Source organism: Acinetobacter sp. XH1741, assembly GCF_041021895.1.
Lineage (GTDB): Bacteria > Pseudomonadota > Gammaproteobacteria > Pseudomonadales > Moraxellaceae > Acinetobacter.
Map to the genome: position 1 here is coordinate 2535783 of NZ_CP157428.1, position 57671 is coordinate 2593453.

The following is a 57671-nucleotide window of genomic DNA, read 5'->3' on the forward strand; positions in this document are numbered from 1 at the left end:
GCTTCAGGTGCTTGAGCTGCTGAACCACCTAGTGATGCGATAAACCTTTCAATTTCTGCATCAGAAACTTCACTATCAGCACATACGGCAATAAGACCACCAACAGGTAAAGTATCACCATCTTTCGCTAAAATTTTACGGAGCGTTCCAGCAAAAGGCGCTTCTAACACATTGACGATTTTTGTGGTTTCAATTTCACAAATTTCATCGCCCTTATTAAAGCTATCACCCTCTTTAATCAACCATTGGGCGATCGTGCCTTCTTCCATGGATAATCCCCATTTCGGGATCTCCAGCGTTTTAATTTCGCTCATCCTAAGCCTCCAATGTTTTTCGCACAGCTTGCTCAATACGCTCTACACTTGGAATCCATTCTTTTTCTAAAACTGGAGAGAATGGAACAGGCGTATGTGGTGGCGTTACGAGTTCAACAGGTGCTTTCAAATAGTGGAAACCTTTTTGCGCGATCAGGGCAGCAACATCATGACCAAAGCCACAGCGTGCTGCTGATTCGTCCACAATAACCACACGCCCAGTCGATGCGACAGACTCTAAAATTCCTTCTTCATCTAGAGGTGAAATCGTACGAGGATCGACCACTTCAACCGAAATGCCATCTTTTGCCAGTTTGTCTGCTACTTCATTAGCACGGTGTACCATCAGGCCTAAAGCAATAATGGTCACGTCTGTCCCTTCACGGGTGTAATTTGCTACACCAAAAGGAATGGTATAGGCCTCATCAGGAACTTCACCTTTAATGTCATAGAGCATTTTATGTTCACAGAACACCACTGGGTCATCATCACGAATAGCCTGAATTAATAGCCCTTTCACATCATATGGGCTAGATGGAACTACAACTTTTAAGCCCGGAACCGCGGCAAATACGTTATATGGCGACTGAGAATGCTGAGCTGCTGCAGAGAAACCCGCGCCAATCATGCCACGTACAACCATTGGTGCTTTTGCCTTTCCGCCAAACATATAACGGAATTTAGCGGCTTGGTTATAGAGCATGTCATGACACACGCCGTAGAAGTCCATAAACATTAAATCGGCAACAGGACGTAAACCTGTTGCAGCAGCACCAGCGGCCATACCGATAATTGCAGACTCGGTAATTGGCGTATCAATAACACGTTCCGAACCAAATTCTGTCCATAAACCTTTGGTTACGCCCAATACACCACCGAAACCTTCTAACTGATTTTCTTCAGTATTTTTACCGCCGTGCCCACCACGAACATCTTCACCAACAACAAATACGGTTGGATCACGGCGCATTTCTGATTCAATGGCTTCTTTAATTGCATTACGAAAACTTTTATTTGGCATCTTTACTATTCCTTTAGTAAGAGACATAGACGTCAGTAAGGAGTTGTTCTGGTTTTGGGTATGCCGCAGCACGGGCTTTAGCAACGGCATCATCAACATTTGCCTTTGAAGCTGCATCAATCTCGTCTAGTTTGGCTTCATCAATTTTGCCTTTGACTTTCTCACGGAAAATTTTCAAAGGATCTTTATTTTCTTTAATGAACTCGACTTCTTCTTTAGAACGAATCAAGCCAGGGTCACCTTCAAAGTGGCCATAAAAACGGTTTGTAATGGTTTCAATCACGCTCGGACCTTCACCACGGCGTGCACGTTCAATGGCAGTTTGAGCGGCTTCATAGACAGCAAAGAAGTCTGTACCGTCAACTTTAACTGCCGGTAAACCAAAGCCTGCTGCACGGCCAGCAATGTCTTTGCTTCCTACCGCGTAATCATGACCAGTACCTTCGCCAAAACCGTTATTTTCAAAAACGAAAATTACTGGAAGTTTAAGAACAACAGCCATGTTCATCGCTTCAAAAGTAAGGCCTTGGTTTGAGCCGCCGTCACCTGTAAAAGACAGTCCGACACCACCAGTCTTTAAGGTTTTCGCTGTCAACGCCGCACCAATTGCTAAAGGAGGCCCACCACCTACAATTCCGTTGGCACCGAGCATACCTTTATCCAAATCGGCAATGTGCATAGAACCGCCTTTTCCACGACATAGCCCGTCATCTTTACCGAAAATTTCTAGCATCATGCCGTGAATGTCACAGCCTTTTGCAATACAGTGTCCATGTCCACGGTGTGTTGAAGTGATATAGTCTTTGTCGGTTAAGTTTTCGCAAATCCCAACTGCAACAGCTTCTTCTCCACTATATAAATGAATAAAACCTGGAATATCACCATTGGTATTTTCTTCGTGAAGTCGATCCTCAAATTCACGAATATCACGCATGCGTTTATATGCTGCGAGTAATTGCTCTTCCGTTAATTGCATATCCTTTTCCTTTATTATCTTGATTATTTAAAACCAACCAAGTTCAGCGAAAGTTATATATTTCGCTACAAATAATAAAGCTCAATTTAATTTAATATGCTATTAGACTAAAAAGTTTTAAATTATTTTAATGCTTATTATTTTTTATTTTTCATAAACTTAAAAATTAAAAATAATTTTAAAAATTTTTAATAAATTTCATTAGCTTGTAAAACAAACCTTTAACCAACCTTTATTAATTTACAATGTTAACCGTGTACTATATTCGTTAATAAATCCTCTATTATTTTATTTAATGGATCGTAATTTTTATTATATAGAGTCTAGTCACATATTATTAAAAATATGAAATGGAATTTTATATATGGACCTAAAAAGGCAAATAGAAGCAGGTATTAAATTAAGAGGAATCGATAAAGTTTCTCGTATTCCTATTAAAGTTTTACCGACCGAGGAGTTACCTAAGAAACCAGACTGGATTCGGGCAAAAATAACTGATTTCGAAGAAATTCAACGCATCAAAAATCTGCTGCGCCAACAGAAGTTGCATAGCGTTTGCGAAGAAGCGGCATGTCCAAATTTACCCGAATGTTTTGGTGGCGGTACGGCAACTTTTATGATTATGGGAGATATTTGTACAAGACGTTGCCCTTTCTGCGATGTAGCTCATGGTCGTCCAATGCCTCTAAATGAAAATGAACCGAAACACTTGGCAGAAACAGTCGCAAACTTAAACTTAAAATATGTCGTGATTACTTCTGTAGATCGAGACGATTTACATGATGGTGGAGCAGCACATTTTGTAAAGTGTATAGAAGAAATCAGAAAGCGTTGTCCAGAAACACTAATTGAAATTTTAGTACCTGATTTTCGTGGTCGTTTAGAAACTGCTCTCTCAACTTTGAGCTTATCTCCACCAGATGTGTTTAATCACAATATCGAGACAGTTCCTCGCTTATACAAAGCAATGCGTCCCGGCTCAGACTATCAACATTCACTAGAGTTGCTAAAACGTTTTAAAAAATACTGTCCTGATATCAAAACCAAATGCGGCCTAATGGTTGGATTAGGAGAAATTGAGGCAGAAGTACTGGCTCTACTCAACGATTTAAAAGATCATCAAGTAGATTTAGTGACTATTGGACAATACTTACAGCCTTCGAAGTCACATGCCCCTATTCATCGGTTTGTAAATTTACAAGAGTTTGAAAGGTATACTCAACATGGCAAAAGGCTAGGCTTTAAAAACATTTGGAGTGCGCCGATGGTGCGTTCTAGCTATTTTGCTGATCGACAATATTTCGGTGAACCTGCACCGAAGCCATTTTCAAGAGAGGATGTCTTGTCATAAAACAAGATGAAATAACAAAACTTACCCAATTGGCTAATGGTCAAATCCATTAAAATTATTTAAGGTAAATGAAATAACGAGGAAATAGTCACAATAATAAAAGTAAACCTGTTGAGCGGCCACGGATACGCCATTTCAGCAATAAAGGAATTTCGATATGGATATGTCAAAACAACTATTATTACCGTCAATAGAACACCTTCCGTCTTTCTTTAGACAGGAAACACACCCTAAATCAGCGTATTTAGCGAATAAACCGTCATTAGATCTTGATGCCGCACCTATATTTGATCTTGATCAGGAATGGCAGCAGTCCTTGTTTGGACGCTCAATTCACGAGTGTCACAGAAATTTAATGCATATTGCAGAAGATGCCGATATGGCAATTGGTGTAACGGATCCTCATGGTACCCTACTTTGGACATGGAGCAGCACACCTATGCGCTCATCTGCTGAACAAGTCCATTTTGTTGAAGGTGGGCAATGGTCAACTCAAGCGGTTGGACAAAATGCAATTGGTCTTGCACTCAATACACATTCTGCAAGCTGTGTTTACTCACATGAAAATCAGATGAATAGTGTTAGAGACTGGGTGTGTTATGCCGCGCCTATAACCGATGCAAGTACAGGCCAGTTTTATGGGATTATGAACTTATCGACAAAGTACCAAAAGCATAACTCTCTTGGTATTTTAGCCGTTGAGCGCTGTGCTGATATCGTAAAACAAGCCATTCAGCTTCACCAAAAAAACATTTTATATATTAAAGCTCTAGGCACTCCTAAAGTTCAATATAATCAACATGCTTTAACGCTTACACAGCGCCAAATTGAAATTTTATGTATTCTTGCATTATGCCCAGAAGGCATTAATTTAGAAGAGCTTCACTATGCTTTATATGGTGACCGTCCAGTAAGTACGACGACTTTAAAAGCTGAACTTTCCCAACTTAGAAATGTGATTCCCGATGTGATTGAGTCACGTCCATATAAACTTAATTGTGAAATTCAGTGTGATTTCTTAATGGCAGAGCAAGCATTAAATCTAGGTTTCACATCGACAACCCTTACTCTCTATAGAGGGAGTTTCTTAGCCAAATCAGAAAGCCCATTCTTATGTGCGTGGCGAGATTGCTTTGATGCTCGCTTAAGTCATGTGATTTACCAAATTGATGATGTAGATCAACTGTTACGCGTGGTCAGCCGTGTACCAGACCGTGTTGATGCCGTTGAACGTTTACTTGAATTATTACCAGAAGATACGCCTTATCGGGCAAAACTTTTAAAATTACTTGAATAAAATAAAGGCAATAAAAAAGGAAGAAATTTTATATTTCTTCCTTTTTATAAAAAATCAAACTTTTGTTGCAAGCTGAACTTTATAACAGTCATCTAAAGCCAGTTCATAATAACGTAGCCCTTCCTCAACCGCATTAAACGCCTTGACCTGCCAGTCTGGTCGGTCATTACATAAACGTTTAATTAATTCCATAGCTTCATATGGATGTAAATCATCATAGTGGGCATGAGCACGTAACCACGCTAAAGAACGCTTATCAATGGTGACCTGAGGGTGATCGGTATATGCATGAATACCTTTATAAACCTGAATTGACCAGTCGCCTGTTGCCCATTCAATTGCCAAATTGGTAGCCGCCAAACATTCCGCTAAATTACCACGATAGCTCATATTCCATAGAAAATGATTGACCGCGTTCATTGCAGCAGGTGGCCGCACATTATCCAGCTGATCTACAGTTAATCCGAAACCTTTAGCCCAATCACGATACCATTGTAAATGTCGTTCTTCGACTTTAATATTTTGGATTAACCAATCTCGTGCTTCTGTAACACCCGGTTCAGCAAAAGCTGTTGCTTTAGTTAACGCACCCGCCATATACGATGGGAAATGCGCCACCAATGGATAGAAATTAAGTAAGGCATAACGGAAACTTTCAAGGCTCAATCCCCCATTGGCCATTTCAGTAAAAAACGGATGTTTACTCACCCGTTCTTTCACTGGTAAAAGATCCTCCCAAAACCGCTGAGACCATCCATTATGCGGTGTAATTTCTAAACTCATTCCATATTGATTTAGAGCAGTCATTGCTAATTTTCCTATTTATATGACAGCAATCATCTGTACTTCACGGCTATAAGTCTATCCGAAAATGATAAAGATACAATCTTTAATCGACCATTTGTAACTTTTTCTCAAAGCTTTTGAGTCTTTAGATAATTGTGACGCTAATCATTGAAATGTCGTGATTTTTATCACAATAAGGGCCTATAAAAATCATTACTTTTTTAAAAAATCTGTATTATTATTTTGAATAAACCACACAATATATAACCAATATTTTTAGATGGAACTTTAATAAAACAAGTCGCATTTTATGCCAACTTCCAATATAGAGAGCATTAATTATGAAGTTGCAAGGTTCCAATATATTGGGACAGGAACAAATAGATTTATTAACCACACGCGGATTAAACTTCGTATGGTTTCCAAAAAAACTTGAAACGATTTATCGTTCTCAATATCAAAATGGTGCAGCCTATGAGTTTCGCTATAGAGCACCTATTATTTTAATATTATATTTATTTTTAAGCTTTGGTATATATCAAGTTTTACCAACCGAGCAAGTTTTATCCTGGTTAAGCTATTATTCTTGGGTAGGTAAGAGGTGGTCCCACATGTTTGAACAACTAAAAGCTTATTTATAAGTGATACTCTGCTCTAGTTAAGCTACCTTATTTTGTTGTGGTAGCTGGTCATAGTAAAACTCATCTGGAGTCATTTTGTCCAGACTCGAATGAGGTCGTTTCAAATTATAAAATTCAAAATATGCGTTTAATTGCTTCTTCGCATCCAAAACATTGCTGTAGGCTTTGAGATACACCTCTTCATATTTAACGCTCCGCCATAATCGTTCAACCATCACATTATCAACCCATCGACCTTTACCATCCATGCTGATTTGGATGTCATTTGATTTCAATACATCAATAAATGCATCACTGGTAAACTGACTGCCTTGGTCTGTATTAAATATTTCAGGTCGACCATATTTTTCAATAGCTTCATTTAATGTTTCTATGCAAAATGTAACCTCCATACTAATCGATACTCTATGCGCAAGTACCTTGCGGCTATGCCAATCAATCACAGCACATAAATAAACAAAGCCTTTTGCCATAGGGATATACGTTATATCCGTAGACCACACTTGATTACTGCGCTGAATAGCCAATCCTTTGAGCAGATATGGATATTTGCGGTGAGCTTGATTAGCCTGGCTTAAATTTGGTTTGCAATATAACGCATTAATGCCCATTTTCTTCATTAAAGTACGTGTATGACGTCGTCCTATATGATGTCCTTGACGATTCAACAAATCACGCATCATACGGCTACCTGCAAAAGGGTATTGCATATGTAACTCATCCATACACCGCATCAGCTTCAGATCTGATGCACTCACAGGTTTTGGGCGATAGTAATAACAACCACGGGAGACTTTCAGCAGCTGAGCTTGCTTAGATACTGAAATCTGAAGTGAGTCATCGATTAACTTTTGTGGTTGAAGCGGCCCAGTTTCTTCAACACACCTTCTAAAAAATCAATTTCTAATGCCTGCTCACCGATTTTTGCATGTAGTTTTTTTAGATCGATGGGTGGTTCTGTTGGAGCTTTTGATTGATCGAAAGCTTGCGAGGAAGCTGAAATCAGTTGATTTTTCCAGTCGATAATTTGGTTTTGATGAACATCAAATTCAGCACTCAATTCAGCAAGTGTTTTTTCTGCTTTAATCGCAGCAAGTGCTACCTTAGCTTTAAAATCATTTGAATGATTTCTTCTTGGTCTACGTGCCATAAAATACTCCATATATTGATGTTTATAACATCATTTGGGGAGCAAAATATCACTTATAAGTGTTGTTCAAATTTCCTGATCCACCTCTGTATAATTGTTTTAATTGCATGGATTTTATCATTTATTAAAAAATTAAATCAGTGGTTTGATTATTATGTCGGAATTGGCTCTGCCTCCGCCGTTGCTATCACCTTTATTTTAATTAACGTTTTAGAAAACGGCCAAGATAATGTTCTTTTTCATGCAGCAATGATGTATGCGATTGTGATTATTTATGGTGCGGTTGGCATGCGTTTTTATACCGCCATTATTGCCGGTTGGGTCGGTGGTCTTATTGGTATTTTGGTCAGTACCTATGTGAAAGGTGACATAGACTGGACGTTTTTGAACCGAACCTATACCTTTAGTAGCTTCTTAGGCATGACCCTTGCCTATGCAACAGATCGTCAGCATCGGGAAAACTATTTACAAAACTGCATGATTGAGCTCAATCGTATTGAACTTATGCAACAGGCTCAGCAACTGTCATTACTTTCTCAACAAGATGCTCTAACTGGACTTGCTAACCGACGTTATCTTGATGAAACACTTGATAATGAATGGAGACGTGCTCTACGCCATGAAACGCCACTTACCATTATGATGGTGGATATTGATTTCTTTAAATCCTATAACGACACCTTAGGGCATATCAAGGGTGACCAATGTTTAAAAGATATTGCTACTGCGATTTCTTCGATTGCTGCTCGTAGTGGAGATTTGGTTGCTCGTTATGGTGGTGAAGAGTTCTTACTCCTCTTCCCTATGACCAATGCACAGCAAGCCCAAATTCAGGTTGAAAGATTAATGAATGCAATTAAAAAAATTGCAATTGTTCATCCATGCAGTGCTGTTTCACCCTACGTGACAATCAGTGTAGGAGTAACAACCACTATTCCACGCTTAAATGATTCAATTGCTGCCTTTGTTACTCGTGCTGACCACGCACTATATCAAGCAAAAACAAATGGGCGAAACCAGTACCAAATTGCCTTAAATGAAGAACAACTTGTTGATTTAACTTAATGATTAATTAATAGATTGTTTAAATATTAATTTAAAATTTTGTGCGTAATATTTTAAATGATTTGATCTTAATAAGCATAAAAAAAGCCCCACAATCTTGATTATGTGGCTTTTTCAATCCAGTAATTAAAAGCTATAACTATGGTTCAATAGGAGCAAATGGTGGAACAACATCGGCATTTTGAGCACGATGACGTAAGAAATGGTCCATTAAAACAATTGCTAGCATAGCTTCTGCAATTGGAGTTGCTCGAACTCCAACGCATGGATCATGACGACCTTTGGTCAAGACATCAGTATCTTCACGATTTAAATTAATCGTTTTACCTGGAGTTGTAATACTAGCTGTTGGTTTGAGTGCAATAGCTACTCGAATGGTCTGTCCACTTGAGATACCACCCAAAATACCACCCGCATGATTCGCTAAAAAACCATTACTGGTTAACTCATCACGAGTTTCATGACCAAATTGGCCTGCTACTGCAAAACCATCACCGATTTCTACACCTTTAACAGCGTTAATGCTCATCATCGCATGTGCAATATCGGCATCTAAACGGTCAAAAACAGGTTCACCCCAGCCTACCGGAACTTTCTCAGCTAAAATTTCTAGCTTAGCTCCACAGCTTGTACCTTGTTCACGTAAAGACGTAACTAATGCTTCAAAACGAGCAACTGCATCTACATCGCCACAGAAAAAAGGATTATTTGGAACTTCATTCCAATCTAACTTTTCCGTAACTTCATTACCAATTTGAGTGACATGACCACGGATCAACACACCAAATTTTTCTGCTAAATATTTTTTAGCAATAGCACCCGCTGCAACACGCATAGCAGTTTCACGGGCACTTGAACGGCCACCACCACGATAATCACGGAAACCGTACTTTTGTGTATAGGTATAATCGGCATGACCCGGTCTAAAGGTTTGCGCAATATTTCCATAATCTTTCGATTTTTGGTCAGTATTACGAATCAGTAAACCAATTGGCGTACCAGTCGTTTTACCCTCAAACACACCTGAAATAATTTCAACTTGATCAGGCTCTTTACGCTGAGTCGCAAACTTTGATGTACCCGGCTTACGGCGATCCAAATCTATTTGTAGATCTTCTTCGGTTAATGCAAGGCCTGGTGGCACGCCATCAACAATTGCCATTAGCCCAACACCATGCGATTCACCGCATGTGGTTACACGAAAGAGTTGTCCAATAGTGTTCCCTGCCATATGTCCAACTCCTTATGCTTGTTCTTCAAATAATTTTCTATAACGACGACATTGTTCAGCAGTCAAAGCAAAAATACCTGAGCCACCTTTTTGGAAAGTAAGCCAGTTGAAATCAATGGTATTGAAGTTCTGACGCATTGCCCATTCAGAGTTACCCACTTCAATGACAATTAAACCATCTTCTGTCAAATAATCTGCTGCTTGAGCAAGCATTTTACGTACTAAGTCTAAACCATCTTGACCCGCTGCTAATGCAAGTTCAGGCTCATGTAAAAACTCTTCTGGTAGGTCAGCCATATCTTCGGCATCAACATATGGCGGGTTACTTACAATTAAATCGTACTGATTTTCAGCTGGAATTTTGGCGAATAAATCAGATTCAAGTAACGCAACTTGATATTGCTTATTGTGGTGTTCAACATTGATTGAAGCTACTTCTAAAGCTTCCTTAGAGATATCCGTTGCATCTACTTCTGCTTCTGGATAAGCATAAGCCAAAGCTACAGCAATACAGCCAGAACCTGTACACATATCTAAAATACGCTGTGGGGTCTTAGGTTTTGGATTTTCTGGTAAGCTGTTGAGTGCTTCACGCATTTGACCATTTTCATCTAAACAATACGGCGCAAAACGTTGCTCAATTAACTCTGCAATTGGTGAACGTGGAATAAGTACACGCTCATCCACATAAAATGGCTTATTAAAGAAATAAGCTAAATTTAATAGATAAGAAGTCGGAATACGGTCATTAATACGACGCTCCAACAAACTTAAGAATTCTGCTTTTTCACTTGGTAAAAGCTTAGCATCTAAAATTTCTGAGTCTGCTGACCATTCAAGTGATAAGGTTTGTAAAACTAATGCAGAACTTTCTGCAAAATAATCTTCAGTACCTTGTCCTAAATGTGCATCATGTTGACGTAATGCTGATACCCCAAAACGAATAAAATCTCGAATTGTTGATAAATTTTCAGCAGCTTCCTGTAAATGTTCAGGGCTAATCGTCGGTCGCTCCACTTAGGCGTCTCCAAAGGCAAATTTTGCAAAGTGACTATTCTACTGAGTGAAACCAAGCAACGCAACGCTTTGCCTTGTGAACCCGTGTTTTACACACCTATCTCGAATAATCACAGCTTAAAATCAGAATACTTTGTTTTAATTAAGAAATAATGAACTTTTAAGTAGGGTTAAATTTAGTCCAAGAAATAAAAAAGCGGCCCTTAATTATTGACCGCTTCTAGGCTCACTTAGCTTAAAGCTTAAGCTTTTCTGCAACATAATCAGAATCTTTATCTCCACGACCAGAAAGATTAACTACGATCATGGTTTCTTTTGGTAGCTTTGACGCCTCACGGATAGCCCAAGCCACAGCATGTGAGCTTTCAAGCGCAGGAACAATTCCTTCAACACGTGATAAAGTCATAAACGCATCTAAACACTCTTGATCGGTTGCAGTGCTATATTCAACACGCCCTAAATCTTTTAAGAAACTATGTTGTGGTCCAACACCCGGATAGTCTAGACCTGAGGCAATAGAATGTACGGGTAAAGGTTCACCAGCTTCATTTTCAAGAACATAACAAGCCATACCATGAATTTGGCTTGGTTTGCCTAGGGTTAGAGTTGCTGAGTGCATATTCGTCTCTAACCCATGTCCAGCAGGCTCAACACCAACCAGTTTCACATCTGAATCATTTAAAAATGCAGTAAAGGCACCAATTGCATTTGAACCACCACCAACACATGCCACGACATAATCCGGATTTTTACCAAAACGGTGATTCGTTTGCTCTTTAATTTCATTACCAATGATCGATTGGAAATCTCGAACCATTTTTGGAAATGGATGTGGGCCAACTACTGAGCCAATCGCATAAATAAAATTTTTAGGGTCTTTTAAATATTCTTCAAATGCGCTATCTACAGCATCTTTTAAGGTTGCTGTACCGCGTGTTACCGATATCAAATGAGCACCCAAAATTTTCATTTTGACCACATTTGGATGTTCTTTTTCAATATCTACTTGCCCCATGTGGATTTCACATGGAATACCGACTAAAGCACACGCTGTTGCAAGAGCAACGCCATGTTGACCTGCTCCCGTCTCTGCAATTACTTTCTTTTTGCCCATATATTTAGCAAGTAAAGCTTCACCTAAACAGTGATTAATTTTATGGGCACCCGTATGATTTAAGTCTTCGCGCTTTAAATAAATTTGTGCACCGCCTAACTGCTCAGAAAGACGTTTAGCATAAAATAAAGGACTAGGACGGCCTACATAATTTGAAAAGAGGTCTGCTAATTCATTTTGAAATTCAGGAGCATGGCGAATTTCTTCATAAGCAATATTAATTTCATCCATCGCTTCTTTTAAATGTGGAGGAATGAATTGCCCTCCATACTCTCCGAAAAATCCTTGTTCATTTGGCAAAGCAATACCATTAATTTGATGCTGCATATCATCCCTCTTTTTTAAATTATTAAAGTTATCAAGCTTATCGAGAAAGGTAACGCGTTAGATCTTCAATGCCTTTTAGAGTCATTGGGTACATATGATTTTCAAAAATCTCTTTAATCCAGCCAATAGTCTGAGTGTAATGCCAATACCCTTCTGTTTCAGGGTTTAACCATGCTGTTTTATCAAAATGCTGACGCAGGCGACGTAACCAGACATCACCAGCTTCATCATTCATATATTCAACAGACCCACCTACCGATTTCAGCTCATACGGTGCCATACTAGCGTCACCCACGACAATTACACGATAATCACGTCCATAAGTATGAAACAGATCCCATGTATTCATGCGGGTCGCTGTTCTTCGATAGTTATCTTTCCATACATAGTCATAAAGACAGTTGTGGAAATAAAAATATTCAAGCGTTTTAAATTCAGTTTTGGCCGCACTAAATAACTTTTCACATTGGGCAATATGGGCATCCATCGAACCGCCCACATCAAACAACATCAGTACTTTTATTCGATTGCGTCTTTCAGGCACCATCTGAACATCAAGAATACCTTGTTTGGCTGTTTCACGAATTGTCCCATCAACATCTAACTCTTCAGCCGCACCTTGGCGAGCAAATTTGCGTAAACGCCTTAAAGCGATTTGCATCTGGCGAGTACCAAGAACTTGGTCGTCATCTAAGTTTCGGTATTTGCGCTGTTCCCAAACTTTAACCGCCGAACGTTTACGACCCGGCCCACCAATTCTGACACCTTCTGGATGATCACCAAAAGCCCCAAAGGGTGAAGTCCCGCCTGTGCCAACCATACGGTTACCACCTTGGTGCTTTTTATGCTGTTCGCGTAAACGTTCTTCCAGCATTTTCATGAGTTCTTCTAAAGACCCTGCCTTTTGAAGCTCTGCTCTTTGCTCTGGTGTTAAATGCTTCTCGAGAAGTTCTAAATCGAACCAGTCTTTTGGCAACTTATGAACTTGCTTGAGTAACTCATCAATATCAAAGGTTTCTATGCCATCAAAGTAATCTTTCATGGCACGGTCGAACTTATCAAAAAAGCGCTCGTCTTTAACTAAGATAGTTTTAGCAAGCTGATAGAACTCTTCTTGATCGGCAAAAACTAGCCCTTCACTCACCGCACGATTTAAGTCAATGAGTTCACGAGTCGTAACAGGAACACCGTATTTACGTAAGGTGTAAAATAACCGCACAAACATGGGTTATTCCCTCCCTTAACGTCGTGACATGAAAGCCAAACGTTCAAGCAGTTGTACATCCTGCTCATTTTTGATGAGCGCGCCATACAAAGGTGGAATCGCTTTAGATGTATCTCGATTACGCAATACATCTTCTGGCATATCATCTGCCATAAGCAGACTCAACCAATCAATTAGTTCAGATGTAGATGGAGGTTTCTTTAAATTAGGAATTTCACGTAATTTGAAGAACACTTGAAGCGCTTCATTTACTAATGATGCAGAGATATTTGGAAAGTGTACCGATATAATCTCACGCATTGTTGCTTCATCTGGAAACTCAATGTAGTGAAAGAAACAACGACGTAAGAAAGCATCTGGTAATTCTTTTTCATTATTTGAAGTAATAATGACGATTGGACGCTGCGTAGCTATAATCGTTTCACCTGTTTCATAAACATAAAAAGACATCTTATCAAGTTCATGTAACAAGTCATTTGGAAACTCAATGTCTGCTTTATCAATTTCATCAATTAACAGGACACAACGCTCTTCGCTGGTGAAAGCTTCCCACAATTTACCGGGTTTAATATAGTTCTTAATATCGTAAACACGATCATCACCCAGCTGACTGTCACGCAATCGGGACACAGCATCGTATTCATATAAACCTTGCTGCGCCTTAGTCGTTGACTTGATATGCCAAGTAATAAGTTTTAAACCAAGACTTTCTGCCACTTGCTCGGCTAGTAAAGTTTTACCTGTGCCTGGCTCACCTTTAACCAATAAAGGCTTTTGCAAAGCACGGGCAGCTTTTACAGCAAGTTTAAGACTGTCAGTCGCGATATATTGATCTGTACCGGTAAAATGTTGGGTATCAGCAGACATGTAGAGACCTTATTTTTCTATTTCAATGGTTAGATGGAACGCATGCTTTTGTTTGTTATATATTTTGACCAACAATAGCCAATAACCAAACCTAGACCCACTACAAACAGAATTAAGGATAAATTTGACCAGATTAAAGGACTATCTTTCGTTAAAACACCAAAAAGCAATCCAAAAATAGCTGGTGCTACAGATGCATTAGGTCCTTCAGAAACGGTCGGTGTCAGTAAAACAGCAAACACAACTAACCAGCTTATTGCGCCAAAAGTAGTAGGTAGGCGGCGCATTAAACGCCACCAGCACCACAAGGCAATAATAGCGCCAACGCCATAAGCTGATAAAGCAATGATCTCTTCAGGAATTGCATCGAGAGAAGAAAGTAATTGATTTAAAATTCCAGCTTGATCTTCACGCACCACGTAAGCCCTCTGGTTCAACTGCATTTGGGTTAATTAACCCTTCTGGTGGCATCTGAATAAAGAAACCTTTTGTTTGTAATGAGTCTAGAACATGTAAAACATTTACACGCGCTAATTTACGTGTTGGAGCTAACTCTAAATGCATGACAAACGTTGCACGACCAAATGCTTGCAAAACAGCTTCTGGAACTTTTTCAAACGGATCGGTTTGCTCCGTTTCATCAGGATAGTTTGGTCGAGCAATATAAATGTACATTTCATCTTTCTTGCTCGATCTATAAATATCACAGTGCATTTCAAATCAACTCTTGAACTAAGGACAGCATACATGAAAAAAAATGACAGACACACGCAGGTTTGTTTACGCGTCAGTCGTTTTTTCTTTTCTTACGAAATATTAACCTACAACAAACACTAAGGTCGATAAATAACTTTTATTTTCCAAAGTTTTAAATTTCCAACCCTTATTAAGTGTTTAATTTTACATAATAAATCTTTAAAACTACTTTTATAAAATAGAAAAATTACATTTTAAAAACAATAAAATTGAAGGTTAAACAAACTCAAATAATTTTAATTTATTGAAATTCATAATCTTACGCTAAATAAAAAATTAATATACCCCTCAATAAAGTTCAACTTATGCATACACGATAAGACATTATTTAACCGAATTTAGTTTTGGATATGTTTCAATAATAAAAGATCTTAAAAAATATGGAGGTCTATGCTATGTCTCGTGGCGACAAATCATCTTATACAGCAAAACAAAAGCGTCAGGCTAAACATATTGTTGAGAGTGAAGTAGATAGAGGTCATTCTCAAGAAGAAGCTGAACGTATCGCATGGTCTACCGTCAACAAACAAGATGGTGGTGGTAAGAAAAAATCACATTAGAAACGATGATTTGATACTTCTTTAGTTAAGTTTATGACTAAAGAAGTATCTTTCCCTGAACCCATCAAAGCTTTTAAAATACTCTTGAGCCCTGCATGTAGTCGTGACTTACTTGATTTAAAGCACTTAAAATTCTGCTGTTATCTTGAGTAAGTAAGGCTTCATTTAGACAATTCATATAATTGATTAAAATTTCTTTTGAAGTTCGAGCAAATTCACTTGTTACCGCTTCATCTTCATACAAAATCACATAACTACGGGCAAATCCATAGATAAGATAAGTAGCTGCGTTTTCGTTTAAGTCAGAAGATTGCTTGAGAGACTGTTCGCAGGCATTTTTTAAGTTTTTAAATGCATCTGTACCAGTAGATTGATTTTTGAAAGATGAAAGTATTGTTTGGAAATTCATATCCACATTCCACTCAAAAAGTAAAGCTACAGAACAAGAATTTAACTGTCAAATAATATATTGTTTTATATGAATTTAAATTGTAAAAAAATATAAGAAACGCCCTATAATATGGGCGTTTTATTGAATAAAAAACTTAAAAACTCACCTCAATATTGACTGTTGTGCCAGATTGTTCAATATGGGTTGAAACATTGAAACCTCGTGTTTTTAGCTCTTCCTCTACCAAAGTAATATGTTCCGGATGTAAAGCATCTATTGGAAACTGGAAAACTGCTCGACGCTTCCCTTCCTTTGAGATTGCCTCAGTGCCAGATAAGATTTTTTCTAACAGTTTTGTTTGATCTATTTTCACATCTTTAGCATTTTTTTTAGCTTGTTCAGCATTAAAATTATTAGTCATATTTATCTCTCTAATTATTGGTTACTTTAATTTATAGCATAAAAAGCAATCTCAACATTAACTTATTATTGATTTTAAAAACTTTTTAAAAACTATAGATATAAAATTAGAGGCCTACTCTCCCCGAGTAGGCCTCTATATTTCTGCACTGAAATAAACTTATAGTTATATATTGTTTATTTAGAAATTGTTTTTCTTGTTGCCAAGAATATACAGACCTGTATATATACGCAATTGAATTTTTCTCACCAATACAGTTAATTTAATTCAGCATTGCCCTATAAAAACTAGAATTATCCTATTTTTATAATCATATACTTCATAAAACCACACAATTATAAATTCAAACTAAATAAAAAGCTTTATTTATAAAAATAAACTTATAAATAGGCTTTATTTTAAAGTAAAAGTAATCACTTTCATAAGGATAAATATTGATCAATTAAACTTTTTAAATACTAAAAAGTTAATTTTAAATAAGACGCCTTAATAAATCTAAAATAAAAAGCTTGCTTTCTCTTCTTTAAACAACTGAATAAGTGGTTTAGTTAATAATTCGTAGCGCCAACCTAATAAATAGTCAGGTAAATCCTGCTCATCACCTTTAGAAATCACATGTAGATGAATCGCATTTAACCATTTCTTACGAAGCAGAACTTCTTTAGGGATAGAAGTCTGTTCTATCGCATTTGCGATTAACGCCTCCATCTTTTCTAAGGTTTCTCTTGACGTAATTTTAAAAGGCTTGGCAATCTTAGCTGGCCATTGTCCTTCTACAGGCAGATCTTTTATAAGATCAAGAATAGTTTTTCCATACTCACGAACAATATTTGGACGTATATCTTTTACTTGCGAGAGCTGGAAATTATTACGTGGATTTTTTTCAACTAAATCAATCATTGCCGAATTTCTAAGAACAAAACTGCGTGGCTGATTTGTTGCTTTAACAACATATTCACGCCATTCGCTTAATTTCTGTAATTGCATTAACTGACGGCGTGAATGACGATAATTACCAACATCGGTATATAACAACGGCGTTGGAGTTTCACTAATAATTTCTTTAGTTAGACTTCTGCAATCTTCCAAAACGTAATCATAGAGCCCTTTTTGCTTAAGCTGGTCTTTAATATGATTTGCCAATTGCATGAGATATAAAACATCGTTTGCTGCGTAACATAACTGTTGAGGAGACAAAGGTCTTGCTAACCAGTCAGACCGAGTTTGGTCTTTTTCAATATCAATCTCTAAACAAAGCTTCAAAGCACCTTGATAACTCACTTGTAGGCCATGCCCCAAAAAAGACAGTCCAACTTGAGTATCAAAAACATTTAATAGGTTCTGTTCATCCGCATAATGGTAGATTAAATCGATATCCTCACCACATGCATGAAAAATATTTTGTTGAGCAAGAAAGACTTTTTTCCAAAACTGGCTTAAATCTAGTGACACTCCATCCAACAGATATACATTTCCGTTGACATTGACTTGACATACTCCAAGTTTAGGCCAAAGGGTATCAACCTTAATAAATTCTGTATCAAGTCCATAAATCGAACATTGATCCATTTGTTGAAGAACATCAACCAATTCGGTTTGCTGTTGGATAAACTGAAACATGCTTTCTCAAAATGCAAAGAGTGCTTTAAACTCTGGTATATATAACATAGGAATAGAAAAATGCTACTGAATCCTTGATGAATAATCTATTTTTGAACAATTTTCATAAAAAGCGCTAGTTTTTTGATCATTTATTTTTATGTTTACAGTTTTAAGGGTTTATAAAAATTATATTTTTAAAAAATCTTTTTTAATTTAGATATTCAAAAACTAATATTAAAAAAATATGTTGATGTCTTTTAAAAAGATTTTTTTAATAATATTACTTATTGATTAAAAAATTTGAAATAAGCACCTGAGTACTTATTTCATCCGCATCCGATTATGAACAGCTTGACTTAATGTATGGCTGTCAACATATTCAAGTTCACCACCTTGTGGTACCCCTTGAGCAATACGTGTCATTTGAATAGGTAAATGTTTAGTCGCTTCAACTAAATAATGTGCTGTCGCTTGACCTTCAACCGTAGCATTAGTAGCCAAAATGACTTCTTCTATCTTACCTTGGCTTAAGCGCTGGATCAGATAAGGGATACCTATTTCTTCAGGTCCTATACCATCCAAGGGAGAAAGATGCCCACCCAAGACATGATATTTACCTCGAAAACTACCGCTTTGCTCAATCGCCATTACATCTGCTGGTGATTCAACCACACACAATACTTGGTCATCTCTATCAGTTGAGGAGCAAATATCACAAATTTCATGTTCAGTCAGAGAGTGACAAACACTACATTCGTGAATATAACTTGATGCCTCATGTAGAGCATGGGCTAACGCAAATGCACCTTCACGGTTCTTCATCAAAAGATGTAAAGCCATGCGTTGAGCCGACTTCGGTCCAACGCTAGGTAATATACGTAAAGCTTGAACGAGTTGTTCAAATCTATCACTAAACACTGATGATCCTTAGAACATGCCCGCTAAGCCAGGTGGTAAGCCCATCCCAGAGTTAGCTTTTTGCATTTTTTCTTCAGAAATCACTTCTGCTTGACGAACAGCATCATTAACCGCAGCAGCGATTAAATCTTCAATCATATCTGGTTCATCTTGCAGTAATTCTGGATTAATTTCGATACGTTTTACGATATAACGGCCAGTCATCGTTACTTTAACTAAACCACCGCCTGCTTCCGCCTGTACTTCAGTTTGAGCAAGCTCTTCTTTGGCCTTTTTTATATTTGATTCCATATCTTTTTGCATGCGCTGCGCTTGCTGCATAAGCATATTGATATTCATAAACCTAACTCCGTATCTCTATCAAATAGGATTGATAGTCACATAACACTTGAGAACTTAAACTCTTTTGGTACCCCTATAGATCGTTAAAATCATTGGGGTCAGTACGTTTAAGTCAAAATCAATCCGCAATTCTGACACAATAACTTAATGTTTTCTATTGGTATCTATGAAACTATTTTCGATTGCTAATCCATTTAAAGCTTTTAATAGATAACTTTAACTGGATCAGCAAGTACTAGAGTTTAAGATAATTTATTGCGAGGCCTGTAGGTTTTTATTGTCAGGTTTATATTCATTTAAAGGCATTTTTTGAAAAGAAGAATTCGCTTTTTCTATTGAAAGATCGGCATCTTCAACTGATTTGTTCGCATCATTAATTAATAATACAGTTTCGCTGATCTGTGTCGGTTCATCCTTTTGGGCAAATACTCTATATCCAACTAAACCAATTGCCCCTATAGCGACTAAAATAATTATAGGTTTAAGCATGGTTAACACTCACTTTGTTATTTTTATTAAATTTAGAACTTTTATACGTTGTGATTTTAGATTCATTTATAACAAAATGTAGTCTTTTTATTGCGATTGTTGCTTATGAGTAACACCTCATTTAAAGAAAAGCCACACTAAAATAAGTATGGCTTGTCTTAAATACATAAATTATTTAGATTAAATCTAATCCACGAGAAATATCACGAATAATATCGTTAATATCTTCTAAGCCAACTGAAACTCGGATTAAACCTTCCTGAATACCTGCAGCTTGTTTTGCTTCAGCAGAAAGTTTGCCATGAGTTGTTGTGGCAGGGTGTGTAATCGTTGACTTCACATCACCTAAATTGCCAGTAATAGAAATAAATTTCGTGTTATCAATGACCTTCCATGCACCTTCACGCTCACCTTTAACAACAAAGGAAACAATTCCCCCAAAACCGTTTTGCTGTTTTTTTGCAAGTTCATGTCCTTCGTGAGCTGGAAGTCCTGCGTAATAAACTTCCTGTACGTTTTCATGTGTAGATAACCATTCAGCAAGTTTTTGTGCATTTTCACAGTGCGCTTTCATACGCAAATTTAAGGTTTCTAAGCCCTTTAAGAATACCCATGCATTAAATGGGCTCATAGAAGGACCTAGAGTACGAACAACACCAAAAACTTCTTCTAGGAGTTGATGATTACCTACCACTGCTCCACCGAGGGCACGGCCTTGACCATCTAAATATTTAGTTGCCGAGTAAATCACAAGGTCTGCACCAAATTTTAATGGTTGCTGTAAAACAGGTGTACAGAAACTATTATCAAGTGCAAGTAATGCGCCGTTTGCGTGTGCGATATCTGCAAGTGCTTGAATATCAGCTATTTCAGCTAATGGATTAGAGGGTGACTCAACAAATAATAGTTTAGTTTCTGGACGTACTGCATTTTTCCATGCATCTAAATCATTTAGATCGACAAACGTAATATCTACACCAAACTTCGCAATATATTTTTCAAATAAAGCAACTACTGAACCAAAAACTGCTCTTGAACAAATGACATGATCACCAGCTTTTAGATAAGCCATAGCAACTGACAGAATTGCGCCCATACCAGAGCTCGTTGCAACTGCACGCTCAGCGCCATCTAAAGCTGCCAGTCTTTTTTCGAACATCGATACAGTCGGATTAGTGAAACGCGAATAGATATTGCCTTGAACCTGACCAGAAAATTTTGCAGCCGCTTCCGCAGCGTTTTCATAAACAAAAGATGAAGTCAAAAAAATAGGTTCGCCATGTTCACCCTCAAAACTGCGTGTATGTCCGGTACGAATGGCTAAGGTATCAAGTTGGTATTCTAAATCATCAGACTGGTGCATTAATGTTCGCCTTTACTGGTCATGTACTAAAAACTATCATCATTTTGAGTGCCTAAGGTATTTAAGGTCAAGGTAAACCTTAAAATTATCGCTTAGACTTCAATCAATCTTTAGTATAGTTGGTAAAATAAGATGAATCGCTTAAAGTCCCTCGTCTCAGACCAAAGTCAAATCAAGCACCTCTCTACCCGACTATTTCACCCTAAGACATTGGTGTTATCACAAAGCACACCCTACGAAGTCATTGGTCAATTTAATCAAACTCGTGTTCGTTATTACGCGGCTACCCAAAAAAGCTTTAAAGAGCCATTAGTATTTGTCGCACCTTTGGCAATCAATATGGCTATTTATGATTTATATCCATACCGTTCGCTTATTAAATATTTTCAAAACTCAGGTTTTGACGTATATCTTGTCGATTGGGGGCATTTAGGTTTTAAAGATAGGCATCTTAACTTTTTATCGTTTATTGAAGATTTTATTCCTAAAGCGATAGAGCTTGTTCGTACACATTCAGGTAGCGAGCAAATTTCTCTACATGGATGGAGTATGTCTGGCATATTCGTGACCTTATATACCGCACATAATCATCCAAATTATGTTAAAAATCTGATGGTGTTAGGCAGTCCAATCGATAGCTATGCTTCTGGCCAAATTGGAAAGCTCTATCGCAGTATAAATCACTTTATTGGTCGCAATAAGAAACTTCAGGAACGGATTTATTCAGGTTTACCTAAACATTTGATTCATACGCCTGGTATTTTAAATTCTTTAGGCTTTAAAATTCTTGATCCTAAAGGCTGGCTTGATGGGCACATTCAATTACTTAAAAATTTAGATGATCTTCAGTTCGTACAAGAGCATGCCACCTTAAGTAGTTTTTTAAACAATATGATTGATTATCCGGGTGGGATTAATCAGGATATGTTATTCAATGTATGGCTACAAAATCCGCTGAAGCAAGGTTCTATTTTATTAAAAGACAAAAAAATTGAATTAAAAAATATAGATTGCTCTCTTTTAGTGGGTGCAGGTCGTGGTGATCAACTCGTAACAGCAGATGCGGTTTATCCATTAAGTCAGTTGACGAATAGCCAAGATGTCACCTTTACTCTCATTCCTGGTGGCCATTTGGGACTCATGTCAAGCCAGGCAAGTGCTCAAGAGTTTTGGCCAAAGCTTGCTGCATGGTTAACTGAACGTTCAACAAAAATTTAAAAAAAAAAAGCTCTTGCTTGAGCGCTTTTATTTGACTTTTTCCATGAAATTTACCTCATGAGATGAGGCACAGATAATAATTTCATCACCAAGAGACCACTCAGCAGCTCGGGCTGCCATTGCTGCGGGTACTTCTTGGGAGCCGGGTCCCGCAGGTACGTTATAGGTCGCATGTGCATCATGTGGTAAAAGTACTCCATAGCCTAGCTCTAGACCAGCACGAGCAGTAGCCGCTACACACATTTCGGATAATAACCCACAGATTGCAAAGGTTTGTACCCTGCTTTTATTTAAAATCTGCTGAAGAGGCGTACCATCAAATCCATCATCATCATGTTTTCTTAATACGATTTCACCTGCTTTGGGTAAGAAAAATAGCTCCCAACCTGGTTGAAATGGTTCATCTGCTGTGCCTATATCACCATCATTTTGAAGAAAAATGATAGGTGCCTTCGCCAAACGCGCTTTAGATATTAAAGTATTAATTGCCAAAAGAAGTTGTTTTGATGCTGGAACAGCTTCATTGCCTGATACAAAAGCTTTTTGTACATCCACTACAATTAAAGCATCAACTAAGTTATTGTGAATTAAAATTTTTATCTCCTCACGGCTTAAACAGCCCATCTCATACGAACTTTATAAAGATATGAGCAAACTATTTCAAAGTCTTTAGGTTATTAAAGATTTTTCATATTTCATACATCTTGAATTAAAACTAGAAAGCTATCTTTTTAAATACAAAATACCCGACCTTACTTTCAAAGCTTCCGTCTTTTTGGATGTTAAAATATTTTTTTACTATATCTGATGCATTTTCTTGAAGATATTTAAGCGTTTTTATTTGATCTTCGGGAGTTTTCATACGTTTTACCCAACTCTCAAACTCTAATATTAGTGTTTGCTTATCCAAGGCCGTCAATTCAAAACCTGCATCTTCTATAAAATAAACCCATTCTTTAATGCTGTAGTTTCTTACATGACTCGGGTCGCGAATAACTTCTAGAGTCTGCAAAAATGTATCTAAAATAGGAAAGCTTGAGCTAATGATATCGACAAAAATGACTGTACCATTAGGTTTTAAAACACGGTTTATTTCTTTCATTGCTGTAGGTACATGCTGCCAATGATGGGCAGAGTATCGGCTAATAATTACATCAAACTGCTCATCAGTAAAAGGCATATCTTCGGCAATACCCTGCTGTACAAAGATATTCTTTATTTTTCGGTCATTTGCAGCTTTTGAAACAGTGTCGAGCATTTCATGAGATAAATCATAAGCAAAAACAAGATCGGCGTAGTTAGCAACGTTATACGCTACGTGTCCACCCCCACAACCTAAATCTAAAACTACGGCATTTGAATATTTTTCAAGTTCCTTAATAAATTTATCAAACTCAACTCCTTCAGAGTGAGCTTTACTATTTAAATAACTTAAAGACTTATTTTGATACTGTTTTAAATTTATCTCATGTTGGTTAAACATTGCTTATCCCTCTTCTCCAATCAGCTAAACATAAAAGAAAAGGTAGATAAAAAATAATGATTAGTTTTTAAATAATTAATAAAATAAAGTTATAAATAGATTTGATATATTTTTAAAATTAAAGGTGAGCCCACAATAGCTTAAAAAAAGAAACCACCAATTGGTGATTTCTTAAATGAAAGCTTGAGAGTTCTATTTCAACGTTACTTCGCCTGAAATTTGATGTTGAACTTTCTGACCTGTTTTCTTAAGTCTGGATTAGAAGGCATAGTAAAAGGGCTTGCACGCCATATCGCTTTTTCAATGCTTGATTTAAATTTTTGGTCTTCTTTATCCAAGAAAATAATTTGCTCAATCTCACCACTATCACTTAAAAAAACTTTAACGCTTGCACTCATTCCTACCGAAGAAGGTGGAATATCCCAAGTCCGTAAAATTTTTCTTTGATATTCTTGCTTATATTTTTGAGCCTCTAAAAGAATTTTATCATCAGTATTTTTAACTGGAGATAATGATTTAGAGTTAATTGCACACCCACTTAATAAAAATATAGAAGTTAAAATAATGATACTTTTCATTTATAAAACCAATTTTTTCAACGATTAAAATTTAACACTTTGTTTTATTAAAAACTACCTAATAGATAGTTCTTCTATTGAATAGCGATCTCTAAATACGTTCCCAGTTACTTTTATATTTGAGCTCGTCTATAGAACTATTTAGTTTAACTATTCAATCTCTGTATTAAGCACCTTTTAAAATGATATTTTATAACGCGAATTTATATTGGAATGCTCAGGCATATCAGCAATATCTTGTTCAGTGAATATGCCATGTTCAAGTACTTTAGTTCCATTAAATGCCGTATTAACAGGAGTAACCGGTGACTTACTAATATAGTTTTCATCGGCTTTGTGTGTTAACGCTGTACAGCCTTCTAGTCCAAATCCTGTCATCAATATAAATAAAAATTTCTTCATTAAATTCACCAATAGTTATAAAAATCATACAATCTAACAAACTGAGCTTTAATTGTCACATTTTTACAACGCTGTAGGGCAAGTGAAAACTTAGAGGAATGTAAACTAATTTGCATAAATTGTTAAATTGTGTAAAATACCTAAATAATTTAACGATATGTTTTCACTTATGGTTTTTCTACTTTTTTTAGTTTTATTATTTACATTCGTACTTCTTTTAAACGTTCATTACAAACAATAGAAGTCCTTATCTGTCATTCATCCTGGATGCATGTCCTTTTATTTAAAAATAAAAATTTATTGCATAAACTTAAATTGGCTATTTGAGCCTATAGTTTTATAAAAATAAAAAAAGCCCGCTTTGTAAGCAGGCTTTACCCTTTTGATTTTTTGCGCTGATCATTCAGGACTTTTGCTGTTTGTAACAGCGTTCGGATATTACACTTATACTTAAAAATTAAAAAGACTAATGTTATTTAAACTGATGTTTTTACTCATCAACTTCGATTGGATCACCATCTTCAGGACGAATATGTCGCGTTCCATCATCGGCAGGATCAACACTAGACCCATCTTTAGTAATTGAGTTGTACATTTCATCCTCTTTTTTATCATCCGTGAATTCTTCATCTTCAAAATCAAGAGGCTCGTCATCATCTTCAAAATTTAGAGGCTTTTCTTCATCTATCATGTGAACCATCCTTCTTAAACTATGTATTTTCATGCTCAAATAAACGTGAGACATATTCAACAGCAAACACATAACATTTATGTAACGAATGCTTAATAACTATTAAAAGACAAAAAGCTAAATGAGTTATTTAAAATACTTGAGGAACTCGTCCATCACTGGCAAATGGGCAAAATTTTCATGAGCCTCACCTAATACCACCCACTCATGTTTCGATTCTATACAAAAATTAAGCTTTAAGACTGGATTAAAAGGTTGTTCCAGCAGTCCAAGTGGTATCCACATATAGTTTGTACCATTAATTTTATTGGGTACTGGGGAACCACAACTACTACAAAATGATGAAGTAAAACCAGTTTCCTTTTTATAGCTCTTAATATATTGATTGCCTACCAACCAGTTAAACTGGCTATCTATTACCAAAGTCGCTGCATTCGCTCCCGTACCAGTTTGTTTACGACATAAGCTGCAATGACAGTGATAAACTGTTTTTATTTCACAAGATATAGAAAACCTGACTTGATTACATAAACAAGAACCGATGTTACTCATATAATGTATTTAATTCATTATTACTTAAGCTTTTAATAATGACTTTAAACGTTTGTTAAATATATATTTAAATTGTTTAATATAAAAAGAAATGCAATCATTTGATTTAAAACAAATTTTAAAAAAGATCTTGATATATAAAGCTTTTTTGTATTATAAGATAAAATATGACTTTAAATCACGCTTGAGTAATTAATAGTCATTGAAATATTGGGAATAAACCTTATATTGAGTACAGGTTCATACCTTTAACTGAGGAAAAGCTCATGAATAAATTATTGGTTGCAGTATTTACTGGAATGGTAAGCCTTGCCGGTTTCAGTGCTCAAGCTGCAACACCTGAGCAAGAATGTCAAAAATTGCAAGACGATTACAATTTGATTTATGCATCAAAAGGCTTTTGTTTTAAAGACCAAGATGCTAAAGAAAAATATGGTAATGAAAACTGTCATACGACTAAGCCAAAATTCTCTGATAAAGAGCAGCAACGTCTAGACGCAATTAAAGAACGTCAAAAAGAATTGAAGTGTAAATAGTATTTAAAGGAATAATACATGGCATATGATGATCAAAATATCTTCGCAAAAATTTTACGTGGAGAACTTCCAGCGATAAAACTCTATGAAGATGATCAAGTTCTAGCTTTTATGGATATTATGCCCCAAGCCGATGGTCATGCATTAGTTATTCCAAAAACTCCTGCAGAAACTTTACTTGATTTACCACCTGAAGCGGCAGCCTATACTATTCAGATTGTGCAAAAAATTGCTAAAGCAATGGAAACTGCATTGAATCTAGATGGAATTGTACTCATGCAATTGTCAGGTGCCGCAGCTGGACAAACCGTCCCTCATGTTCATTTTCACCTAATTCCTACAAATGTTCACCAACTAGGTAAACATGCTGCACAATTAGGAGATCAGGATAAAATCAAAGCATTAGCTGAAAAAATTAAAGAAGCACTTTGATTTTAAGAGATAAAAGCGGAGTTTAGACTCCGCTTTTTTTATTTAAAAAGTGTAATAAAAACAAGAATAAATAAAGTATTTCTAATTTTTAATTGTCATAAAACTGTCACTTCTTCTTCACTCCTTTGTCACAAAGTTTACAGATACTTCTTAGCAAGTTGGTGAGCTTCTGTAACTTTTTGTACACAAGTCAACTACAAAATAATTAGTTAACAGGCATATGCCATTTTTAAAATACTTTTGGAGAAATCTCAATGAAGAAATTGCTACTCGCTGCCGCAGTTGCAACTTTGAGCATAAACGCGGTGCAAGCAGCGCCAACTTTGTATGGCAAACTGAATGTTTCTATTAACCAAGTTGACAATAAAAATTTCGATGGGAAAAGTGACGTTACTGAAATTAACTCAAACGCTTCTCGCATTGGGGTAAAAGGCGAAGAAAAATTAACTGACAAGCTATCTGCTGTTTATTTAGCTGAGTGGGCAATTGCTACTGATGGTTCAGGTTCTGATAGCGACCTTAGCGCTCGTAACCGTTATATCGGTTTAAAAACTGATGGTGTTGGTACATTAAAAGTAGGTAAATACGATTCTTACTTTAAAACTGCTGCTGGTAATAACCAAGATATCTTTAATGACGATACACGTTTAGATATTACTAATATCATGTACGGTGAAAACCGTTTAGATAACGTAATTGGTTTTGAATTAGACCCTAAATTATTAGCTGGTGTAACTTTCAACATCATGGCTCAAACTGGTGAAAGTACTACTGATAATAAACCAGGCGAAACTGGTAAAGACAGTAAAAACAACGGTTTTGACTCTGTATCAACTGCACTTGGTTATGAAAACAAAGACCTTGGCTTAGCAGTTGCTGCTGCAGGTGACTTCGGTATTAAAGGTAAATATGCGGCTTACGGTCTAAAAGATATTTATACAGACGCTTACCGCGTAACAGGCTCTTATGACATCGCAAAAACAGGTCTTGTAATAGGTGCTTTATGGCAACACGCTGAACCTACTGATCAGTTAACTGCATATGGTCAAACATACAAAGCAGATGGAACAGTTGATAAAGCTGGTAAAGCTTACCGTGATTTACAAGAAGAAGCATATTCAATAACAGCTGCTTATAAAATCCCAAATACTAAACTTAAAGTGAAAGCAGAATATTCTTCTGCACAAACACAAGTAAGTGGTTTAGCAGATCGTACAATTGATTTGTACGGCGTAGGTCTTGATTACCAAATCAATAAACAAGCTCGTTTCTACGGTATTGTTGCTCAGCAAAAACGTGATTGGTTGAGTGATAACGACAAACAAACTGTTGTTGGTACTGGTATCGAATATAACTTCTAATCAGTTACATTCAATTCAGATATAAATAAAAGGGCTTCTGCCCTTTTATTTTATTGTACCAGCTAAAAAAGCCGATATAAAAATGATCGGCTTTTTTAATTTATATCTTATTTTAAAAAACCACTCACAAGATTCATGACATTTTGAATGTCTTGATTTGCCTCTTGATGGTCTGTATCAGCACCTTGTGGGGTAAGTGAATCAATCACTTTTGGTAGAACTGTCGCAATTGCACCATAAACTTGCTCTTTCGGAGCCTGAGCTTGCTCTGCAACTTGTTCAATATCTGCTGGATTAAAAAGACTTTGTAATTGCTGAGTCGGAACCTCACTATTACTTTGATTTGGGTCAACCCAACTTTGAACTTGATTGCCTAAACCAGCGCCTTTTAATTTTTCAAGTGCGGCCTGTAAACCACCTTGTTGTTGAACCCAACCTAAAATTAAAGGAACAACTGCAATTAATAAACTTTGTACCCCGCCACCTGCTTGAGGTGCGCTATTGTTCCCAGTCACTTGGCCTAATACCGAACCTAATACACCACCTAGACCACCTTGAGTACCAGAAGAAGTATTACCACCCATTTGTCCCAATACAGAACCTAAAATTCCACCTAAACCACCTTGACCTGATGCTTGCTGGTTCCCACCTAAAGCTTGCTGAGCCAAAACTTCTACAATATTGCTTAAATTTGTCATGAGTAACTCTTATGTATGGTTTATACACGAGCATACGCGTTTTTTTGTTAAGACAGCAAAAGCGAAATTGTTAAATTTTGAAAGAGATTAAATAGTCTTTTACCAACGAAATTTGTTCCAGTTTTCCGGGTTTGCCCAAAATTTTGAATTAAACCAGTCTGGAACATGTTTGTAGGTCAAGATATTAAATTGCCATAAAGCGAAATCACTATCATGTGAAGTTTTATCGATGAGTTGCGTGAACCCCAAAGAACGTAATAGCTGTTCATCACTGCGTTTGCTTACCACAACAATTCGTTTTGCTAATAAATCTCTTAACTTCACTAATAATTGTGATTTATGTACATCGCTAACGCTTTGCATTTCATCTGTATCAAACAATACAAAACCTAAATCATAACGCTGAGTAAAAGGCAGACTTAAAAGCTCAGTTACGGTAAAATAGTGCCATTGAATTGCGTTATTCTGGTCAATTTTCTGGCCAATACAAAGTGCAGTATGAATAGGCTGTTCGTTTGATAAATCGTCTAGCATAGAAGTGATGACATTTTGTTCAGCCATAACTGCAACCCTTAATTGAAAGATGTGAGTTTAAACTTTATGGAACTACAAGGCATTTGCCATAAAATGCATGCAGGCCTAAAAGATGCTAGTGTAACTGATCAACAGACAACCAAGGCAAATGTTGAATACAAATTTGTATTAGACCGTTCAGAAATTGATCTTCCTTTTAATTTAGGACAAGAACTAGAAATCGAATGGACAGGTAATATTTATTGCACATCTTGTGGCACCAAAACACCGAAGTCCTATTCTCAAGGTCACTGTTTTAAATGTTTTAAAACGAAAGCTGAGTGTGATCTTTGCATTATGAAACCTGAAACATGTCACTATCATTTAGGTACATGTCGTGAAGATGACTTTGCCCACAGTGTATGTTTCCAACCACATATTGTGTATTTGGCAAATTCAAGTGCTTTAAAAGTAGGAATTACCCGCGTTAGCCATATGCCAGGTCGCTGGCTAGATCAGGGAGCAACTCAGGCTTTACCTATTTTAAAAGTTGGATCACGTCGTTTATCTGGTCAACTTGAAACCATGTTTGGTTCCCTAATTGCTGATAAAACTGACTGGCGTAAACTTCTTAAAGGTGAAGCTGAACCTTTAAATATGGTTGAGCAACGTGATCAATTAATTGAAGAGTTTGCACCTAAAATTCAAACTATACGTGAAGAGTTTAGCCAAAATCTTGAATTTAACGAGACAGTTGAATTACTAGAAAATGAGTTACCGCGTGAGTTTGTTTACCCAGTTGAACAATATCCTGAAAAAATTAAGTCTCTAAACCTAGATAAAACACCAAAAATTCGTGGTGTATTACAAGGTATTAAAGGCCAATATTTAATTTTTGATATTGGTGTTATCAACATTCGTAAATATACGGGTTACGAACTGATCGTACGTGCATAAGTAGATTTAAAAAGCCCCTAAAAATGGGGCTTTTTCATTAATACGATTAAGATAATCTATTTCTAAATAGCCAAGCTGCTAAAGGTAAAGTGATCAGTCCAAGTATGATCATTGGAATAAAGTTAAATTTTACTTGTGCAAAACTTGCCCCCTCCAAATAAACCTTTTGTACTAAATTAATTCCAAATCTTAATGGGTTTGCGTAAGTCGCTATTTCAAGTGCTTTTGGCATATTTTCTACAGGTGTCAGTAAGCCTGAAAGCAACATCAAAGGCATAATTAGTAGAAACGTAAAAAGCATGGCTTGTTGCATATTTAAAGATAATGCCGAAATTGATAAGCCCACCCCAACTACAGCTACGTTAAAACTCAATAAACCAAAATAAAGCAGCCCAATAGAGCCATTCATGGGAATGTTAAACCAGAATAAAATGATCAATAAAATAATGGTTGATTGCATCAATCCGACAAAAATGGGTGGCAAGGCTTTACCAATCATAATTTGTAGTGGCGTATACGGTGTAACTAATAACTGATCAAACGTACCTTGTTCACGTTCACGCGCGACTGATAAAGCAGATAAAAGTAATGTCTGCATCATACTTAACGCCGCAATTAATGATGGCATTAAGCTCCAGCGAGACTCTTGATTTGGGTTATACCATGTTCTTGTTTCAAGACTAATCGGTAAACCTGAATTAAATTTTTGCTGATTAAACTGAGCAATTATTTTATTTAGATATGAACCAGCCGCAGCAGCAGTTGATGAGTTCCTGCCATCAACAATGACCTGTATAGGAGAACTCTGGTTATTATTTAATTTACTCTCAAAGTCAGAAGGAATCGTTAGCACAATCAATGCCTGACGGTTATCAATGACCTGTTTGATTTGATCAGTAGATTGAAGTGTTGCGACACGCTTAAAAATACCGGAACCATCCAATTTTGAGATTAGCTCATGTGAGGCCTGGCCGTTGCTCTGATCTAAAATTGCATAATCCACACGGTTAACATCATAAGTGGCAGCATAACCAAACAAAAGCGCCTGCATTAGAGCGGGTACAAATAAAATAACTCTATTTGCAGGATCACTAAAAATGGTTAAGAATTCTTTTTTGACCAAAAAACTTAAATGTTTCAGCCAAGTGATTAGTTGCTGCCACATCTCTTTATCTCAACCGTTTTCTTAGTGAAAAGTTCACAGCACATATCAAAACAACGATATATACCAATAAAATACTGCACTCTTTAAGCCATAACGTCCAATCATCCCCTCCCATAAAGAGGGTTTTAATTAAAATCATAAAATGCGTAGCGGGAAGTAGTTGGCTAATAATTTGCACGACCAAAGGTAAGTTGCGGGTATCAAAAACAAATCCTGAAAGCATGAGTGCAGGCATAAAACTTGCCAATAAAGCAATTTGACTTGCCTGAAACTGACTTTGAGCAAAGCCTGATATAGTTAGACCAAGTAATAACGAGACAATTAAATATAAAAATGAAGCCGATAAAATTGAGAATAATGAACCGCGCATAGGCACTTCAAAAATAAAATACGCAGCAATAAGACAAATCACGATATCGATCATACCAACCACAACATAAGGAATGAGCTTGGCCAATACAATTTCAAATGGTCGTACAGGTGTAACGAATAAAGCTTCTAGAGTTCCGCGTTCCCTTTCACGAGCAATAAGTAATCCCGTTAAAAATGCACCGATTAAAGTTAGAATGAGTACCATTAAACCCGGCACTAAAAACCACGTGCTGTTGCCTGATTCGTTAAACCATATCCGTTGTTCAATATTAACGGCGCTTGAAGTTGCTACTATTGGACTACGATCCATCTGTATAGACGGTTCGGTTGCCAAAGCACCTGCGACATATCCCTCTAAAGCTGTTGCTATAGTGGTTGATCTACCATTTAATAACAGTTGAACCTTTGCGTTACCTTGTTGTGCCTGACTCACAAAATCTGATGGGAAGTGCAAAATCGCATCAATTTTTCCATCTCGAATAGCTTGCTCTGCTTCAGGAAAATTATGGAACTCTTGACTCGTTAAATACCGCGAGCCACTTAAACCCGTTAAAACCTGATTGATCTGTGGTGAAGGTTGATCAACTACCACACCAACACGTGCCTGATTTAAGTCAAATGACAGCCCATAACCAAACAGTAAAATTAAAATAACAGGTAAAACGAGTCCAATCCCGAGGCTGCTTTTATCACGAATGAGCTGCTTCGTTTCTTTACGAACTAATGCCGTCAATCGATTCCAAAATCCAAAGCTCATTGTAGACCTCCTAAACAGCATGCCTTAATGCACGTGCTTGCTCCACAATTGCAATAAAAGCCTCATTCATGTCACCAATATATTTATCTTTACTTGCTAATTTACGTACTTGTTGTGGTGAACCTAAGGCTAATAATTTTCCAGCATCCTGTATGGCAATGCGGTCACAGTACTCCGCTTCTTCCATAAAATGCGTGGTAATAATGATGGTAATGCCCTGATTTGCGAGCTCACCAATCGCGTACCAAAATGAACGCCGTGCAAGCGGGTCAATACCGCTCGTGGGTTCATCTAAAAACAAAATTTCTGGCTCATGTAGCAATGCAGCAGCCATAGATAACCGTTGTTTATAGCCACCGGGTAAATCACCGCTTTTACTATGCGGCTTTAAATCGTATTGCTGTAATACTTTATCAATTTGTTGCGTTAGTTTTTTGCCTGATAACCCATAAGCTCCACCAAAAAACTTCAAGTTTTCCAAGACTGTTAAATTGCTATACAGTGCAAATTTTTGAGACACATATCCTACTTTGCCTCTTGCCTCAGCACGAGCTGTCCGTAAGTTTTTACCAGCAACCTCTAGATAACCACTACTTGCTGGTAATAACCCACATAACATCCGAAATGTAGTCGTTTTACCCGCTCCATTTGGCCCTAATAATCCAAAAATTTCACCGCGCTGCACATCAAATGAAGTATTGGCAACAGCGGTAAAGTTTCCAAAAGTTCTAACTAAATCTTTAACTACAATAACAGGATGATCAGATTTCAACTTATCATTTTGTTCTAATGTAAAAGCCCCCTCAGAGCTGGAAATTTGGTTCTGTTCTTTTTGATTTTGCTGTAACAACATCATAAACGCATCTTCGAGCTCAGGTGGTCGTGCATTGGCTTTTAGCCCGTCAGGTAAAGTATTGGCTGATAGCACTTTTTGACGACTAATAAAGTTTACTTGTTCACCTTTTGGTACAGCATCAATAATCTGTATATGGTTATCAAGTAGTTGAGCTTGTAAGGTCCGAGCTTTAATTTGCTCTGAAGGTTTTATATTCCATGTTTGTCCACTTACTATTTCTTTTAATTGTTCAGGTGAGCCTTGTTTTAAAATTTTTCCCTCATGCATGATATATACTTGGGTACACTTTTCTGCTTCATCCATATAAGCAGTACTTATAATTACGGTTAAATTTTCGTCCTGAACAAGTTGTTCAATAATGATCCATAAATCTCGTCTTGATAAAGGGTCCACTCCAACACTAGGCTCATCAAGTAAAAGTAGCTCTGGAGAACGAACCAAAGTACATGCCAGTCCTAGTTTCTGTTTCATTCCACCAGAAAGCTGTCCTGCTAGACGCTCAGTAAATTGAGTAAGATCCGTTATTTCTAATAAACGTTTAAATCTTTGATCACGAACATCCTTTGAAACGCCGTGTAAGTCAGCATATAACTCTAAATTCTCTTGTACACTTAAGTCTTCATATAATCCAAAACGTTGTGGCATATAACTAATACGGTCTTGCACAGCTTGTGGATATTTTTCAATATCAAACCCAAGTACATGAAGAGAACCAGATGTCGGTTTATATAGCCCTGCAATTAATCGTAATAAAGTTGTTTTTCCCGCACCGTCGGGACCGACTAAAGCAGTAAGTTCTCCTTTATTGATCTGTATATTCAAATCACTAATTGCAATAACTTCTGCTGCCTTTTTATTTTCAGCCTTAAATGTCATGGCTAAATTATGCGCGTTAACTACTGTCTTTTCATCTGTCATGGGCATTCTCACCTGAAGTAAGTGGAACTTTGACCGTCACTGGCTGACCCATTTTTAATTGATCATTTGGATCGTTTACATATACTCGGACTTCATAAACCAATGTTGTTCTAATTTCTTCAGTCTGCACTGTTTTAGGAGTGAATTCAGCAACTGAAGATATATAACCAATTTTTCCATTGATGGGTTGGTTCGGATCAGAGTCACGAATAACTTGAGCCTTAGCTCCCATCTTAATTGAACTTAAATCTTGTTCATTTACATATACCCGTACCCATTTGGGGTCAGTCAAAGCCAACGTATAAACGGCCTTTTGCGCAGTTGTCATATCGCCCACTTCTTGTAACCGTGCCCGTACCACTGCATTTACAGGAGACTTTAGTTCAGCTTGGGTAAGGTTATAATTAATTAAATCTAAATTAGCCTTCGTCACTTCATATTGTGCTTTAGTCGCTTCACGATCTTCTTTTCTGGCACCTTTAATGATTAACTCTAAATTAGCTTGTCTTTCACGAACTGCTGCTTCAGCACTATGTTGATTACTTTTGGCATAATCTAACTCTTGTTGACTTATAGCACGGCCATCAGTACTGCTTACCAAGATCTGTAAGCGTTGTAAATTTTTATTGGCTTTATCTAAGTCAGCTTGAGTAGAGGCGAGTTGGGCTTTTGCTTGGTTAATTTCTTCAGGACGAGCCCCTACCTCTTGTTTAACAATTGCCTCTTGTTGGGCTTTAAGTTGTGCTTGAGCTTGCTTTGCTTGAATTTGTAATGCATTGGTATTAAGGGTGGCTAATAATTGCCCCTCTTTAACCTTGTCACCTTCTTGAACTAAGAGTTTTTGAATACGCCCAGATTGTTCAAATGCAAGTGAAACTTGGCGAATATCCACATTCCCATATAAAGTTAAATTATTATCTAATTGTTTTTTAGTAGTATATTTCCATGCCCAAAAGCTGATGACAACCGCAGCTATAACAACTAAGACGATGGCAATCACTTTTTTATTCATCTTATTGGCCTTCTTATTAAATTCAAATTTTTATTAGTTTAAATTCAATTTAAATTTAAATTACTCCAATCTTTGAATAAAAGATATACTTTTATGGTGAATTAAATTTAGGGTTAAATATGTCCAGATCTAGACGAAGTGATGGTGACTTAACCAAGTCTAAAATTATTGAGGCAGCAGGACCTTTAATCGCTCAATATGGTTTTGCAAAAACAGCGAACAAAACAATTGCCAACGCTGCAAATGTCGATTTAGCTGCTATTAATTATCACTTTGACGGACGTGAGGGTTTGTATCAAGCTGTATTAATAGAAGCTCACACTCATTATCTGGATGAAAAATACCTACTAGAACTGGTTGAAAGTACTTACTCTTCCGAAGATAAATTAAGTTTATTACTTGAGACATTACTGCATAAATTAACTGAAAAAGATGTTTGGCATGGCAAAGTCTTTATTCGTGAACTGTTTTCTCCTTCTGAACATTTATTAAATTTTATTGAACATACAGGTATGAGAAAATTTTTTATTATTCGAAAACTGATTAGCCAAGTAGCTGGCCTAGATGAAAATGATCCAGCTGTTTTACCGTGTATTTTAAGTGTTATGACGCCTTGTATGATGCTCATTATAGCAGGGCCAAATGCTCAAGCACCTGAGCCCCTTAAGAATATTGCTCAGATGCCTTTACATGATTTAGTTGAACATTTTAAAAAATTTTCATTAGCTGGTTTAAAAGCAATTAGCCAATCAAATCTTAAAAATTAGCTATTTAAGCATTGTAAAATTGCTTGAACTGGATCTTCTGTATTTCCAGAGATAAGCTGTTTATGCATAGTTAAATGTTGCATCACTTGAATTTGAGCAGTTTCCACATTCATCAGTTTCTCTATTTCAGCTGCTAAATTTTCTGGTGTCGCATCTGTTTGAATCAGCTCTTCAATGACTTTCTTACCTGCAATAATGTTCGGCAAAGAATAATAAGGAATTTTCACCAAAAGCTTAGCAATAAAATAAGTTAACCAATGCAATTTATAGAAAGTGACCATGGGTCTATGCATAAGCATGGCTTCTAATGTCGCCGTTCCAGAAGCTAACGCGATAATATCACTCGCGTTCATAACCATACGGCCAACTTTAGACTCACTCTCTGTATTTTCTAAAATATGAATTACAGTTTTCAAATTAGGCGCTAATTGTTCAATACCTTGTTCAATCTGTTGCTTACGAGCATCATTAATTGCGGGAATTAAAAATTGAATGTCTGGATATTTCTTATGCAGGATATTGGCTGTTTCAAGCAACATAGGCAAAAGTCGCTCTACCTCACCTTTTCGACTACCTGGTAACAAAGCAATATGTTTTTGATTTTCATTAAGACCCAATTGCTGTTTGGCAATTTGAATTGGATTTTGAAGGGGTAATTGTTTAGCTAATGGATGTCCTACAAATGCTGCTGGAACTTCATATCGTTCATAAAAAACTTTTTCAAAAGGAAATAAGCACAGCACTAAGTCTATACTTTGTTTAATGCCATGAACACGTCCTTGACGCCATGCCCAAACGGATGGACTTACATATTGAACTGTTTTTATAGGGAGATTTTTTTCTTTAATACTTTTAGAAAGTCGAAGGTTAAAATCTGGTGCATCAATACCGATAAAAATATCAACTGGATGTTGAGTCCATTGATTAATTAGGCCATCTCGTACAGCAAATAGTTTTTTTAGATCTTTTAATACTTCAACAATCCCCATCACAGAAAGAGTTTCCATCGGGTAATAACTGCTAAAGCCTTCAGCAATCATTTGAGGTCCACCAATTCCCTCAAATTCGGCATCGATTCCCTGTTCACGAAAACTGCGCATGAGTTTTACGCCAAGCGTATCTCCAGAAACTTCTCCAACCACAATGCCTATTTTAAGTTTTCGGTTTACCAAGGCAATTTACCTAAAAATTTGAAATAATGCATTCTAGCATAGTGGCTTATCAATCTTGAACTTGCTATATGCATACTCACTACAACAGACCACTACCTACCCTAATCTAAAATTACATTCATTCACTATTTTTTAATCTAAATTAACAATGTTATTTGAATTGTAGCTTACATTTACAAACAATAGAATAAATGAGAATTATTTGCATTATATTTACCATTATGAATATCCCACCTCGACCATTTAAGCTCTCTGTTATCGCCTGCGCGATTTGCTATGCAAATCTCACTTATGCTCAAGACACAGATGTACAATCTTTGCAGACTATTCAAGTTAAAGCGACAAACGCCGAGCAGAATTCTGAACAGACCAAAGCATATACTGTTAAAAACTCAAGTAGCGCAACCAAGCTTAATATAGAAGCGAAAGAAACGCCCCAAACCATTAATGTGGTTACTCGTCAGCAAATTGAAGACTTTGGCCTTACCAGCACCCGTGATGTTTTAAAAAACACCCCAGGCGTAACAGTGACCAATCAAGAAACTGAACGCACTACTTACATGGCTCGTGGTTTTGAGATTTCAAATATTTTAACTGACGGCGTAGGTTTTCCCCTTTCAGGTTATAACTATAACAACACGAATCCCGATACTTATTTTTATGACCGTGTAGAAGTTGTAAAAGGTGCCGACTCTTTAACTAATGCATTTGGTGACCCAAGTGCAACTATCAACAATATTCGAAAGCGACCAACTCAAGAGTTTCAAGCGAGCGGTGGTGTAAGTTATGGGTCTTGGGATACTCAGCGTTATGAAGCAGATGTATCTGGCTCAATTTTACCGAGTGGAAAAGTACGTGGCCGTATTATGGGCTACGAGCAAACTGGTGATTCTTATCTTGACCGATATTCTTCAGAAAAAAATGGATTTGCTGGCGTTATTGAAGCAGATTTAACAGATACCACGTTACTTACCGTAGGTTACAGCCAAGAAAAAAATAAACCTAATGCAAACAACTGGGGTGCTCTACCCTTGCTTGATGCCAATGGCAAACAAATTTCTTATGATCGCTCATATAACCCAAACCCTGACTGGGCACATTGGGATAGTGAAACACAAAATGCCTTTGCTGAATTAAAACAAAAAATTAATGATCAATGGACAGCTAAGCTGACTTATAACTATCTTAATAACAAACATGATAGTCGTCTCCTTTACTATTATGGCTATCCCAAAGCTGATGGTTCAGGCGTATCTTTAACACCATGGGGTGGTCAGGAACATCAAGAACAGCACGCAGTTGATTTTAATATTGAAGGAACTTACAAACTTTTTAATCGAGAACATGAAGCAACTTTGGGTTATAACTATGTCCGTAGTCGTCAGCACGATAAACAATCTACCGGAACAATTAACGACAGTAATGTGATCAACTCAACCACTACAAATTGGGCAAGTTGGACACCTCAATCTATCACGTGGTCAGATTTCACAGAAGCTGCAAACTATACGCAAAATATAGATTCAATCTACGCTGCTACACGCTTACATCTCAATGAAGATTTAAAACTTTTACTTGGTGCAAACTACGTGAGAGCCGAAAGTAAAGGCGAAAGCTATGGTTCACCAATGGCATATAGTGAAAGTAAAGTTTCACCTTATGCAGGCCTAACCTATAACTTTACGCCTGAATATACAGGCTATATGAGTTATACCTCAATTTTCCGTCCACAAACTGGTATTGACCAAGATACCAATCAGGCTTTAAAACCGGTTGAGGGTAAAAGCTATGAAATGGGTGTAAAAAGCTCATGGCTAGATGATCGTTTAACAGGCACTTTTTCGGTATTTAAAACTGAGCAAAATAATTATCCTCTACGGAACTCAGATGGAAACCCACTTAACCGAAAAGTACCAACCAGTGATTTAGAATCACAAGGCGTAGAAGTTGGTTTATCAGGTCAAATTACTGATAACGTCAATCTTGCTTTTGGCTATGCTCAATTTAGTATTAAAGATCTTAAAAATGGCGGCGAAGCGAGAACGTATAATCCGAGCCAAACCCTTAACTTGCTGACTACTTATACACCAACAGTTTTACCTAAGCTGAAAGTTGGTGCAGGCTTACAATGGCAAGATGGAATAAAGCTATATGACTCAACTGCAAATAGCACCATCAAACAAGATGCTTATGCCTTAGTCAATTTAATGGCAAGCTACGAAGTGAATAATCATATTACGCTTCAAGCAAACGGGAATAACATTTTCGACAAGAAGTATTTATACAGTTTCCCTAATGGCCAAGGCTTTTATGGGCCCTCGGCCAACTATACAGTTGCTGTAAAGTTTAAATATTAATACCCTAGCCAACGCTAATTTAGGCGTTGGCTCTTCTTTTATCTTCGTTTATGTGCCTGTAAAATGTCCAAAGCTTTAAATCTCCCTATGTCATATCGCATAAAAGTTATCTATCGACTCTTAATCGTTTTCGGTATGGGTTATGCCTGTATGGCGTATTTAAGTCTTGGACTTACAGGTGTTTTTCATTTGACCTTAGATAAACCTGAATCGATTTTTTTGGCAGCGTTTATCTCTATTTTGTTTTATGTGTTTTTCGTGATTTTAGGCTTTTGTATTCAATCTTTATTGAAACTGACTGGACTATCAATCGCGCTATGTGCTCTTTTCTTTTTTATGACACGGATGGTAGGTTATGCATAAAGGTATACGCCAATCGATGGCATGGCTTCATTCATGGACTGGCTTAATTTTTGGTTGGCTCATATTTGCTATTTTTTTAATGGGAAGTTTGTCGTATTACCGCCATGAAATTAGTTTATGGATGCAGCCGCCACTTGCACAATATGAAGTAAAGCAAGACCTCGCAATTAAAACCGCTTATCAGTACCTACAAAAAAACGCTTCCGATGCTAAATCTTGGTATTTAAATGTTGCCACAGCAGATAGTCCCGTCAACACCCTGTATTGGGAAAAAGCCGATGGCAGTTATGGAAATGCGACACTCGATGCAAACACAGGCCAAGAACTAAAACTTTCAGCAACTGAAGGTGGTGACTTCTTTTATCGCTTCCACTACCAGCTTTTTGGTGTTCCAATTTTAATTGGGCGATTAGTTGTATCGTTGGCAGCCTTTATCATGTTGATTGCTTTAGTCTCAGGCATTATTACCCATAAAAAAATCTTTACCGACTTTTTTACCTTACGCACCTTTAAGTCTCAGCGCTCATGGCTAGATTTTCATAATGTTTCTTCCGTTATTGCACTCCCCTTTTTCTTAACGATTACTTTTACCGGTTTGGCAATTTTCTTCTATTTATATTTGCCGTGGGGAATGCAAAAACTCTATCCAGAGAATCCCTATCAATATTTTACTGAGATACGTACAAAAGCAGTCTCAGAAAGCAAAAAATTACATGCTTCGCAAAATTTACCCATTGAAAAATTATTAGCCCAACTTGAACAGCGTTGGGGCAATCAAACTTTATCGACCATGAGTGTTAAAAATCCAAATACTAATCAAGCTCAAATTACCTTCATTCAGCAAAAAGACCAATCAATTACTCGTAATCAGGCACAGATGACCCTAGATGCGTCTACTGGTAAGGTTTTAGGCGATACGCGTAATCATAGTTCTATTGCTACGCTTTATGCGAGTGTATATGGTCTACACATGGCAACATTTGCTCAGCCCTTACTTCGCCTAGGCTTATTTTTCTCTGGGCTTTTAGGCTGTGTAATGATTGCTTCGGGATTATTACTTTGGAGTTTGAAGCGCCAAATACAGAATAAAAACACACATTTTCATTTTGGCTATTATTTAGTTGACCGTTTAAATGTTGCCACATTTGTAGGTTTGCCTTGTGCAACATTTGCCTATTTATATGCAAATCGTTTATTTACCGTCACGGCGACTACAATCAATTATGAAATTTATAGCTTCTTCATCATCTGGTTTATGAGCTTTATTATCGCTCTCATCACTAAAAAACAATATTTATGGCGTACTCAACTGGGCATTTTTATTATGCTGTGTCTTGTTCTTCCTATATTGAATATAAGTTATTTAATGAAAAATCAGTATGTTCATAACTTAAGTGGCTATTGGGATTTTGCACGTGTAGATGTATTTTTTTGGTTATTTGCGGTATTAGCCATTTTTATATTTTATAAAATTAAACCGATTCAATATAAAGCTGTAGAAAAAATTCAAAAAAAGCTAAATAAATTAAAGATTGAGGTGAACTCATGATGTTCATTGCCATTTTCTTGACGTTACTTGGTATGTATTTCCTATACATGTCGAGTGAAAAATATCGTGCGCCCAAATCAACAGGCTATTTCAAATCATTCAGCCAAAAATATTATCTTTTGTTTAGAGCATGTGCCTTTGCCTTATTTGCTTTATGTGTATGTGTTCTTATCCAAAAATTTGGTTTTTCAGTTGGCTTTGTCAGTTGGTGGATCTTTGCAACACCTTTAACTTTTATTCTTATCCTTTTGATTAATCCACTAAAATCATCAAAATGATCTCTTTATTAAGAATAATGCTTAAAAATAAAACAAACTAAGCAATATTTGCATTGCTTAGCTTTTTTTTGCATAAGTAAATCATTATTCATGACAAAAGTTTATCTCTAAAAGGAATAAGATATCTCCGTTTCGTGATAAGTGGCGATAAAGATGTCTGGTGCTTTTGAATTTATCTTAGCGGGTATGTTAGTTGGCTTCTGTGTAGGTATTACAGGAGTTGGGGGTGGATCATTAATGACACCCATTTTGATTGGTCTTTTTAGAATCGAACCTCATATCGCAATTGGCACCGATTTACTTTATGCCGCAATCTCAAAATTTTGTGGATCAATGGTTCACGCGAAAAAATTAAATATTGTCTGGCCTATTGTTTTGTGGCTAGCAGTCGGTAGTATTCCTGCATCTTTCGGTACTGCATGGGTATTAGAGCATTATTTAAGTCAATCAACACACTATAAAGCCGTATTAACAATGGTATTAGGCTTTATGCTAACTTTGACTGGTGTTTCTATCATTTTTCGTTCACGTATTGAGAAGTTCTTTAATAAATTTAGAAATAAAGAAACTACTCATACTGAAAATGAGCAATTAGCGGTTCAAAATAAGCGTACTTATATTGTGATTATGGGTATCATCTTAGGTGTATTCGTAACACTTTCATCTGTAGGGGCCGGTGCCTTTGGAATTATGGCACTCGTGATTATGTTTCCTAACCTACCTATGATTCGAATTATTGGCTCTGATGTAGTACATGCCGTATTACTAACTCTAGTCGCTGGGCTTGGACATATGAGTGCGGGTAATGTCGACTTTATGTTGCTTACGTGGTTATTAGTAGGTTCTATCCCGGCAATTATTATTGGAACATTAATTAGTTCTCGTATGCCTGAACGTCTCATCCGTAAAATTTTAGGTATTACCCTATTTGCTTTGGGTGTTAATTTTATCGTTCATCCAGTCAAAGCCAAACCGAAGGCGCCTGTGGTACAAGAACAAACCGTGATTGCTGAAAAAACAAGCAATTCGACACAAAGATAGTAAAATCAATAGGATTTTTCCAAACTGAAATACCATGAGATGTAGGATTTTCATAATTATTTCATGGTATATTCAGTACACAAAACAACCTCTAGTATGATCGAACCAGTGACAGCAATGACTACACATTCAAATTCAGTTTCCAAGCCAGATATCGACGACGTTAATATTAAAAGCATTCAAACTCTTGTAACACCAGCTGAGCTTAAGTCAGAACTTCCTCTGTCTGACATCGCTTCGCAAACTGTTCTAAAAGGCCGCGAAACTATTCGTAATATTTTAGATGGTTCAGATAAACGTGTGTTTGTCGTTATTGGTCCTTGCTCTATTCACGACACTAAAGCTGCTCACGAATACGCTGATCGCTTAAAAGTACTCAGTGAAAAAGTGAAAGATACTTTATATCTGGTTATGCGTGTTTATTTTGAAAAACCACGTACAACAATTGGCTGGAAAGGCTTAATTAATGATCCGGATATGAATGACTCATTTAACATCGAAAAAGGTTTACGTATTGGTCGTAAGCTTTTACTTGAATTAAATGAAAAAGGTTTACCATGTGCAACTGAAGCACTTGACCCGAACTCTCCACAATACTACCAAGACTTAATTTCATGGTCTGCTATTGGCGCACGTACAACCGAGAGCCAAACTCACCGTGAAATGTCTTCTGGTCTTTCATCACCAGTAGGCTTTAAAAATGGTACAGATGGCGGTTTAACGGTTGCAACCAACGCTATGCAGTCTGTTAAATATGGTCATAGTTTCTTAGGCTTGAATGAAGACGGTCAAGTTTCGATTATTAACACAAATGGTAACCCTTATGCACACGTTGTATTACGTGGCGGTAATGGTAAACCAAACTATGATGCTGGTTCTGTTGCAGAAGCAGAAAACGCTTTAGCAAAAGCTAAAGTAAGCAATAAAATCATGATTGATGCGAGTCATGCCAACTCAAATAAAGACCCGTACTTACAACCACTTGTTCTTAAAAATATTACTGAACAAATTTTAGATGGTAATAAGTCAATCGTAGGTATTATGGTTGAAAGTCATTTAAAAGGTGGTCGCCAAGATATTCCTGAAAACCTTTGTGATCTTGAATATGGTAAATCAGTAACCGATGGCTGTATCGATTGGGAAACTACTGAAAAAACATTGCTTGAAATGCATGAAGCTTTAAAAGATGTTTTACCAAATCGTTAATTCATCTGTTTAAGATTAAAAAATTAAGTCCTCAAAAATGAGGGCTTTTTTATTTTGTTTGGACCAAATTCAACATTAAAGTAAATAAAAATAACTCACCACAAAAGTAAAAAGCAGCACAGTTTCACTAAGTTCAATCGCAGCACCGACGGTATCACCAGTAATACCACCTATTCTTTTTATAAATAAATATCTTAAATAAACAAGACTGATTAAAAAACCAATGATGGCAATAAGTCCCTGCCACCCCCAATATAAAGGCAACAGTAGAACTAACGTAGCTACTATCCATGAGGCAGTTTTAGGTAAATGATCGGTCAAAGAGCGTCCCAAACCTTTTTCACGGACATAAGGCGTAGTTAAAAACAAAATAGATGGTACCACTCGCCCAAGGATGGGAACACATATTAAAAATAACATTTGGTGTTGTTCAATCAGCACATAAATCAGTGCGAACTTGAGCAAACAAATAATCACTAAGCTGAGTACTCCAATTGGGCCACAACTTGGATCCTTCATAATTTGTAAAGTACGCAGTTTGTCACCAAAACCACCTACCCATGCATCTGCAGTATCGGCTAGCCCATCTAAATGCAAACCTCCTGTCAGCCAAACCCATAAAGCCGTGATAATGATTGCAAGTAAAAGAACAGGTAATTTGGCAAAAAGACATGCACTAAGAAAAAGAATACCACCAATAATCAGTCCAACCAGAGGATAAAACAAAATAGCCCGACCATTTTGTTGCACCGTCGGTATAGTCTTTAACTCAATAGGTAGAACAGTTAAAAATTGCAATGCAATCCAAAAAGGTGTCATATCCAAGTCTCTAACTGATCTATATTTTAAATAGCTTGAATTATGAAGAAATAAAAATGGGAATAGCAATCCCTATTCCCATGAAACACTTCAAAAAGTGAAAAGCTATTGCATTTGATAACACTGCTTCAATTTAATGTAGTCGTAGTAAAAACTGCTTGGTGTGTAACGTGCATAGTCGCATGCAGACTTAAATAAAGTCTCTTTTTCGTTATAAAGCATTTTAACCAGCGTATAGCCTTGGTTGTTTTGATAAATATCCCATTGAACATTTGCAGCCATAGGTGATACTACTTCACCACGCCATGTGCTTGTTGAATAATTATAAGTCTGACGCAGGGGCAAAGGTTGCATCATATTATGTATATCTAAGCTGGTGGCTAGAGGAATAACAATTTCTGCATGTGCAAAACGTAAAACCGCTTTGTAAGGTTGAGCTTTATTTACAACGGCATCAACTTGTTGGAATAAATCTTGTTTGAGTCCTTGTGCAATTTCACTTGTGACCTGATTAGATTCGGTAAAACTTGGTCCCTTTTGGTAAAAATCATTGGCATCATTAAACTCAGCATAAAATTCTGCTGCCTCAAGAGGCATATATTTATCAAAATTAATATCTTTTAATTCATCTTTCATACCACCAGAAATTGAATAAAGCTCATAAATATATGCAGCGGCATCCACTGCACTAGCAATCGTATTTTTACCCTTACCTTTTTCTGTAATTTGCTCACCTTTTGGTGAGGTAACTGTAAATGATCCCGTATTACTAAAACTATAACCTGCTGTACCGAGTTTTTTAATAAAGTCTGCTTTAAAAATTGGGGCAAGTACAGTCTGGGCAATTTTTTCAGCCTGAGTGTTTTTTGATAACTCATTTAGTTTTTGAGCTAAATCTTTATTGTTTACTTCAAAATCTTGATAGGCCTGACTTGCGTCATAAATTTTCTGTTGGCTAGCACTGAGTGGTTGAGTTAAATCCTCAACCGCATTCAAACTATGAAAATAAAGTTTAAAACGATCCACTCCACCATCTATAACACTAGGAACACTTGTACTCGATAAACTGGTATAAGACACGGGAACAATTTTATCTTTAAGCTGAGGCTGTTGTTTAATCAATTCAGCAGTAAAGAATTTGGCACTATCTACCGCACGATCTACACCAGAACTTTGTACCAATACAGATGCTTGCGGATTTAAAAGTGTTGGTAAGCGCTGCAATAATCGGTCTGCAATGCCGCGATGTTCTAAAATACCAGTCATCGTTTCATTACCATAACCATATTGGCGTATGCCTTCCACACCATAGCCTAATAATATGTTGGCTTTCATCATTGCTTCTAAATCAGCACCTAATTGCTCGCCTAACGGCGTTAAAGCATTTTCTGCTTTTGCCTGCTTCCATAAATTATAAAGTGCTAAATCATACTTAATACTTGATAGACCTCTTGAACCATGACGTGCAACTAACTCAGTAAAAACTGGCTGAAACCCATTCGGAGCTTGTTCGTAGTTTTTTAGATTTTGTTGCGGTTGATAAGGTGTTTTTGTTTGATAATATTTTGATGAATTTGTTGGTGATGTTGTTTGTGTATCTTGATCATCATTATTATTATTACAGGCTACTAGCAATATTGATGTGGCAAGCAATGCCGTTTTAAATAAAATATTCATAAGTCAGATAATTTATTACTAAGAAATATTAATATCTTAATTTTTTGCGGTGACAGTACGATTACACAAATTCAAATATCTTTATAAAAATAATAACTTACAAGTATATAAAAATATAAAACTGCTATCTCAACATAAAAATTAATTGACCATCTGTTTGAGAAAACTCCAAAGAATACAACTTCCCAAGCTCTGCTGGCATTTTCAATAAGTCATTTAAAGGGTGTTGCCCAGCTAAACAAGCCAATAACTTAATCACACCACCATGGGTAACAACTAATGCATGCTGCCAATTCTGCTTTTGCATATGTACAAGCAAATCCTGAAACCCGATCAAAACTCTGGTTTGAAATTGCATCAATGTTTCTGCTCTAGGCGGACAATATTGAGTCGGTTTTTGCCAGAAGTTTGCCAGTAACTCTGGTGAGGTTTCATAAATTTGCTGAGTTGAAATACCTTCCCACTCACCAAAATACATTTCTTTTAAGTCATCATTTAAAAGCAAAGGTAGCTCAGTTGTTTTGGCAAGTTGTTCGGCAAAACAAGAACACCTTTTTAATGATGAACTTGCAATGACATCCCATGTCTGGTTTGTGACTTGCTCAACGGTTGACTGCATTTGCTGCCAACCTTTTGCTGTTAACTCATCATCTAAATGCCCACGTAAAGTATGACTATATTGACTTTCACCGTGTCTGAGCAAATCGATCCTAAAATTACCCAATTTTATCTCCGCTTACAGCAGCCTGAGCAAAAGTAGCCATTTGGTTATGTAATACACATGCCATTTTAACTAATGCTAAGGCAGTACCAGCACCGCTACCTTCCCCCAAACGCAAGTTCATTTTTAAAATCGGATCAGCTTTAAGTTCTTGTAAAATACGACGGTGACCATACTCTGCCGACTGATGGCCAAATAACATCCATTCACGTACTTCAGGATTCATTCGGACTGCACATAAAGCAGCTACTGAACTAATAAAACCATCGACTATCACAGGTAAACCCACTTGCGCACATCGAATATAAGCACCCACAATTGCCGCAATTTCCAAACCACCTACAGCACATAATGTTTTGAACGTATCACCCGTGACATGTTTATGGTGAAGCTCAATTGCCTTTTCAATTACCTCAATTTTATGTCTTAACTGATCGGTGCCAATTCCCGTCCCCACTCCAGTCAGTTGCTCAGCAGTATCATTTAATAAAAGACAAGCTAAGGCAGAAGCAGAACAGGTGTTTCCAATTCCCATCTCACCCGCAATATAAATATCTGCACTGTTCGCTTTAGCAGTATCTACACTTTCTTTACCTAACTCTAAGGCAGCCCGACATTCTTCAGCACTCATGGCAGCTTGTTTGGCAAAATTTGCTGTGCCAGCACGAATACAATAACGTTCAACACCTGCATATTCATATGCTTCGCCCACTGTGCCACAGTCAATCACTTGCAAATGAGCTTGATGATATTTGGCAATAACACTAATTGCTGCGCCGCCTGTTGTGAAGTTTTGTAGCATTTGGCGAGTAACGGCTTGAGGATATGCAGAGATATTTTCTTCAACTACGCCATGGTCGCCCGCAAAAATAGTAATCCATGGATGGTTAACCTCAGGCTGTGCATTTGACTGTAAACTGGCAAGTGTAATTGCAATCTGCTCTAAATCACCTAACGCACCTGTAGGCTTTGTAAGTTGGAGTTGATGTTGCTCAGCTTGTTGTTTTGCATCTAAATTAGGTTGCTGTACAGACTTTAACCACCAGTTCATTTTATTTCTCACCTTTTAAAATCATTGGAAAACCAGCTACACAAAACACAACCTTATCTGCAATTTGTCCTAAAGCTTGATGTAGTCTGCCTGCTTCATCTACAAAACGGCGACTAATTTCGCCAAGTGGTACAACCCCAAGTCCTGTTTCATTACTCACTAAAATAATTTCTGACTCAAGTGTAGGCAAAACTTTTAGGAGTTGCTCACACTCAAATTGTTGAACGCTCTGATCTTCTAACAGTAACAAATTGGTTAACCAAAGCGTTAAGCAATCCACCAAAATAATTTGATTAGGCTGGTCAATTTTCTGAAGTGCTTTTGCTAAAAATAATGGTTCTTCGATCAAAGACCAATGTGCAGGACGCTGATTTTGATGATGAGCGATTCGGCTTTGCATTTCTGGATCAAGCGCTTGCGCGGTCGCGACATAAGTCACAGGTAATTGTGTAGATATTGCCGTTTGTTCAGCGAGTCGACTTTTGCCAGAGCGAGCACCACCCAAAATCAGTTGCAACATGAATCACCTAAAAACAAATGTCGATACGAATACAGCTTACCTTGTAAAGCTTGAGCGTCATAATAACCAAACGTTAGATGCTCAACTTTAAGTTCAAATTCAGCATGTTGATATTGTACAGATAATTCAGAAATTTTTTGTAAAATCAAATCACTACTATAGGCTTTTTTATACAATCCTAATGTAATGTGGGGACAATAATCTAAGGCAGCAATTTCATTAGAAACTGTACCTAGTTTTTGACGTATGAGAGATAAGATATTTTTGTTATCTTGAATTTCTACAAATAAAGCACTACTAAAACTATCAACTGAACCAATTTTTAATTGAAAAGGTGCAAAATTTTCTTTTATTAAAATTCGTCTCTGCTGCTCAAACTCATTAAAACTAAAGTCATCACTATGAAATTTAATTTCATGAGTTAAAAATCCACATATAAACAAAGTGATATGATATTGACGGTTATTAGGTTCTAATAAAAAATCTGAAAAATGTACACGTAACATATCTAGATAATGAACTAATTTTGGATCATTAATCTCTAGATACCATAACACATAATTTTGACGCCCATAGTGCCATTCTGGGTAATCCCGTATAGTTGTTGGCACTAAGAACGTCGAGGGTTTTAGCAACACAGCTTTAATTCAAAAATAACTAAACTTTTGCATTAAAACATGTTTGCGCTTTAATTGTAGAGCATTAATTCACTAAACCAGTTCAAGCATACTGAGTACCGGTAGTTTTGGCATTGGTAATATTTATGTTCAATGGCTGTTTATCTTGTTCAGAAAACAAATATTGAATTAATTGCGTTAACTCAACTTCAAGTTGGCTTTTTTGGGGCGTATTCATATTCAATTGATGAATTTGCTGTTGCAAATATTCAACCACTTTAGTCTCTTCAATTTCTAAAAACTGAATTGCATACGCATAACCCAACGCAGCACCTTTTAATAAGTTTTTATAAGGTAAACCATGATCTATATTTACCTCTATTGATACCATTACCCGTTCATTATGATTCAGTTTACGTAACGGATCTCTTGCGACTCTTTGACAAGGATCTTTAAATGCATATTCACATGAGTCTAGAAAACTTTGTGCCATTCGATCCAAATTTTTTGCGTAGTGAGGTAAAACAATTGCTAGGCCCTGCTTTACCTCGGTAACTAAATTTTCTGCAAATGCTTTAACTGAATGGTCTCCCATAGCAACACCAATAGACTCATAACCCATTAATGATGCATACCAAGCAAGCATTGCATGCACGCCGTTCCATAATCGATTTTTAATGAGTTGAATATCAGTAATTTGGTCAACTAATACAACCTGACGCAACTTCTCAAGTAAGGGACTGCCTTTCTCTACATAAATTGGCATATCAGTTTCACTATGGAATAAGATTAAATCCATACTTTGTAATATATGCCCAGGTTGGAAATTACGACGCATGTTATCAACATACAAAGATGCTTGATTTTGCTGATCCTGAGTCAATTTATTGCAGTCTTCAATTTCGATTTGCTCTTCTTGCTCCACATCTTCCAAATGTTGCTCAAGAAAATTATGCTTAATACGAAGTTGGCGATATAAGTTCTGATTAGATAGTTTGGAAACCATACGGTTTACGACAGTGTCACAAAAGTAATGTTCTTTTAAAATATGCTCAGTTACATCTTCATCATTAGTTAACTCTAATAGAGCTTCTCTGAGATGCTTCATCACCAAATATTTCGCACCGACTTTATTTAAAATAATTAAAAAAGTTAGCGGTTCGATACATGTTTCATGTGGCGAGTTAAAACGTGCATATAGCCCTTTTGCAATCATTTTTGATTCAGCTTCGATAGCTTGTTCAGGTAAGCACAGCGCAATCAAACTCGAATGTGTATACATCTCCAACATTTGTTGCTCATTATCAGAATCAACAATCGTCATATTCTCAATACGTTCATCATAAGAAGACTGTCCATAGCGAATGCTATATGTGCCAAAGGCATTTACAGCTTCACGAAAAAGACTATTTCGAGTAGATCCAATAATACGTCTTGGTCTTGTATAACCATCCCAATGAGACAAAATTTGAGCTATATAACCTCCCCCAACAGCTCCAAAACCATGTATTCCAACCGTTAGTTGATTCAAACTTTGCGGAAATGACTCCGATATTTCTGGCATATCCATAACCGGAATAAACTGATCAAGATCAGTTAAAAAGTCATACATTTGATCATAATAAAAATCTGCTTTTTCGAGCATCTCATCATTTGGCTCTTTAATATCCTTTAAGAGAATTGTTAGACCTTTTGATGTATGAGCTGAACTTAGGCCATTTTCAGAATCTTCAAACATTAAACATTGGTTTGCATCTAAATGAAGTTGGCTAGCAGCTTTTAGAAAAATTTCTGGATGTGGCTTTCCTTGTTGTACTTCATCACCACAAGTAATCACATCAAAGAACTTATATACGTTTGCGTTAATTAAATATTCTTCAGCAATCGCTCGACGACTTGAAGTGGCTACAGCCATTCTTAAACCTGATTTTCTTAATCGCTCAAGAACTTGAACTAAACCTTTTTTGATAGGAACGCCGTGTTTACGGATATATTCCAGTTCCATTTCATCGGCTTTTTTTCTAATTTCTTTATAGGGAACATCTACGCCATATAAACGTTGAGCAAGCTGTTCCGCTGTTGTCGCACTAAGACCCAAACATTGCATTAAATATTCGTGTGAAAACTCCTGCCCAATGAGTTCTTTAGATGCCTGTTGCAATGTTTGAAACCGTAATCGCTCAGTATCAAACATTGTCCCATCCATATCAAAGATAGCTCCGTGAATAGGTTTTCCATGAAAAATAAGCACGTATTTACCTCTTTTTTTGATCATGTTTTATTCAGGGTATACAAAAAACTGCCTAAAAAGACGGGTTGATAATAAATGAAACATTAGTGGTTATTATTTAATCAAAAATATAAGTAATCTGTTACTACAACTTCTTAAAAAGCTTTAAAGGTTGAATAATATGAATAATTATGAAACTAAACTTAAATACAAAACTAGCAAGCCATCCTCGCTTGCTAGTTTTGCTTGTTCTTTTTATTGCGCTGATCATATTTATTTTTCTTAGGTCCATTTACCGCTAGTCCAACCTGCATTTTTTTATAATGTCTTGCAGGTACTCACACATACCAGAAAATAGAGTTATTTTTCATTATCATGATTTCTGGTAGAACTAAACACCACCTATTTAATAATGATAATCATTTTCATTTGATGTGTCAAATTTAAAATGTACTTCTTTTAATCAATCCAGTACATCAACAAATTGAGCATTTAATATTTGTGCTAAGTCTTTAGGATTTAAACCAATATCTAATCCTCTTTTCCCCCCGCTAACATAAATTTTGTTGAGCTCTTGCGCAGATTCATCAATCACAGTCTTTAAACGTTTCTTTTGACCTAAAGGACTAATTCCACCTACTAAGTACCCTGTCAAACGCTCTGCATCTTTCGGATTTGCCATCTGCAATTTTTTACAGCCAACCGCCGTCGCAACCTTTTTTAAGTTGAGCTGATGATTAACAGGTATGATCGCAACGAAGTAATTTTTTTCATCAGTGACAAGAAGTGTTTTAAAAACTTCATTTACGGCGAGATTTAATTTTTCTGCGGCTTCTAAACCAAAACTTTTAGCATTCGCATCATGTTCATATTCATGAATGGAGAATTCAATTGTATTACTTTTTAACAATCTACATGCAGGAGTCATATGAGTTTAAATTTTAATGAAATGATATTGATTATATTTATTTTAAAGAAAAGTTTAAAATTTGCTTAGGCTATTTACATCATTTACATGAAAAATCAATTAGAAACCGAACAAAAAACAATCTGAACTTGATATTGAGTAGATGACTCCAATATATTTATTCAAGATTTAAAGTCTGAACTGGCAAATTTATGAGTTACAAACACAATAATCTGATGGCAATGCGTCACCGTTTTTGGGATGAAGCTTCAGATCATGTATTAAATGAAAAGCAATTTTTACAGCAGACCTTAATCGAGCAAGGCATTTTTAATAATGCGAGTTTTGATGATGTGAAGTACTTTTTCTATACTTTACCGAGTATCATCATTGTAAAGGCTCATGCATTGGGTTTTATGCACGATTCCGTCAAGCAAATGGTCATTCAACATATTCAAGCTAATCGTATGCACTTAATGCAAAAGGCTGAATTGAAAATTCAGTACAAAATGTAATCTAGTGATTAGCATCTAACACGGTGTTTTAATATAGTTTATTTTTCTAAATGGTTTGTTTTTTAGTTTTCACTACCCTTCTTAGGCTATTTTATGAAAATTAGGATTCAAAATGAGACCTTAGACTCACCATTCAGTCTTATAGAACTATTTTAATACGTTCAAAACATGTAATATTCATTACAATTTTAGATCACCAGCGTTTTGCTGCATGATGCGCATAGGATTCTATTTTCATGTCAAATCAGAACGATAAGCTTAAGAGTTTAAAAACTTCTTCCATGGATCGACGCTTATCAATCGCGAAAGCTTCTTTACTTGCAGGAACACGTTGGGCAACTGCAAGCGCTTCTTCTTTATTTTCCAATGAGGAAGAAAAAGAAAAAAAACGCAAAAAAGCGATGAGTGAACAAGCGAATTATCTGGTTTCTGAAATTGGTAAACTTAAGGGTTCTATTGTTAAGATTGGCCAAATGATGGCGCTTTATGGTGAACATTTTTTACCTGAAGAAATTACACAAGCATTAAATACTTTAAACAACCAAACGGTCGCTTTAGATTGGCCTGCGATTAAACCGCACCTACAAGAACAACTGGGTTCCAAATTAAATGATTTAACGATTGATCATGAACCAATTGGTACGGCTTCGTTGGCACAAGTACACAGAGCAACGCGTAAATCAGATGGTTTGGAATTAGTTTTAAAAATTCAATATCCAGGCGTTGCCAATGCCATTGACTCTGATATGAGTTTGTTTAAAAACATGCTTAAACTTACACGTATGGTCCCACAAACCCGTGAATTTGATCAGTGGTTTGATGAAGTACGTGAAATGATGCATCGTGAAGTTGACTATGATGTTGAAGCAGCAACCACTCGCCGCTTTGGTGAACGCTTAAAAGATGATGAGCGTTATATCGTTCCTACAATTGTAGATGAATATTGCACCAATCAAGTACTATGCATGACCTTTGAACGCGGTGTGCCAATTAATAGCCCAGTAATGCTCTCGCTTCCTCAAGAACGTCGTAATCAACTCGGTGAAGCTTCTCTTGAAATAGCTGTTCGTGAGATTTTTGAATGGGGTGAAATGCAGACTGACCCTAACTTCGGTAATTACCTCGTTCGTTTAGGTAATGGTCAAGATATTCAAGATAAAATTGTATTACTCGATTTCGGCGCGATCCGTCAGTTCGATGAACACCTACTCTCAGTCGCACGTAATCTAATCCAAGCTGGTTATCAACACGATAAACATGCAATGGTACAAGCTATGACTGGCTATGAATTTTTCGATGAAATGCCTGAAAGTATTAAACCTGGTATGGCAGACGTCTTTTTACTTGCGACAGAAGCATTTAGTACTCCTGAAAACAATCCAGATATGCCAGTTGGCCTTATGGATGAACACGAACGTTATGACTGGAAGAAAAGTCAGTTGCATAGCCGTGTGATGCAACAAGCAAGTAAATCAATGGCATCACGTTATTTCTCGGTTCCTCCTAAAGAATTTATGTTTATTAGCCGTAAATTTATTGGAGCATACACGTTTATGACAGTTATCGATGCAAAAACAAATGTACGACGCATGATTCGTAACTTTGCTTAATCTATTTATTGGCTAGAATGCTTTTCATGTCATTCTAGCCAATACCTCCCAAATAGTTATTCCAAAAAATTATTTTTAATATATAAAATCAAAAAGATAAGAAAATTTATTTTTCCTTTTACCATTTATCCACCCATTTTTTTAATGTCAGAAACGACATAGTTTTTTCCTATATGGCATGTCAGCATAAAACAATAACAACGTGTTAGGACACCATAATCATGACAAGTATGATTAATAAAGCTCAGGGGTTGGGTTTATCGCTGATCACAAGATTGGCTGGAAGCGATGTACTTGATCAGCTCAAGCTACGTAAATTTGTTGAAAAGTCCCTATACCAAGGTTCCAAAGCTGGCTTTAGAGCATTGAGTCAGACCCAAAAAGCATTTAAACCTAAACAGATTCCTCAACAACGTTTACCTCAGCAGAAGAAAAACCTGTTTGATTTAAGCCTAACCGAAGAACAGCAAATGACTTCTGAAGCAATGTCTCATTTTGCTCAAGAAGTTTTATTAAGCTTGGCGCATGAAGCTGATCAAACTGCCCAGTTTCCAGAGAACCTTTGGCAGTATCTAGAAGATTTAGGACTTAATTACTACGCATTACCAGAAGCATTGGGTGGTGTAGCAGCCGAGCAAAATATTGTAAGTAACTTACTCATCGCTGAAAAATTGGCTGAAGGTGATTTTAGTCTTACTGCAGGATTGCTCAGTACGTTTAGCGTTATTAATGCGATTACACGTTGGGGCTCTACTGAAGTTCAGTCAATGTATTTGCCATGTTTTGCAGAAGACTCAGATATTACCGCCACTTTTGCAGTTCAAGAAGCAACTCCAGCATTCAACCCTTACACTTTAAAAACAAAAGCTTCTTTTGAAAATGATCAAATTTTTATAGACGGTGAAAAAACCTTAGTCATTTTAGGTGATTTAGCTGATGTATTTTTAGTAAGTGCAGACTTTAACGGTAAACCAGATATATTTGTCGTACAGTGCGGTGACACTATTTCGATTAAAAACACTCCAGCTATGGGTCTTAAAGCAACAGAAACAGCGACTCTTCGCTTTAATCACACCCCCGCTTTACGTTTAGGTGCAACAGATTTTGACTACACTGCTTTTTTAGATTTAGGTAATCTCATGTGGTGTGCAATGGCTGTAGGAACCTGTGAAGCTGTAAAAGCCTATTGTATTAAATATGCCAATGAAAGAACTGCTTTCGGAGAACCTATTTCCCATCGTCAAAGTGTCGCATTTATGATTGCTGATATGGCAATTGAAATTGATGCTATGCGCATGTTGGTCTTAAATGCAGCAAGTCTTGCTGAAGCAGGCAAGCCCTTCCACCGTGAAGCCTATCTAGCTCGTATTCTATGTGCAGAAAAATCAATGAAAATAGGCACAGATGGGGTACAAATTCTTGGAGGCCATGGTTTCACAAAAGAACATCCTGTTGAACGTTGGTATCGTGATTTACGGGCCACTGCAATTTTACATTCTGGCTTACATGCTTAAGATCAATCAGAGGATATTTTCATGAATTTACAAAATCCAAAAAAATTCAAAATGATGATTGATCAAGCACATGATGTTGCGATCAATGTATTACGCCCTATTTCCCGTAAATACGATAAAGCAGAACATGCTTATCCAAAAGAACTCGATATGCTTGCTTCGCTTATTGATGGTATGAATGAAGGTGGTGAAGGAATTAATGCCGGTGCTGCAGGTGCGGGTAAACGTGGTGAAACAGATAATGAGGGCATCCGTAACGGCACCAACATGTCAACAGCGCTAGGAATCATTGAAATGTGTTATGGCGATACTGGACTATTACTCAGTATGCCACGTCAAGGACTAGGAAATTCAGCAATTGCTGCTGTTGCAAACGATGAGCAGCTAGAACGCTTTAAAGGTACATGGGCTGCTATGGCCATTACTGAACCAGGCTGTGGTTCTGACTCTGCTGCTATCCGTACAACCGCAACCAAAGATGGTAATGACTACATCTTAAATGGTGAAAAGATTTTCGTCACCTCTGGGGAACGAGCAGACTCGGTCGTAGTATGGGCTACACTTGATCGTAAACTAGGTCGTGCTGCAATTAAGTCATTTGTTGTGCCTAAAGGTACTCCCGGAATGAAGGTTGAGCGCCTTGAACATAAATTAGGAATTAAAGCTTCTGATACAGCAGTTATTAGCTTTACGGACTGCCGTGTACCCGCAGAAAATCTTTTAGGTAATGCCGAAGTCGACGTTGCTAAAGGTTTCGCTGGTGTCATGGAGACTTTTGATAATACTCGTCCACTGGTCGCGGCTATGGCGATTGGTTGTGCAAAGGCTTCTTTAGAACGTATTAAGGAAATTTTTAAAGATCAGTTAGACCCAGATTACTCAACGCCATACTTGCAAACTTCCAATCTTGCCGCGCAAATCTACCGTATGGAAGCCGACTGGGAAGCAGCTCGTTTACTTATGCTAAAAGCAACATGGATGGCAGATAACAAAAAACCAAACTCTAAAGAAGCTTCAATTGCCAAAGCAAAA

General features: G+C 36.8%; 59 protein-coding genes and 3 pseudogenes (2 of these 62 cut by a window edge). 21 read left to right on the plus strand and 41 right to left on the minus strand.

From position 1 onward, the window contains the following. The 3 genes in view from ABLB96_RS12020 to ABLB96_RS12030 are tightly spaced (at most 13 nt apart) and all read right to left on the minus strand, a layout consistent with a single transcriptional unit that may run on beyond the window. Window positions 1-314, minus strand: partial view of a 2-oxo acid dehydrogenase subunit E2 gene (locus ABLB96_RS12020; RefSeq protein WP_348898339.1) — the beginning only. It extends 1222 nt beyond the left edge of the window; the window shows 314 of its 1536 coding nt (coding positions 1-314); the start codon lies at window positions 312-314; its stop codon lies beyond the left edge, outside the window. A 1-nt stretch (window position 315) separates the two neighbouring features. Continuing rightward, window positions 316-1335 carry an alpha-ketoacid dehydrogenase subunit beta gene (locus tag ABLB96_RS12025; protein ID WP_016805198.1) on the minus strand — a complete coding sequence of 340 codons (1020 nt, stop codon included), beginning with the start codon at window positions 1333-1335 and terminating at the stop codon, window positions 316-318. Window positions 1336-1348: 13 nt separating this feature from the next. Further along, on the minus strand, window positions 1349-2311 hold the full coding sequence (locus ABLB96_RS12030; protein WP_191000137.1) for a thiamine pyrophosphate-dependent dehydrogenase E1 component subunit alpha: 963 nt from the start codon (window positions 2309-2311) through the stop codon (window positions 1349-1351). Between the two features lie 364 nt (window positions 2312-2675). Here ABLB96_RS12030 and lipA point away from each other — a divergent pair, with 364 nt between their 5' ends. Then, window positions 2676-3662, plus strand: a complete 987-nt coding sequence (gene lipA, locus ABLB96_RS12035; RefSeq protein WP_348898549.1) for a lipoyl synthase — start codon at window positions 2676-2678, stop codon at window positions 3660-3662. A 157-nt stretch (window positions 3663-3819) separates the two neighbouring features. Then, on the plus strand, window positions 3820-4959 hold the full coding sequence (locus ABLB96_RS12040; RefSeq protein ID WP_348898550.1) for a transcriptional regulator: 1140 nt from the start codon (window positions 3820-3822) through the stop codon (window positions 4957-4959). Between the two features lie 54 nt (window positions 4960-5013). Here the strand turns inward: ABLB96_RS12040 and ABLB96_RS12045 are convergent, their stop codons facing one another. Then, complete coding sequence (locus ABLB96_RS12045; protein ID WP_348898551.1) at window positions 5014-5766, minus strand: iron-containing redox enzyme family protein; 753 nt, start codon at window positions 5764-5766, stop codon at window positions 5014-5016. 320 nt (window positions 5767-6086) lie between these two features. On the opposite strand from ABLB96_RS12045, the pseudogene ABLB96_RS12050 reads away from it, so the two are divergent. Then, window positions 6087-6341 (plus strand): annotated as a pseudogene (locus tag ABLB96_RS12050) (GGDEF domain-containing protein); the annotation flags it as partial. Between the two features lie 62 nt (window positions 6342-6403). Here ABLB96_RS12050 and ABLB96_RS12055 read toward each other — a convergent pair. Next, a protein-coding gene (locus ABLB96_RS12055; protein ID WP_225367773.1) for an IS3 family transposase occupies window positions 6404-7536 on the minus strand; the annotation gives its coding sequence in 2 pieces (ribosomal slippage) (window positions 6404-7284 and window positions 7284-7536; 1134 coding nt in all). A 90-nt stretch (window positions 7537-7626) separates the two neighbouring features. On the opposite strand from ABLB96_RS12055, the pseudogene ABLB96_RS12060 reads away from it, so the two are divergent. Further along, a pseudogene (locus ABLB96_RS12060) lies at window positions 7627-8601 on the plus strand (GGDEF domain-containing protein); the annotation flags it as partial. Between the two features lie 139 nt (window positions 8602-8740). Here the strand turns inward: ABLB96_RS12060 and aroC are convergent. The 7 genes from aroC to ABLB96_RS12095 form a co-directional block, all read right to left on the minus strand. Next, the gene (aroC, locus tag ABLB96_RS12065; RefSeq protein ID WP_348897072.1) at window positions 8741-9832 is read right to left on the minus strand and encodes a chorismate synthase; all 1092 of its coding nucleotides are present in this window, start codon (window positions 9830-9832) and stop codon (window positions 8741-8743) included. A 12-nt stretch (window positions 9833-9844) separates the two neighbouring features. Further along, window positions 9845-10849: a 50S ribosomal protein L3 N(5)-glutamine methyltransferase gene (gene prmB / locus ABLB96_RS12070; protein ID WP_348897073.1), complete on the minus strand. Its 1005-nt coding sequence runs from the start codon at window positions 10847-10849 to the stop codon at window positions 9845-9847. Between the two features lie 235 nt (window positions 10850-11084). Continuing rightward, window positions 11085-12290: a tryptophan synthase subunit beta gene (gene trpB / locus ABLB96_RS12075; protein ID WP_348897074.1), complete on the minus strand. Its 1206-nt coding sequence runs from the start codon at window positions 12288-12290 to the stop codon at window positions 11085-11087. A gap of 37 nt (window positions 12291-12327) precedes the next feature. Next, window positions 12328-13515 carry a VWA domain-containing protein gene (locus ABLB96_RS12080; RefSeq protein WP_348897075.1) on the minus strand — a complete coding sequence of 396 codons (1188 nt, stop codon included), beginning with the start codon at window positions 13513-13515 and terminating at the stop codon, window positions 12328-12330. Window positions 13516-13530: 15 nt separating this feature from the next. Further along, a complete protein-coding gene (locus ABLB96_RS12085; RefSeq protein WP_348897076.1) occupies window positions 13531-14382 on the minus strand; it encodes a MoxR family ATPase in 852 nt (283 codons plus the stop codon). A 29-nt stretch (window positions 14383-14411) separates the two neighbouring features. Next, window positions 14412-14798, minus strand: coding sequence for a hypothetical protein (locus ABLB96_RS12090; RefSeq protein WP_309454558.1), 387 nt, complete (start codon window positions 14796-14798; stop codon window positions 14412-14414). Then, window positions 14791-15051, minus strand: coding sequence for a YcgL domain-containing protein (locus ABLB96_RS12095; RefSeq protein ID WP_253611761.1), 261 nt, complete (start codon window positions 15049-15051; stop codon window positions 14791-14793). Before ABLB96_RS12095 ends, ABLB96_RS12090 begins: the two co-directional genes overlap by 8 nt. 482 nt (window positions 15052-15533) lie before the next feature. Between ABLB96_RS12095 and ABLB96_RS12100 the strand changes: the two genes are divergently transcribed. Further along, the gene (locus ABLB96_RS12100) at window positions 15534-15698 is read left to right on the plus strand and encodes a hypothetical protein (protein WP_000086293.1); all 165 of its coding nucleotides are present in this window, start codon (window positions 15534-15536) and stop codon (window positions 15696-15698) included. 73 nt (window positions 15699-15771) lie between these two features. Here ABLB96_RS12100 and ABLB96_RS12105 read toward each other — a convergent pair whose 3' ends face one another. The 7 genes from ABLB96_RS12105 to ABLB96_RS12135 form a co-directional block, all read right to left on the minus strand. Next, window positions 15772-16107, minus strand: coding sequence for a hypothetical protein (locus ABLB96_RS12105; RefSeq protein WP_348897077.1), 336 nt, complete (start codon window positions 16105-16107; stop codon window positions 15772-15774). Window positions 16108-16243: 136 nt separating this feature from the next. After that, a complete protein-coding gene (locus ABLB96_RS12110) occupies window positions 16244-16510 on the minus strand; it encodes a hypothetical protein (RefSeq protein ID WP_348897078.1) in 267 nt (88 codons plus the stop codon). A gap of 495 nt (window positions 16511-17005) precedes the next feature. Continuing rightward, window positions 17006-18130: an HRDC domain-containing protein gene (locus ABLB96_RS12115; protein ID WP_348897079.1), complete on the minus strand. Its 1125-nt coding sequence runs from the start codon at window positions 18128-18130 to the stop codon at window positions 17006-17008. A gap of 303 nt (window positions 18131-18433) precedes the next feature. Next, on the minus strand, window positions 18434-19030 hold the full coding sequence (gene recR / locus ABLB96_RS12120) for a recombination mediator RecR (RefSeq protein WP_348897080.1): 597 nt from the start codon (window positions 19028-19030) through the stop codon (window positions 18434-18436). Window positions 19031-19039: 9 nt separating this feature from the next. Then, window positions 19040-19369: a YbaB/EbfC family nucleoid-associated protein gene (locus ABLB96_RS12125; RefSeq protein WP_309454552.1), complete on the minus strand. Its 330-nt coding sequence runs from the start codon at window positions 19367-19369 to the stop codon at window positions 19040-19042. A gap of 255 nt (window positions 19370-19624) precedes the next feature. Continuing rightward, on the minus strand, window positions 19625-19861 hold the full coding sequence (locus ABLB96_RS12130) for a hypothetical protein (RefSeq protein ID WP_348897082.1): 237 nt from the start codon (window positions 19859-19861) through the stop codon (window positions 19625-19627). 175 nt (window positions 19862-20036) lie between these two features. Next, complete coding sequence (locus tag ABLB96_RS12135) at window positions 20037-21224, minus strand: O-succinylhomoserine sulfhydrylase (RefSeq protein ID WP_348897083.1); 1188 nt, start codon at window positions 21222-21224, stop codon at window positions 20037-20039. 132 nt (window positions 21225-21356) lie between these two features. On the opposite strand from ABLB96_RS12135, the gene ABLB96_RS12140 reads away from it, so the two are divergent. Further along, window positions 21357-22442, plus strand: coding sequence for an alpha/beta fold hydrolase (locus ABLB96_RS12140; RefSeq protein WP_348897084.1), 1086 nt, complete (start codon window positions 21357-21359; stop codon window positions 22440-22442). 27 nt (window positions 22443-22469) lie between these two features. On the opposite strand, the gene ABLB96_RS12145 is transcribed toward ABLB96_RS12140, so the two are convergent. The 6 genes from ABLB96_RS12145 to ABLB96_RS12170 all read right to left on the minus strand — a co-directional run bounded on the left by ABLB96_RS12145 (window position 22470) and on the right by ABLB96_RS12170 (window position 26148). Beyond that, complete coding sequence (locus ABLB96_RS12145) at window positions 22470-23066, minus strand: isochorismatase family protein (protein ID WP_348897085.1); 597 nt, start codon at window positions 23064-23066, stop codon at window positions 22470-22472. A 91-nt stretch (window positions 23067-23157) separates the two neighbouring features. Continuing rightward, the gene (locus ABLB96_RS12150; protein ID WP_348897087.1) at window positions 23158-23925 is read right to left on the minus strand and encodes a class I SAM-dependent methyltransferase; all 768 of its coding nucleotides are present in this window, start codon (window positions 23923-23925) and stop codon (window positions 23158-23160) included. A 203-nt stretch (window positions 23926-24128) separates the two neighbouring features. Continuing rightward, window positions 24129-24503 (minus strand): cell envelope integrity protein TolA, encoded by a 375-nt coding sequence (locus ABLB96_RS12155; protein WP_348897088.1) that lies wholly within the window; start codon window positions 24501-24503, stop codon window positions 24129-24131. Between the two features lie 177 nt (window positions 24504-24680). Beyond that, complete coding sequence (locus ABLB96_RS12160; protein WP_348897089.1) at window positions 24681-24905, minus strand: hypothetical protein; 225 nt, start codon at window positions 24903-24905, stop codon at window positions 24681-24683. Between the two features lie 490 nt (window positions 24906-25395). Continuing rightward, window positions 25396-25596: a hypothetical protein gene (locus ABLB96_RS12165; protein WP_106466107.1), complete on the minus strand. Its 201-nt coding sequence runs from the start codon at window positions 25594-25596 to the stop codon at window positions 25396-25398. 126 nt (window positions 25597-25722) lie between these two features. Beyond that, window positions 25723-26148: a GFA family protein gene (locus ABLB96_RS12170; RefSeq protein ID WP_348897090.1), complete on the minus strand. Its 426-nt coding sequence runs from the start codon at window positions 26146-26148 to the stop codon at window positions 25723-25725. A gap of 266 nt (window positions 26149-26414) precedes the next feature. Between ABLB96_RS12170 and ABLB96_RS12175 the strand changes: the two genes are divergently transcribed. The 3 genes from ABLB96_RS12175 to ABLB96_RS12185 all read left to right on the plus strand — a co-directional run bounded on the left by ABLB96_RS12175 (window position 26415) and on the right by ABLB96_RS12185 (window position 28477). Beyond that, window positions 26415-26684, plus strand: a complete 270-nt coding sequence (locus tag ABLB96_RS12175; RefSeq protein WP_004701840.1) for a YARHG domain-containing protein — start codon at window positions 26415-26417, stop codon at window positions 26682-26684. Window positions 26685-26702: 18 nt separating this feature from the next. Beyond that, window positions 26703-27116, plus strand: a complete 414-nt coding sequence (locus ABLB96_RS12180; RefSeq protein ID WP_348897091.1) for an HIT family protein — start codon at window positions 26703-26705, stop codon at window positions 27114-27116. Between the two features lie 254 nt (window positions 27117-27370). Beyond that, window positions 27371-28477: a porin gene (locus ABLB96_RS12185; RefSeq protein ID WP_348897092.1), complete on the plus strand. Its 1107-nt coding sequence runs from the start codon at window positions 27371-27373 to the stop codon at window positions 28475-28477. 107 nt (window positions 28478-28584) lie between these two features. On the opposite strand, the gene ABLB96_RS12190 is transcribed toward ABLB96_RS12185, so the two are convergent. Both ABLB96_RS12190 and ABLB96_RS12195 read right to left on the minus strand, forming a co-directional pair. Further along, entirely contained in the window at window positions 28585-29175 is a 591-nt protein-coding gene (locus ABLB96_RS12190) for a YidB family protein (protein ID WP_348897093.1), read from the minus strand. A gap of 99 nt (window positions 29176-29274) precedes the next feature. Beyond that, a complete protein-coding gene (locus ABLB96_RS12195) occupies window positions 29275-29736 on the minus strand; it encodes a DUF6231 family protein (RefSeq protein ID WP_002049924.1) in 462 nt (153 codons plus the stop codon). 39 nt (window positions 29737-29775) lie between these two features. Here ABLB96_RS12195 and ABLB96_RS12200 point away from each other — a divergent pair, with 39 nt between their 5' ends. Next, complete coding sequence (locus ABLB96_RS12200; RefSeq protein WP_004708933.1) at window positions 29776-30645, plus strand: DUF2797 domain-containing protein; 870 nt, start codon at window positions 29776-29778, stop codon at window positions 30643-30645. A gap of 46 nt (window positions 30646-30691) precedes the next feature. On the opposite strand, the gene ABLB96_RS12205 is transcribed toward ABLB96_RS12200, so the two are convergent. From ABLB96_RS12205 to ABLB96_RS12220, 4 genes are read right to left on the minus strand one after another with little or no spacing between them, the layout of a single operon-like run. Beyond that, window positions 30692-31810 carry an ABC transporter permease gene (locus tag ABLB96_RS12205; RefSeq protein WP_348897094.1) on the minus strand — a complete coding sequence of 373 codons (1119 nt, stop codon included), beginning with the start codon at window positions 31808-31810 and terminating at the stop codon, window positions 30692-30694. A 4-nt stretch (window positions 31811-31814) separates the two neighbouring features. After that, the gene (locus ABLB96_RS12210; RefSeq protein ID WP_348897095.1) at window positions 31815-32939 is read right to left on the minus strand and encodes an ABC transporter permease; all 1125 of its coding nucleotides are present in this window, start codon (window positions 32937-32939) and stop codon (window positions 31815-31817) included. A gap of 10 nt (window positions 32940-32949) precedes the next feature. After that, window positions 32950-34713 carry an ATP-binding cassette domain-containing protein gene (locus ABLB96_RS12215; RefSeq protein ID WP_348897096.1) on the minus strand — a complete coding sequence of 588 codons (1764 nt, stop codon included), beginning with the start codon at window positions 34711-34713 and terminating at the stop codon, window positions 32950-32952. Beyond that, window positions 34703-35725, minus strand: a complete 1023-nt coding sequence (locus ABLB96_RS12220) for an HlyD family efflux transporter periplasmic adaptor subunit (protein WP_348897097.1) — start codon at window positions 35723-35725, stop codon at window positions 34703-34705. Before ABLB96_RS12220 ends, ABLB96_RS12215 begins: the two co-directional genes overlap by 11 nt. Window positions 35726-35844: 119 nt before the next feature. Here ABLB96_RS12220 and ABLB96_RS12225 point away from each other — a divergent pair, with 119 nt between their 5' ends. After that, window positions 35845-36492, plus strand: coding sequence for a CerR family C-terminal domain-containing protein (locus ABLB96_RS12225; protein WP_348897098.1), 648 nt, complete (start codon window positions 35845-35847; stop codon window positions 36490-36492). Here ABLB96_RS12225 and lpxB read toward each other — a convergent pair. Beyond that, on the minus strand, window positions 36489-37664 hold the full coding sequence (gene lpxB, locus ABLB96_RS12230; RefSeq protein ID WP_348897099.1) for a lipid-A-disaccharide synthase: 1176 nt from the start codon (window positions 37662-37664) through the stop codon (window positions 36489-36491). The two genes, ABLB96_RS12225 and lpxB, sit on opposite strands and share 4 nt — an antisense overlap. Window positions 37665-37885: 221 nt before the next feature. Between lpxB and ABLB96_RS12235 the strand changes: the two genes are divergently transcribed. The 4 genes from ABLB96_RS12235 (at window position 37886) to ABLB96_RS12250 (ending at window position 42211) form a co-directional block, all read left to right on the plus strand. Next, the gene (locus ABLB96_RS12235; protein WP_348897100.1) at window positions 37886-40021 is read left to right on the plus strand and encodes a TonB-dependent siderophore receptor; all 2136 of its coding nucleotides are present in this window, start codon (window positions 37886-37888) and stop codon (window positions 40019-40021) included. Between the two features lie 63 nt (window positions 40022-40084). Then, window positions 40085-40384 (plus strand): hypothetical protein, encoded by a 300-nt coding sequence (locus ABLB96_RS12240; protein WP_348897101.1) that lies wholly within the window; start codon window positions 40085-40087, stop codon window positions 40382-40384. Next, window positions 40377-41933, plus strand: a complete 1557-nt coding sequence (locus ABLB96_RS12245; RefSeq protein WP_348897102.1) for a PepSY-associated TM helix domain-containing protein — start codon at window positions 40377-40379, stop codon at window positions 41931-41933. Before ABLB96_RS12240 ends, ABLB96_RS12245 begins: the two co-directional genes overlap by 8 nt. Continuing rightward, entirely contained in the window at window positions 41930-42211 is a 282-nt protein-coding gene (locus ABLB96_RS12250; protein ID WP_348897103.1) for a DUF1634 domain-containing protein, read from the plus strand. The genes ABLB96_RS12245 and ABLB96_RS12250 overlap by 4 nt, the downstream gene beginning before the upstream one ends. Here ABLB96_RS12250 and ABLB96_RS12255 read toward each other — a convergent pair. Next, window positions 42186-42303 (minus strand): annotated as a pseudogene (locus ABLB96_RS12255) (hypothetical protein). The gene ABLB96_RS12250 and the pseudogene ABLB96_RS12255 sit on opposite strands and share 26 nt — an antisense overlap. A gap of 61 nt (window positions 42304-42364) precedes the next feature. On the opposite strand from ABLB96_RS12255, the gene ABLB96_RS12260 reads away from it, so the two are divergent. Both ABLB96_RS12260 and ABLB96_RS12265 read left to right on the plus strand, forming a co-directional pair. Continuing rightward, entirely contained in the window at window positions 42365-43252 is an 888-nt protein-coding gene (locus ABLB96_RS12260) for a sulfite exporter TauE/SafE family protein (RefSeq protein ID WP_348897104.1), read from the plus strand. A 96-nt stretch (window positions 43253-43348) separates the two neighbouring features. After that, window positions 43349-44458 carry a 3-deoxy-7-phosphoheptulonate synthase gene (locus ABLB96_RS12265; protein ID WP_348897142.1) on the plus strand — a complete coding sequence of 370 codons (1110 nt, stop codon included), beginning with the start codon at window positions 43349-43351 and terminating at the stop codon, window positions 44456-44458. A 75-nt stretch (window positions 44459-44533) separates the two neighbouring features. Here ABLB96_RS12265 and ABLB96_RS12270 read toward each other — a convergent pair whose 3' ends face one another. From ABLB96_RS12270 to ybaK, 8 genes are all read right to left on the minus strand, one after another. Then, window positions 44534-45277: an adenosylcobinamide-GDP ribazoletransferase gene (locus ABLB96_RS12270; protein WP_348897105.1), complete on the minus strand. Its 744-nt coding sequence runs from the start codon at window positions 45275-45277 to the stop codon at window positions 44534-44536. 105 nt (window positions 45278-45382) lie between these two features. Then, the gene (locus tag ABLB96_RS12275) at window positions 45383-46954 is read right to left on the minus strand and encodes a histidine-type phosphatase (RefSeq protein ID WP_348897106.1); all 1572 of its coding nucleotides are present in this window, start codon (window positions 46952-46954) and stop codon (window positions 45383-45385) included. 124 nt (window positions 46955-47078) lie between these two features. After that, window positions 47079-47678, minus strand: a complete 600-nt coding sequence (locus tag ABLB96_RS12280; protein WP_348897107.1) for a histidine phosphatase family protein — start codon at window positions 47676-47678, stop codon at window positions 47079-47081. Further along, on the minus strand, window positions 47671-48726 hold the full coding sequence (gene cobT, locus ABLB96_RS12285) for a nicotinate-nucleotide--dimethylbenzimidazole phosphoribosyltransferase (protein ID WP_348897108.1): 1056 nt from the start codon (window positions 48724-48726) through the stop codon (window positions 47671-47673). Before cobT ends, ABLB96_RS12280 begins: the two co-directional genes overlap by 8 nt. Window position 48727: 1 nt before the next feature. Further along, a complete protein-coding gene (gene cobU / locus ABLB96_RS12290; RefSeq protein WP_348897109.1) occupies window positions 48728-49246 on the minus strand; it encodes a bifunctional adenosylcobinamide kinase/adenosylcobinamide-phosphate guanylyltransferase in 519 nt (172 codons plus the stop codon). Then, window positions 49234-49884 (minus strand): 2'-5' RNA ligase family protein, encoded by a 651-nt coding sequence (locus ABLB96_RS12295; RefSeq protein WP_348897110.1) that lies wholly within the window; start codon window positions 49882-49884, stop codon window positions 49234-49236. The genes cobU and ABLB96_RS12295 overlap by 13 nt, the downstream gene beginning before the upstream one ends. A gap of 82 nt (window positions 49885-49966) precedes the next feature. After that, window positions 49967-52114: a bifunctional mannitol-1-phosphate dehydrogenase/phosphatase gene (gene mtlD, locus ABLB96_RS12300; RefSeq protein ID WP_348897111.1), complete on the minus strand. Its 2148-nt coding sequence runs from the start codon at window positions 52112-52114 to the stop codon at window positions 49967-49969. 442 nt (window positions 52115-52556) lie between these two features. Then, the gene (gene ybaK / locus ABLB96_RS12305; RefSeq protein WP_348897112.1) at window positions 52557-53021 is read right to left on the minus strand and encodes a Cys-tRNA(Pro) deacylase; all 465 of its coding nucleotides are present in this window, start codon (window positions 53019-53021) and stop codon (window positions 52557-52559) included. 191 nt (window positions 53022-53212) lie between these two features. Here ybaK and ABLB96_RS12310 point away from each other — a divergent pair, with 191 nt between their 5' ends. From ABLB96_RS12310 to ABLB96_RS12325, 4 genes are all read left to right on the plus strand, one after another. Continuing rightward, on the plus strand, window positions 53213-53515 hold the full coding sequence (locus ABLB96_RS12310; RefSeq protein WP_348897113.1) for a hypothetical protein: 303 nt from the start codon (window positions 53213-53215) through the stop codon (window positions 53513-53515). A 236-nt stretch (window positions 53516-53751) separates the two neighbouring features. Next, entirely contained in the window at window positions 53752-55125 is a 1374-nt protein-coding gene (locus ABLB96_RS12315) for an AarF/ABC1/UbiB kinase family protein (RefSeq protein ID WP_348897114.1), read from the plus strand. 230 nt (window positions 55126-55355) lie between these two features. Beyond that, window positions 55356-56639, plus strand: coding sequence for an acyl-CoA dehydrogenase family protein (locus ABLB96_RS12320; RefSeq protein ID WP_348897143.1), 1284 nt, complete (start codon window positions 55356-55358; stop codon window positions 56637-56639). 21 nt (window positions 56640-56660) lie between these two features. Next, a protein-coding gene (locus ABLB96_RS12325; protein WP_348897115.1) for an acyl-CoA dehydrogenase family protein crosses the window boundary here: on the plus strand, window positions 56661-57671 show its 5' portion. It continues 195 nt past the right edge of the window; 1011 of the gene's 1206 nt are visible here — the first part of the coding sequence; it begins with the start codon at window positions 56661-56663; the stop codon falls past the right edge of the window.

What these genes read in the sequence shown, in the direction of transcription:
- ABLB96_RS12130 (WP_348897082.1), bottom strand. Translation starts at nt 19,861, where the DNA reads ATGCTTAAACCTATAATTATTTTAGTCGCTATAGGGGCAATTGGTTTA.
- ABLB96_RS12250 (WP_348897103.1), top strand. Translation starts at nt 41,930, where the DNA reads ATGATGTTCATTGCCATTTTCTTGACGTTACTTGGTATGTATTTCCTA.
- ABLB96_RS12125 (WP_309454552.1), bottom strand. Translation starts at nt 19,369, where the DNA reads ATGAATATCAATATGCTTATGCAGCAAGCGCAGCGCATGCAAAAAGAT.
- ABLB96_RS12165 (WP_106466107.1), bottom strand. Translation starts at nt 25,596, where the DNA reads ATGATAGATGAAGAAAAGCCTCTAAATTTTGAAGATGATGACGAGCCT.
- ABLB96_RS12085 (WP_348897076.1), bottom strand. Translation starts at nt 14,382, where the DNA reads ATGTCTGCTGATACCCAACATTTTACCGGTACAGATCAATATATCGCG.
- ybaK (WP_348897112.1), bottom strand. Translation starts at nt 53,021, where the DNA reads ATGACTCCTGCATGTAGATTGTTAAAAAGTAATACAATTGAATTCTCC.
- ABLB96_RS12145 (WP_348897085.1), bottom strand. Translation starts at nt 23,066, where the DNA reads ATGGGCTGTTTAAGCCGTGAGGAGATAAAAATTTTAATTCACAATAAC.
- ABLB96_RS12030 (WP_191000137.1), bottom strand. Translation starts at nt 2,311, where the DNA reads ATGCAATTAACGGAAGAGCAATTACTCGCAGCATATAAACGCATGCGT.
- ABLB96_RS12205 (WP_348897094.1), bottom strand. Translation starts at nt 31,810, where the DNA reads ATGTGGCAGCAACTAATCACTTGGCTGAAACATTTAAGTTTTTTGGTC.
- ABLB96_RS12275 (WP_348897106.1), bottom strand. Translation starts at nt 46,954, where the DNA reads ATGAATATTTTATTTAAAACGGCATTGCTTGCCACATCAATATTGCTA.
- ABLB96_RS12080 (WP_348897075.1), bottom strand. Translation starts at nt 13,515, where the DNA reads ATGTTTGTGCGGTTATTTTACACCTTACGTAAATACGGTGTTCCTGTT.
- ABLB96_RS12170 (WP_348897090.1), bottom strand. Translation starts at nt 26,148, where the DNA reads ATGAGTAACATCGGTTCTTGTTTATGTAATCAAGTCAGGTTTTCTATA.
- trpB (WP_348897074.1), bottom strand. Translation starts at nt 12,290, where the DNA reads ATGCAGCATCAAATTAATGGTATTGCTTTGCCAAATGAACAAGGATTT.
- ABLB96_RS12140 (WP_348897084.1), top strand. Translation starts at nt 21,357, where the DNA reads ATGAATCGCTTAAAGTCCCTCGTCTCAGACCAAAGTCAAATCAAGCAC.
- ABLB96_RS12225 (WP_348897098.1), top strand. Translation starts at nt 35,845, where the DNA reads ATGTCCAGATCTAGACGAAGTGATGGTGACTTAACCAAGTCTAAAATT.
- lipA (WP_348898549.1), top strand. Translation starts at nt 2,676, where the DNA reads ATGGACCTAAAAAGGCAAATAGAAGCAGGTATTAAATTAAGAGGAATC.
- ABLB96_RS12235 (WP_348897100.1), top strand. Translation starts at nt 37,886, where the DNA reads ATGAATATCCCACCTCGACCATTTAAGCTCTCTGTTATCGCCTGCGCG.
- ABLB96_RS12315 (WP_348897114.1), top strand. Translation starts at nt 53,752, where the DNA reads ATGTCAAATCAGAACGATAAGCTTAAGAGTTTAAAAACTTCTTCCATG.
- ABLB96_RS12190 (WP_348897093.1), bottom strand. Translation starts at nt 29,175, where the DNA reads ATGACAAATTTAAGCAATATTGTAGAAGTTTTGGCTCAGCAAGCTTTA.
- ABLB96_RS12260 (WP_348897104.1), top strand. Translation starts at nt 42,365, where the DNA reads ATGTCTGGTGCTTTTGAATTTATCTTAGCGGGTATGTTAGTTGGCTTC.
- ABLB96_RS12135 (WP_348897083.1), bottom strand. Translation starts at nt 21,224, where the DNA reads ATGCACCAGTCTGATGATTTAGAATACCAACTTGATACCTTAGCCATT.
- ABLB96_RS12115 (WP_348897079.1), bottom strand. Translation starts at nt 18,130, where the DNA reads ATGTTTCAGTTTATCCAACAGCAAACCGAATTGGTTGATGTTCTTCAA.
- ABLB96_RS12245 (WP_348897102.1), top strand. Translation starts at nt 40,377, where the DNA reads ATGCATAAAGGTATACGCCAATCGATGGCATGGCTTCATTCATGGACT.
- cobU (WP_348897109.1), bottom strand. Translation starts at nt 49,246, where the DNA reads ATGTTGCAACTGATTTTGGGTGGTGCTCGCTCTGGCAAAAGTCGACTC.
- ABLB96_RS12240 (WP_348897101.1), top strand. Translation starts at nt 40,085, where the DNA reads ATGTCCAAAGCTTTAAATCTCCCTATGTCATATCGCATAAAAGTTATC.
- ABLB96_RS12320 (WP_348897143.1), top strand. Translation starts at nt 55,356, where the DNA reads ATGATTAATAAAGCTCAGGGGTTGGGTTTATCGCTGATCACAAGATTG.
- ABLB96_RS12040 (WP_348898550.1), top strand. Translation starts at nt 3,820, where the DNA reads ATGGATATGTCAAAACAACTATTATTACCGTCAATAGAACACCTTCCG.
- ABLB96_RS12215 (WP_348897096.1), bottom strand. Translation starts at nt 34,713, where the DNA reads ATGACAGATGAAAAGACAGTAGTTAACGCGCATAATTTAGCCATGACA.
- ABLB96_RS12025 (WP_016805198.1), bottom strand. Translation starts at nt 1,335, where the DNA reads ATGCCAAATAAAAGTTTTCGTAATGCAATTAAAGAAGCCATTGAATCA.
- ABLB96_RS12200 (WP_004708933.1), top strand. Translation starts at nt 29,776, where the DNA reads ATGGAACTACAAGGCATTTGCCATAAAATGCATGCAGGCCTAAAAGAT.
- ABLB96_RS12270 (WP_348897105.1), bottom strand. Translation starts at nt 45,277, where the DNA reads ATGACACCTTTTTGGATTGCATTGCAATTTTTAACTGTTCTACCTATT.
- ABLB96_RS12100 (WP_000086293.1), top strand. Translation starts at nt 15,534, where the DNA reads ATGTCTCGTGGCGACAAATCATCTTATACAGCAAAACAAAAGCGTCAG.
- ABLB96_RS12045 (WP_348898551.1), bottom strand. Translation starts at nt 5,766, where the DNA reads ATGACTGCTCTAAATCAATATGGAATGAGTTTAGAAATTACACCGCAT.
- ABLB96_RS12105 (WP_348897077.1), bottom strand. Translation starts at nt 16,107, where the DNA reads ATGAATTTCCAAACAATACTTTCATCTTTCAAAAATCAATCTACTGGT.
- ABLB96_RS12185 (WP_348897092.1), top strand. Translation starts at nt 27,371, where the DNA reads ATGAAGAAATTGCTACTCGCTGCCGCAGTTGCAACTTTGAGCATAAAC.
- ABLB96_RS12110 (WP_348897078.1), bottom strand. Translation starts at nt 16,510, where the DNA reads ATGACTAATAATTTTAATGCTGAACAAGCTAAAAAAAATGCTAAAGAT.
- ABLB96_RS12160 (WP_348897089.1), bottom strand. Translation starts at nt 24,905, where the DNA reads ATGAAGAAATTTTTATTTATATTGATGACAGGATTTGGACTAGAAGGC.
- ABLB96_RS12180 (WP_348897091.1), top strand. Translation starts at nt 26,703, where the DNA reads ATGGCATATGATGATCAAAATATCTTCGCAAAAATTTTACGTGGAGAA.
- ABLB96_RS12210 (WP_348897095.1), bottom strand. Translation starts at nt 32,939, where the DNA reads ATGAGCTTTGGATTTTGGAATCGATTGACGGCATTAGTTCGTAAAGAA.
- ABLB96_RS12175 (WP_004701840.1), top strand. Translation starts at nt 26,415, where the DNA reads ATGAATAAATTATTGGTTGCAGTATTTACTGGAATGGTAAGCCTTGCC.
- ABLB96_RS12310 (WP_348897113.1), top strand. Translation starts at nt 53,213, where the DNA reads ATGAGTTACAAACACAATAATCTGATGGCAATGCGTCACCGTTTTTGG.
- aroC (WP_348897072.1), bottom strand. Translation starts at nt 9,832, where the DNA reads ATGGCAGGGAACACTATTGGACAACTCTTTCGTGTAACCACATGCGGT.
- cobT (WP_348897108.1), bottom strand. Translation starts at nt 48,726, where the DNA reads ATGAACTGGTGGTTAAAGTCTGTACAGCAACCTAATTTAGATGCAAAA.
- ABLB96_RS12150 (WP_348897087.1), bottom strand. Translation starts at nt 23,925, where the DNA reads ATGTTTAACCAACATGAGATAAATTTAAAACAGTATCAAAATAAGTCT.
- ABLB96_RS12220 (WP_348897097.1), bottom strand. Translation starts at nt 35,725, where the DNA reads ATGAATAAAAAAGTGATTGCCATCGTCTTAGTTGTTATAGCTGCGGTT.
- ABLB96_RS12195 (WP_002049924.1), bottom strand. Translation starts at nt 29,736, where the DNA reads ATGGCTGAACAAAATGTCATCACTTCTATGCTAGACGATTTATCAAAC.
- ABLB96_RS12155 (WP_348897088.1), bottom strand. Translation starts at nt 24,503, where the DNA reads ATGAAAAGTATCATTATTTTAACTTCTATATTTTTATTAAGTGGGTGT.
- ABLB96_RS12265 (WP_348897142.1), top strand. Translation starts at nt 43,349, where the DNA reads ATGATCGAACCAGTGACAGCAATGACTACACATTCAAATTCAGTTTCC.